Genomic DNA, 56,357 nt, shown 5'->3' on the forward strand with positions numbered 1-56,357 from the left:
CGGTGCGCCAGCGGGTGCAGCGGCTGCTCGACGGCGGGCTGATGCAGATCGTGGCGGTCACCGACCCGCTGACCCTCGGCTTCGCCCGGCAGGCCATGGTCGGCCTCAAGGTCACCGGAGACCTGCGCGCGATCGCCGACGAGATCGCCGCCATCCCCGAGGTCGACTACGTGGTGATCTGCGCCGGCGGTTTCGACCTGCTGGTGGAACTGGTCTGCACCGACGACGAGCACCTGCTCGACCTGCTCAACGAGAAGGTCCGCACGATCAAGGGCGTCACCGGCTGCGAGACGTTCATGTATCTCAAGCTGGCCAAGCAAACGTACGCGTGGGGCACCCGTTGACCGTTCCGTCCTTCTGGCTGCACTCGCTCGGCCCGATCACCCCGCGCCCGCCGCTGGCCGGCGACCGGACCGCGGACGTGGCCATCGTGGGCGGCGGCTACACCGGACTGTGGACGGCGTACTACCTGGCACGGCTCGCGCCCGCACTGTCGGTCGTGGTGCTGGAGGCGGAATACTGCGGCTTCGGCGCGTCCGGCCGCAACGGCGGCTGGGCGTCCGGCCTGTTCCCGGTCGCCGAGGACAAACTGTCGAGGCGGTACGGCGCGGACCGCGCGGCCGCCATGCACGCGGCGCTCGCCGACGCGGTCGACGAGGTGGGCCGGGTCACGGCGGCCGAGGGCATCGACTGCCACTACGCCAAGGGCGGCACGATCTCGCTGGTCCGCTCCCCCGCGCAACTGCGCCGCGCGTACCGGACCAAGGGTTTCGTGGGTGCCGAGGAGGCCCGCGCCATCTGCGGCGCGAGCGACGTGCTGGGTGGTGTCTACAGCCCGGACTGCGCCGCGCTGCACCCGGCCCGGCTGGTGCGCGGGCTGGCCGAGGCGGTCGCGGCCCGCGGGGTGACCATCCATGAGGGTACGAGGGTGCGCCGGGTCGCCCGCGGCCTGGTCGAGACGGAACGCGGAACGGTCCGCGCCGGCACCGTGGTGCGGGCGCTGGAGGGTTACACGGCCCGGCTGGCCGGCCACCGCCGCACGCTGGCACCGGTCTACTCGCTGATGATCGCCACCGAGCCGTTGCCCGCGGCCGACTGGGAACGGATCGGCCTGCGCCGGCGCGAGACGTTCACCGATGAGCGCCACATGATCATCTATGGCCAGCGGACCGCGGACGACCGGCTCGCGTTCGGCGGCCGCGGCGCGCCGTACCACTTCGGTTCCCGGGTCGAGCCGGACTTCGACCGGGTGCCCGCGGTCTTCGACAGCCTGCAAGCCACGCTGACCGAGATGTTCGGCATCCGGCCGCCGATCGCGCACCGCTGGGGCGGCCCGCTCGGCATCCCGCGCGACTGGATGCCGTCCGTGGGCCTCGAGGACGGGATCGGCTGGGCCGGCGGGTATGTCGGCGACGGAGTCGCCGCCGCCAACCTCGCCGGGCGTACCCTCGCCGATTTGATCTCCGGCACCGAGAGTGACCGGACCGCCCTGCCCTGGGTGGGCCACCGCTCGCGGCTCTGGGAGCCCGAGCCGATCCGCTGGCTCGGCATCAACGCGGCGCTGCGCGCCACCCACCTGCGGGACGCGCTGGAACGCTCCTGATCACGCCACCCAGTTCGTGTGCATGGCGGTCGCCGCGAACATGAGTGCCTGCAGGCCGAAGCCGAGCATGAGATAGAGCCGGTCCACGAACTGGTGCCGGCCCATCCGGGCCAGGATGACGAACGCGGCCGTCCACTCCAGCGCATACCGGGGTGCCGACATCAGCCAACGCATCTCGAGCATGGTCGAACAGATCACCACGATCGGCACCAGCGACGCGACCAGCAGGAACCACTGGTCCCGGCGGACCTTCCACGGCCCGACGAAGCCCAGCACCACCAGGATCAGGGCGAACAGCACGGTCAGCGCCTCGAACATGGTGATCAGATAGAACTCGGTCGGCACGAAACCCGGCCCGGTCGGCCCCTGGGTGAAGGTGAGCTTGAGCGCCTCGAACAGGGACTGGCCGGGCCAGCCGTAGTAACGGCCCCACGCGTCCTGGGCGTCGATGAAGGCCCGCCAGCTGCCCAGGGCGAAATGACAATAGACCGAGTACGCGACCAGCCCGAGCGGGACCAGCCCGAAGCTGAGCACCTCCCACCGGACCGCCCGCCGCAGGTTCCACCCGGACTGCCGCAGATACTCGTACGCGAGCGGCGCGGCCAGCAGCAGCCCGAACAGCCGGGTGCCGCCGGCCAGTCCCGCGAGGCTGCCGGCCAGCCACCAGTGCCCGCGCCGGCCGGCGTAGAGCGCACCGATGCTGAGCAGCAGGAACATCGACGAGTTGTAGGCGTGGTAGAGGAAGTACGCCATCGGGAACGCGGCCAGGTAGAGCAGCGTCCGGGACGCGATGGTGGCGCCGAACTCGTGATCCACGAACCGGTAGAGGACCATGAGGCAGAAGTACGCGCAGATGGCGGAGACGACGGCCGCGGCGATCAGCGCCCCGCCCGGCACGACGAAGTTGACCGCCCAGATCGCGATCGGGAACAGCGGGTAGAAGGCGCGGGCGTCCGGATGCCCGTCCGCGTATCCGATCTCCGCGATGCCCACGTAGTAGTTGACGTCGTTCGTCTTGAATCCGCCGAGCATGTGCTGCAGGTCCGGCATCTGCCCCAGCGGGATCCGCCAGGAGAAGAGCGTGAAGACCGCGTACGCGACGTAGGCCGCGCTCCAGATGATCAGCGCCGCGATCGCGGCCCGCCGCCACGGCCGGTCCGGCGGCTCCGGGGTGGCGGTTTCCGCGGCGTCCTGCGGGTCTTCCGGGAGAACGGCCGTCTCCTCAACTGGGGCACTCACCTGCGACACGGCCGGGACTATACCGATGGTCGGCCGGTGCCGATGACCCTCACGAGGTGGCGGCCGCCACGTACGAACGGGCGATGATTTCGCGCAGCACCGCGGGGTCGGCCCGGTCGAGGCGCTTGAGGTAGAGGCAGCCCTTGCCGGTGGTGTGCGGCCCGAGCCGGGCGAGCAGATCGGCGTAGTCCTCCATCTGCCCGGTCAGGTAGAGAACCGACTGCGCCTTGCGCGGCGCGAAGCCGACCGCCACCGTGTCACCCTCCCGCCCCGACTCATACCGGTAGTGCCGCGACCCGAACCCCACAATCGACGGGCCCCACATCGCCGGCGACTCCCCGGTGACCTCGGCCATCAGGTCGGCCAGTTCGCGGGCCTCGGCCCGGCGCCGCTCATCCGGGATGGCGTCGAGAAACGCCGGCACGTCAGTCATGGGCCGATCCTCCCAGATCGGATTCCGCCTCGCGGACGTCCGTCAGCAGCTTCGGTGCCACCGCTTCGGTCACCCGGGCGTCACCGGTACGGCCGGCCGGCACCCCGTGCGGCGCCCGCCCCGCGCCGGCCTCGAAGCCGGAAGCTGTCTACACCGAGGGCGTCTTGAACGGATCGTGCTCGTTCAACAGCTTGTCGATCCGGGCCTGATCCACCCGCCGGACCACGGTGCCGGCGTCCTGCGCGTCCCGGATGGTTTTGGCGAGGGTGAACGACGAGGTGACGACGTAGAGCAGGCCGATGGCGAGAAACGCGCGGATCCAGCCGCCCACCGGCAGACAGTAGATGCCGATCCCCAGCGCGAAAAGGCCGATGCCGAACGAGGCAACGGCCTGCGCGTAGAAGGCGGCGGTGACCTTCGGCTGAGTAGTAATCTCCATGCCGCGAATCCTGCCGCCCCCACCGGCCGCGGCGAATGAGTGCCGGTACTCACCTGATGGCAGCATGTCCGGATGGCGACTTTCCGTGACGCGAGCCCGATCATCTACACCGAGGACCTGCCCGCCTCCCTCGCGTTCTACCGCGACCGGCTCGGCCTGCCCGAGACCTACCGCTTCCCGGATGACGGCGAGGCTGTGTTCGTGGGCCTGAACGGCGTCTCGCTGGCCGCGGTCACCGACGGCGAGACCGGCTCGCACGGCCTGCCGATCCGGCCGCGCGCGGGCCGCCAGTTCGAGATGTGCGTCTACACCGACGACGTGGACGGCGCGGTCGGCGAGCTGCGCGACGCGGGCGTGCCGGTGCTGGTGGAGCCGGCCGACCAGCCGTGGGGCGAGCGGATGGCGTACGTGGCCGACCCCAGCGGCCACCCGGTCATGATCTGCGCGACCGCGTAGCGGCCACGTAGCGGCCACGCCTGCGGGGTCACGCCACCAGGTCGTGGTCGCGGTTGCGGCGTACGGCAAATGGATAAAGCAGCCCGATCGCGGCCAGCATGATCAGCCAGCCCTGCCAGCCGCTCAGGCCGACCAGCCAGGCGTTGACGGACTGGGTTTCCTCGTGGTCGGCCACCACCACGAACACGAAGTTGAAGACCACCGTGTTGTTCACCGCGTGGGCGACCACCGCCGGCCAGATCGTGCCCGAGGCCAGGCGTAGCAGGCCGAGCACCATGCTGAACAGGATGCAGAAGATGACGAACGGGACGATGGACTGCCTCGCGTCGGCGCTCATCGACAGCCACGGTCCGATGTAGAACGGCAGGTGCCACACACCGGCGATGGCCCCGATGACGATCATCGCGGGCCAGACGCCCATCCGGTCGCCCAGCCGGGTCAGCAGGTAGCCGCGCCAGCCCCACTCCTCGTAGAACGCCAGCGGCAGGATCAGCACGAACTGCAGCAAGTTGGCCAGCAGCGCGCTGACCGCGACCCCGCCGGGGAACCCGGTCTGGCCGGCGGTCTCCGGTGCGTACCTCTCCCGCAGGGCCGAGTATCCGGTCAGGTCGGCCGGGAAGATGCCGGTCCACGCGTTGACCGCGACCACGACGACCGCCATGGCCAGGAAGATGCCGGCGGCCAGCAGGCAGTAGCGGACGGTCCGGCCCACCGGGCGCACCGGGACCAGCGCGGTGGCCCGGGCGATGCTCGGCGGGCGCCACACCCAGCGCACCGCCACGAAGGTGGCGATCGCGACCGACACCATCGCGGCGATGAACAGGATCCGGATCCCGGTGAGCTGTTCGACCACCCAGATCAGCCAGGGCAGCGCGAACACGACGGCGAGGAAGACATATACATCCCGGTACGTTTGGCGCACCCGACCAGTAAAGCGGTTGACCTCAACCTTCGTGCAGGTTCTAACCTCGCCCGATGAGCATGGAAGTCACCGCCTGGATGTCGCTGCACCACGCGATGAACCAGCGCGACCAGCGCCCCTTCTCCAAGGCCACCCTCCAGCGGATCGGCCAGTTCGCCCGGCCGCACAAACGCCCGCTGGCCGGATTCCTGATATGCAGCGTGGTGGCCGCCGTGCTGACCGTGGCGGCGCCGGTGCTCGCCGGGCGGGTGGTCGACGCGATCGTGACCGGTACCGACACCGCGACCGTGGTGTGGCTGGCCGCGGCGATCGCGGTGATCGCGCTGGCCGAGGCGGGGCTGGGGCTGCTGACCCGGTACCAGTCGGCGCGGATCGGCGAGGGACTCATCGTCGACCTGCGGACCTCGGTCTTCGATCATGTGCAGCGCATGCCCGTCGCCTTCTTCACGCGTACCCGGACCGGGGCTTTGGTCTCCCGCTTGAACAACGACGTGATCGGGGCGCAGCGGGCGTTCAGCGACACGCTCTCCGGCGTGGTCGGCAACACGGTGACGCTGCTCCTGACGCTCGGCGTGATGCTGACGTTCTCCTGGCAGATCACGGTTCTCGCGCTGGCGCTGCTGCCGATCTTCGTGCTGCCGGCCCGGCGGATGGGGCGCAAGCTGGCCCGGCTGGAGCGTGAGGCGGCCGAGCACAACGCGGCGATGAGCACCCGGATGACCGAGAAATTCTCGGCGCCGGGCGCCACCCTCGTGAAGCTGTACGGGCGGCCGGCGGAGGAGTCCGCCGAGTTCGCGGCGCGCGCCTGGCGGGTGCGGGACATCGGTGTCCGGACGGCGATGCTGCAATGGGTCTTCATCACGGCGCTCACCGTGGTCGGCTCGCTCGCTCTTGCTCTGGTGTACGGGCTGGGCGGCGTCTACGCGATCCAGGGCCGGCTCGACGCCGGCGCGGTGGTGGCGCTCGCCCTGCTGCTGTCCCGGCTGTACGCGCCGCTGACCGCGCTCGCCAGCGCCCGGGTCGAGGTGATGAGCGCCCTGGTCAGCTTCGAGCGGGTGTTCGAGATCCTGGACCTGACGCCGATGATCGAGGACCGGCCGGACGCGCGGGGGCTGCCGGACGGACCGGTCGCGGTGGAGTTCGACGACGTACGGTTCGCCTACCCGTCGGCCGACAAGGTCTCGCTCGCCTCGCTCGAGGACGTGCTCAAGCTGGACGACCGCGGCGGCGAAGAGGTGCTGCACGGCGTCTCGTTCCGGGCCGAGCCGGGGCAGATGGTCGCCCTGGTCGGCTCGTCCGGCGCCGGCAAGTCGACGATCGCCCAGCTCCTGCCGCGGCTCTACGACGTGGAAAAGGGCGCGGTCCGGCTGTCCGATCACGACGTACGCGACCTGACCGCCGACTCGATCCGGGACGCGGTGGGCGTGGTCACCCAGGACGGGCACCTGCTGCACGACACGATCCGGGCCAACCTGCTGTTCGCCCGGCCGGACGCGACCGACGACGAGCTGTGGGAGATGCTGCGCCGGGCCCGGCTGGACGACCTGATCCGGTCGCTGCCGGACGGCCTCGAGACGGTGGTGGGCGAGCGCGGCTACCGGCTGTCCGGCGGTGAGCGGCAGCGGCTCACCATCGCCCGGCTGCTGCTGTCCCGCCCGCGGGTGGTGATCCTGGACGAGGCGACCGCGCACCTGGACTCCACCTCCGAGGCCGCGGTGCAGGCCGCACTGGGCGAGGCGCTGAGCGGCCGGACCAGCGTGGTGATCGCGCACCGGCTGTCGACGATCCGCAGCGCCGACCTGATCCTGGTGCTGGAGAACGGCCGGGTGGTGGAACGCGGCCGGCACGCCGACCTGCTGGCCGCCGGCGGCCGGTACGCCGAGCTGTACCGCACCCAGTTCGACCAACCGGTACCCGCGTAAACGCGACGAGGCCCTGGCTGCCTGCCAAGACATCGATTACCGTGAATGCTTCACAGGTATTACACGGAGGTGTCAATCATGGCAACACTGGCCTCGACGCACCGTGTCTGGCTGGTCAGGGCGCTCGCGCTGGTGTCGGCCGCGGTGGCCGCCGTCGCGGTCGCGGCGGCCGTCCCGTCCCGCGCCCTGGCACACGGCAACATCATCGACGCGCCGTCGCGCAACTTCGGTTGCTGGCAGCGCTGGGGCACCAACCACATGTCGCCGGACATGCCGGCCCAGGACCCGATGTGCTACCAGGCCTTCCAGGCCAACCCGAACACCATGTGGAACTGGATGAGCCTGTACCGCAACGGGATGGGCGGCAACTTCACCGCCGCCGTACCGGACGGCAAGCTGTGCAGCATCAACGGCAGCGAGGGCGGCCTCGGCAACTCGCTCGACGCGGTCGGCAACTGGACCGCCAGGAGCGTGAGCCGCAGCTTCACCCTCACCCTGCACGACCAGGCCAGCCACGGCGCCGACTTCGTCCGGGTGTACGTCACCAAGGCGAGCTACAACCCGGTGACGCAGCCGCTCGGCTGGGGCCACCTGGACCTGGTCGCCGAGGTCGGCAACACCCCCGCGGCACGCTGGACCCCGGCCACGTCGCCCAACAACGGCGTGCAACTGCGGATCCCGGTCACCGCGGGCCACTCCGGCCGCGCCGTGGTGTTCACCATCTGGCAGGCCAGCCACCAGGACCAGACGTACTTCATGTGCAGCGACGTGAACATCGCCTGAGACCAGCACCCCCCGCGGGCCGCGTCCCTTCCTGCGGGACGCGGCCCGCCCCTTTCCCGGCGGTCGTCGGTGCCGAGATCTGACACCTCGGATGGCCGTTCGGACGACGCGGGCCCCGGCGCCCGGCGGAAGGCTGGCGGGATGACCGGCGGCGACCCGATCCACCGGGGCCGGGACGCGTTCGCGCGCCGGCGGTGGGCGGACGCCTGGGCGCACCTGTCCGGGGCTCGCGCCAACCTCGGCCCCGACGACCTCGAGATGCTGGCCACCGCCGCCTATCTGACCGGGCGCGACGACGACAGCGCCGACGCCTGGACGTGTGCGCTGGCCGGGCACGCCGCGGCCGGGCAACCGGACCGGGCCGCGTTCTGCGGGTTCCGGGCCGGGCTGGTCTATCTGCACCGCGGCGAGGCCGCCCGGGCCGGTGGCTGGTTCGGGCGGGCCCGGCGGCTGCTGGACGCGGCCGGGCAGGACGGGGTGGCGCGCGGATATCTGCTGGTGCCGGAGGCGTTGCGCGGGCTGGCCGCCGGCGATGTCGAGGCGGCTCGGCGGCTGTTCGGGGAGTTCACCGCGGTGGCCGACCGGTTCGGCGACCGGAACGCGATGGCGATGGCCCGGCTCGGCACCGGGCAGGCGCTGATCGCGGGCGGGGACACCGGGGCGGGGCTGGCGCTGCTCGACGAGGTGATGGTCGCCATCGGCGCCGGCGAGGTGTCGCCGATCGACGTGGGCATCGCCTACTGCGCCGCGGTGCTGGCCTGTCAGCACGCCTTCGACCTGCGGCGGGCGCAGGAGTGGACGGCGGCGCTCGGGCGGTGGTGTGCGGGGCAGCCCGACCTGGTGCCGTACCGCGGGCAGTGCCTGGTGCACCGGGCCGAGGTGATGCAGTGGCGCGGTGACTGGCCGGACGCTCTGCGCGAGGCCACCCACGCCTGCCGGCACCTCGAGCGGCAACCCGCCAGCGGGCCGGCGCTCGCGCTGCTCGGCGACCTGCACCGGCTGCGCGGCTCGTTCGGGGCGGCCGAGGCGGCCTACCGGGATGCCGGGCGGCTCGGACACGAACCGCAGCCGGGGCTGGCGTTGCTGCGGCTGGCCCAGGGGCGGGTGTCCGACGCGTACGCCGCCATCCGCCGGGTGCTGTGCGAGACCGGGTTGCCCGCGCTGCGGGCCCGCGTCCTGCCCGCGTACGTGGAAATTGCTCTGAGCGCGGGTGAGACGCCCACCGCAGGCACCGCGGTCGAGGAACTCGGCCGGATCGCCGCCGCCGGACCCACCCCGCTGCTCACCGCGCTGGCCGGCCGCGCCCGGGGCCACCTGCTGCTGGCCACCGGCGACGCCACCGGGGCACTCCCCTGCCTGCGCGAATCCTGGCGCTACTGGCACAACCTGACGGTGCCCTACGAGGCCGCCCGCACCCGTGTCCTCATCGGACGGTCCTGCGCGGCGCTCGGTGACGCGGACAGCGCCGCCATGGAGCTGGACGCGGCGCGCCGGGTGTTCCGGCAGCTCGGTGCCGCACCCGACCTGGCCGGGCTGGAGACGCGGGCGCCCGGCGGGCTGACCCGGCGCGAGACCGAGGTGCTGCGGCTGGTGGCGGCCGGGCTGACCAACCGGGGTATCGCCGCCGAGCTGTTCCTCAGCGAGCGGACCGTGGCCCGGCACGTGGCGAACATCTTCGGCAAGCTCGGCGTGGCCAACCGGTCGGCCGCGACCGCCTATGCCTACCGGCACGACCTGGCCGGGCCGGATACACACAATTACCCAGTACGCCCCGGGCCGTGAGCTGGTCATCGCGGCCGACGCGGGCGGACGGCCGGCGGCCGTAGCGTCCCGGCCATGGACGAACGGGTGGAAACAGTCATCATCGGCGCCGGTCAGGCGGGTCTCGCCACGGGCTATCACCTGCGCCGCAGCGGACGGAACTTCGTGATCCTGGAGGCCGCGGCGCGGATTGGCGACGTCTGGCGGACCCGGTTCGACTCGCTGCGGCTCTACAGCCCGGCCTGGGCGGACGGCCTGCCCGGCTACCCCTTCCCGGCGCCCCGGTGGTGCTATCCGACGAAGGACCAGATGGCCGACTACCTGGAGGCGTACGCCCGGCGGTTCGCCCTCCCGGTGCGCACCGGCACGCCGGTGGGTGAGGTGACCCGCGAGGGCGACGGATATCTGGTCACCGCCGGGCCGCACCGGATCGCCGCCGCGCACGTGGTGGTGGCGTCCGGCACCTTCCAGCGGCCGGTCACGCCGTCGTTCGCCGGCGAGCTGGACCCGGCGATCCGGCAGCTGCACTCGGCCGCATACCGCAATCCGGACCAGCTCGCCGAGGGGCCGGTGCTGGTGGTCGGCGCCAGCCACTCCGGCTGCGACATCGCGCTGGAGGCGGCCCGCACCCGGCCGGTCGTCCTGGCCGGGCGCGACCGCGGGCAGATTCCGTTCCGGCCGGAGAGCGCGACGGCCCGGGTGGTGCTGCCGGTGCTGGTGCTGCTGGCCCGCTACGCGCTGACCGTGCGGCACCCGCTGGGCCGCCGGATGCGCCGGGAGATCCGCGCGCACGGCGGCCCGCACATCCGGGTCAAGCGCGCCGACCTGGCCGCCGCCGGGGTGGAGCGGGTGCACGACCGGGTCACCGGGGTGCGCGACGGGCGTCCGGTGCTGGCCGGCGGCCGGGTGCTGGACGTCGCGACTGTGGTCTGGTGCACCGGGTTCGACAAGGACAGCTCGTGGCTGCGGCTGCCGGTGGCCGGCCCGGACGGCTGGCCCGAGCAGGTACGCGGCGCGACCCGCTGGCCCGGCCTGTACTTCGTCGGGCTGCCGTTCCTGCACTCGTTCGCGTCGATGCTGGTGAGCGGGGCCGGCGCGGACGCCCGCCGGGTGGCCGGCCGGATCAGCCGAACCGGGTGACCTCGGTGCGGTTGCCGTCGGTGGACCCGATCACCCGCTGCACCAGCTTGCCGGTGGCCGGGTCGAGGGTGAGCTCGGCCGTGGTGGCCCGGCCGCCGTCGGTCAGCCGCGGGCCGCGCAACTCGAGGTAGGGCACCCGGAACGTGTCGCCGGCCGGCAGCAGCACCGCACCGGGCTCCCCCGCCGCGAGTTCCAGGGCGGCCGCCCGGTGCGCCCGGCCCACCTCGGGGCTGGACAGCAGCTGGCCGATGACCGTCCAGCGCAGTGCCGCGCAGTCGACCTCCGGGGCGTTGCGGCACATCTTCGCGATCCGCTCGCCCAGGTCGGCGGGGCCGGACGGCAGCTCGGTGCCGGGGTGCGGCATGCCGAACGTGCCGGCGATCCACCGCGGATTCGTGTACGACGGGGCGCCCGGCACACCGCGGCGCAACTCGGCCCACTTGGCGTCCACGTCGGAGACCGTGCCGTCGAACAGGCGCCGCGGCGCCGCGGACCGGCAGCCCTCGGTCGCCGGGGCCGCGGTCACCTCGGCGGCCAGCCGGCCGGGCACCGCGCCCAGCGGTCCGGTGCCGGCGGCCGTCCAGGTCTGCACGGTGGTGGCGGTGACCGTGCAGCCGGCCGCGGTGCGGGACACGACGGTGCTCCGGGTGCGCTGGTGCAGGTCGCCGGCCGGCCGCTCGGGTGCCTGGGCGGCCGCGGCCGCGAGCCGGTCGAACACCTCGGCGGGCGAGGCCACCGCCGGCGGTGGGACGACCGGGTCGCCCGGTGCCGGCCAGAACTGGACCGCCCCCGCCACGGCGGCCGCCGCCGCGGCGGCCAGGGCCGGTGCGAGGTAGCGCTTCCGGCGTGGCCGCACCCGCGACCGCAGCTGATCGAGCGTGTGCTGTTCGGCGTCGGTGAGGTCGTAGGCGTAGTCGGCGTCGCGTCTGCTGGTCGTCATCGTCCCTCCTCCTCCTTGGCGGGGAGAGCCCGGAACAGGCGGGCCCGGGCCCGGGCCAGGCGCATCCGGGCGGTGCCGGACCGGATGCCCAGCTCGGCGGCGGCCTCGGTCACGGTGAGGTCGCTGCGGACCATGCTCTCCAGCAGTTCCCGTTCGGCCGGCGGCAGGCCGGGCACCGCCGCCAGCGCCGGTCCGGCCAGGTGGTCGGCGTCCATCCGGTCCTCCAGTTGCTCGTACGCGTCCGGCTCGGGGTCGTGCCGGCCACCGAGCCGGTCCATCGCCCGGCCCTCGGCGGCCAGCCGGCGCCAGCGCATCGCCACCAGGTTGCGGGCGATGCCGAACAGCCAGGCCCGGGGCTCGCCGCAGCTCGGGTCGTAGCGGGCCGCCGACTCCATGGCCGAGATGAACGTGGCCGCGCTCAGGTCGGCCGCGTCGTGCGGGTTGCCGACGGCGCGCGTGAGGTACCGGCCGAGCACGCGGACGTGCCGGCGGTAGAACTCCTCGACCGCCTGCGGATCACGATCGAAAACCCGCAGCAGGTCACGATCGTCGACCGCGGCCAGATCGGCCTCGCGCACCCTCACATTCTCGCCTTTGCACACCACCCGCGGGGCGTCACATGTGACGCCCCGCCGGCCTCGCGCAATGTCGGTGCAGGAGGTGGAGAGATGCTTCGACGCATCACGATCGGTACCGCCGCGCTGCTGGCCCTCGCGGCCTGCGGCCCGGCCAAGGCAGAACCCCAGGTCGCCACGGCGGTGACCGCGACCGCCCCGGCGCCGTCCGCGCCGGCCGCCGCCGGCGACAAGGACCGGGCCCTGGACTTCGTCAAATGCATGCGTGCGGAGGGCGTGCAGGTGGCCGACCCGGACCCGCAGGGCAACTGGGCGATGCAGCCGGGCGACAAGACCGACCCGGACTTCCCGGACGCCATGCAGAAGTGCAAGGCGCTGCGCCCGGACGTACGCCCGGACGGTTCGGCCGGCCTCACCGAGGAGCAGGCCGCCACGCTGCGCCGGTTCGCGCAGTGCATGCGGGACAACGGCGTACCGGACTTCGCCGACCCGGGACCCAACGGATTCGACGTGCCGCCCAAGGACGCGGCCGCCGCCAAGCGTGCCCAGCAGACGTGCCTGCCGATCCTGGGCGCCGACCCGGACGGGCCCGTCAGCGGATGAGATTCCTGCGAGCCGTGGGCATCGGCGTCGTCCTGGCCGGGACCGCCGGTGCCGCCGCGCTGGCCGCGATCGGGTTCGACGGCCGCGGTCAGCCGTCGGCCGGCGCGTCCACCACGGCGCCGCCGGTGACCAGCCCGATCACCCGCACCACGCTGGCCCGGTCGGTCACCGTCGAGGCCACCCTGGACTACGGCGCGCCGCTGACCCTGGCGGCCACCACGCCGGGCACGCTGACCTGGCTCCCGCCGGCCGGCAGCACGGTGACCCGGGGCGAGGCGGTGCTGCGCGCCGACGACCTCCCGGTGGTGCTCCTGCACGGTCCGCTTCCGATGTACCGGCAGTTGTCCAAAGACCTCAAGGGCGCGGATGTACGCCAGTTCGAGCGCAACCTGCGGGCGCTGGGCTACCTGGGTTTCACCGTCGACGACGAATACTCCGTGCACACCGAGGCGGCGGTGAAACGCTGGCAGAAAGACCTCGGCCGGCCCGAGTCCGGCAAGGTGGACGTGGGTGCGGTTCTCTACACCCCGGGTCCGGTGCGCGTGGCCAAGCCGCTCGCCCGGCTCGGCGCGCCGGCCGCCGGTGACGTGCTCACCTACACCGGCACCGACCGCACCGTCACGGCGCAGGTGCAGCTCACCGAGCAGTCCTGGGCCAAACCCGGCGCACCGGTCACCGTGCTGCTGCCGGACGGCCGCAAGGCCGGCGGCAAGGTGTCGGCGGTCGGCGCCGAGGTGAGCGAGTCCGAGAGCGCCGAGGGTGCCGCGACACCGACCGCCGCGGTCACCGTCGTGGTGTCCGACCAGGCCGCGCTGCGCGCGTTCGACCGGGCGCCGGTGCAGGTCAGCCACGTCGTCGAGCAACGTAGGAACGTGCTGACCGTGCCGGTGGCGGCGTTGCTCGCGCTGGCCGAGGGCGGTTACGGCCTGGAGATCCGGGAGGGCGGGGGCACCCGGATCACGGCCGTGCAGGTCGGCATGATCGCGGACGGCCGGGCCGAGGTCCGCGGGCCGGGCCTGGCCGAGGAGATGCCGGTGGTGGTGCCGCAATGAGCGTCGTCGAACTGGACCAGGTGGCCAAGACCTACCCGGGCGGGGTGGACGCGGTCGCGGGGGTCTCGCTGCGGATCGCGTACGGCGAAATGATCGGCATCGTCGGGCCGTCCGGCTCGGGCAAGTCGACCATGCTGCACCTGATCGGCACGCTCGACCGGTCGACCGCCGGCACGGTGCGGATCGACGGCCACGATGTCGACCGGCTCACCGACCGGCAGTTGTCGGCGCTGCGGGCGAGCCGGATCGGGTTCGTGTTCCAGCAGTTCCACCTGGCGGCCGGGGTGTCCGCGGTGGACAACGTGGCGGACGGCCTGCTCTACGCCGGGGTGCCGCGGCGCGAACGGCTCCGGCGCGCCGCGGCCGCCCTCGACCGGGTGGGGCTGGCGGCCCGGGCGGAGCACCGGCCGCACCAGCTGTCCGGTGGCGAGCGGCAGCGGGTGGCGATCGCCCGCGCGGTGGTCGGCGACCCGGCGCTGCTGCTCGCCGACGAGCCCACCGGCAACCTCGACTCGGCGTCCGGCGCCGCGGTGATGGCGATCCTGGCCGAGTTGCACGCGGCCGGCACCACGGTCGTGGTGATCACCCACGACCAGCAGATCGCCGAGTCGATGCCGCGCCGGGTGCGGATGCGCGACGGCCGGGTGGTGGCGTCGTGAGCCGCTCGGGTCCCGGCTGGTTTCGGCCGGCCTGGTTGCGGCCGGGCCGGGTGCGGCCGGCGCGGCTGCGGCCGGCCGACGTGGTGCGGGTCGGCGGGGCCGGGTTGCGCGCCCATCCGCTGCGGGTGTTCCTGTCCACCTTCGGCATCGCGGTGGGCATCGCGGCGATGCTCTCGGTGGTCGGCATCGCGTCGTCCAGCCGCGCCGAACTGGACGCCGCCCTCCAGCGCCTCGGCACCAACCTGCTCACCGTGACGCCCGGCAAGACGCTGACCGGCGAACCGGCACCGCTGCCGGCCGACGCGGTGGCGATGGTGCGGCGGGTCTCGCCGGTGACCGCGGCGTCGGCCACCGGCACGGTCCGCGCTGCCGTGTACCGCAACGAGTTCATCCCGACCGGCGAGACCGGCAGCATCGCGGTGCTGGCCGCCCAGCCCGACCTGCTGGGTGCGGTCGGCGGCCGGCTGTCGGCGGGCCGGTGGACGGCCGGTGACCTGCCGACCGTGGTGCTCGGCGCGATCGCGGCCGACCGGCTCGGCATCCGGCACGCCGGGCCGCGGGTGTGGCTGCGCGGCACCTGGTTCGGCGTGGCCGGCATCCTGGACCGGGTGCCGCTCGCGCCGGAACTCGACACCGCCGCGCTGGTCGGCTGGGCGGCGGCCGAGCACTACCTGGCGTTCGACGGCCACCCCACGATGATCTACACGCGCTCGGTGGAGAGCCAGGTGGAGGCGGTGCGCGCCGTCCTGGCCCGGACCGCAAACCCCGCAGACCCGCAGGATGTACGGGTGTCCCGGCCGTCCGACGCGCTGGCGGCCCAGCGCGCCACCGGATACACCCTGGGCGCCCAGTTGATCGGCCTGGCGGCGGTCGCCCTGCTGGTCGGCGGCATCGGGGTGGCCAACACCATGGTGATCTCGGTGTTGGAACGCCGCTCCGAGGTGGGGCTGCGCCGCGCGCTCGGTGCCACCCGCGGCCAGATCCGGGTGCAGTTCCTGGTCGAGTCGCTGCTGCTGTCCCTGCTGGGCGGGGTGGCCGGCACCGCGCTGGGCATCGCGGCCACGGCGGCGTTCGCGGCGTACAAGCACTGGCCCACCGTGGTGCCGGCCTGGTCGACGGCCGGCGGCATCGGGGCCACCGTGGTGATCGGAACGCTGGCCGGGCTCTATCCGGCGATGCGGGCGGCCCGGCTCGCCCCGACCGAGGCGTTGGCGGCGCCGTGACAGAGCGAGCGGCCCGCCGTGATGGCGGGCCGCTCGTCGGTCACCTGGCGACGATCAGCACTCCTCGACGGCGCCCCGGCCGTAGAGCAGCGCGTCGTTGACCCAGCCGGACTTGTTGAGCGACGGAACGTACACCCAGGTCCAGGTGCTCCAGCCGTTGTAGGTGCTGCCGGACGTGTAGCAGTGGTACTGGGCCGCGTCGCCGTAGTAGGCCCGGTCGACGATCCGGCAGGCGGTGCCGGTGTGGTGCGGCCCGACGCGGAGGGCGGCGTCGGTTCCGGAGATGAAACCGATGTATCCGTCCAGGAACGAATGGGCATGGCTGCAGCTGGCCGCGGCCGGCGACGCCGTTGTCGCCACCAGGCCACCCGTGGCCAGTGTGATCGCCGCGAGTGCGGCTCCGGTGCGTGCTCGCATAACTCCCCCTGTGATCGAGCTTGCATCGCTTTCCGGGACATCGTTCAAGCGGGTACTGAATGGCCGCTGAAGACGCACTGAATGCCACCGGGTTACCCAGGGAGATTGTCGGATTTCCATCGAAGCGCACCCATCGGCCGGGACCATGGGACCGCGCCGAATCAGGCAGAATTACCATCCAGGCCGGTCGGTCGCGCCCGGCCAGGTAAAGATCAAGAATGCTTTGTCGGCCTACGGGGGGCTGTGGCGGGTGAAGTCCGAATCGGAGCCAATACTACAATTACTGGGCCTGTTCGAGCTACGCATAAACGGCACAAGGGTGCAACTCGGCGAACCGAAACAGCAGAGCTTGCTGGCCCTGTTCGCCCTGCACCGGGCGGCTTTCGTCTCGATCACCGAAATAGTCGAGGCACTCTGGGACGGCCTGCCGCCGGCCCGGGTCCGCAATCAGATCCAGGTGTACGTGTCCCGCCTGCGGCGCGTGCTGACCCCGGTCGCCACCTGGGCGATCCACACGGAACCGGACGGTTACCTGCTGGAAGTCCCCGCCGACCGGGTCGATCTCGCGGTGTTCGACAACGCCGTGCGGCGCGGCACCACCCTGGCCCGCTCCGGCAACTGGCCGGCCGCCGACCGGGAGTTGCACACCGCCATGGCATGTTGGCGCGGCCGCGCGCTGGGCGGCGTACGCGGCGATTTCTTCGCCCGCCACGCGGCCCACCTGGAGGAACGCCGAATAGCCGCTTTCGAACAACACCTGGGCGTCAAACTGGCCCTGGGCCAATACGCCGAGGCGGTCAACTCACTGCGCCCGATAGTAGCCACCTATCCCCTGCACGAGGGCCTGCGCCACGGTTTCATGATCGCCCTTTACCGAGCCGGCCGCCCCGCCGAGGCCTTGGCCGCCTATCGCGAAGGCCGCTCCCAGATAATTGACCAGCTGGGCATCGAACCGGGCCCCGAACTACGTTCCCTGGAACGCCGGATTCTCCGCGGCGACCCAATCCCCAACGCCCATTACTGACCCGCATTCCGCACCGGAATTCCCGCGGAGAGCACCTCGCCCCACAAGATCCACGCGGTTGCGGACGACCAAGGCGGCCGAAGCCGTCCCGCGGCTGGCGCCGCCTTGGCACGATGGCAGGGACCGTGCGAGCCCGACGGGGGACGTCTGGCATGTGGCCGTTCCAGCGCAACCGCGACCCGGACGCCGGGCGGATCGATCCGGCGGACGGCGATCCGACCGCGCGCGCCCTGGCCGGCTTCATGCGGGCCGGTGACTGGCGCGGCGTGCGGGACATCCTGGCCGAGGCCACCGAGCCGGACACCCGGGCCTGCCTCCTGGAGTCGGCGGTCGAGGCCGGCGGCGCCGGGGACTGGATCGGCGGGTGGGCGCGGGCCGAACCGGATTCCACGCTGCCCGGCCTGGTGCGCGGCTGCCACGCCACGCGCGACGACCCCGCGGCGGCCGAGCGCATCCTCGGCGACGTGGTGCGGCGCGACCCGGACGAGGTGACCGCGCGGACCTGGCTGCTGATCTCGGGGCGCCGCCTCGGCATCGGCGCGGACGAGGCGCGGGACCGGTTCGACCAGGTGGTCCGCCGCTGGCCGGGACATCTGATCGGGTACGAGCAGCGGATGCGCTACCTGAGCCTGCGGGCGTGCGGCACCGGGCGGCAGATGTTCGCGTTCGCCCGGGAGGCCATGCTGAAGGCCAAGCCGGGCAGCCTGTTACCGGGCCTGCTGCCGCTCGCCCACCTGGAGCAGGCGGCCACGATGACCGCCGGCGCCGCGCGGGACTACCTGCACGAGGCGACCGTACGCGCGGACCTGCTCACCGCGGCGGGCCACTCGCTGTTCCACCCGGACTTCGCGCCGGCGATCGGCTGGACGCGGCGGGCCAACGTGTTCGCGGCGGCATTTCACCTGGCCGGCGAGCATCATGCGGCGGCGCGTGTGTTCGACCTGATCGGTGACCGGGTGAGCGCCCGGCCGTGGATTTTTTTCGACCCCACGGACCCGGTACGCCTGTTTACCGGCGCGCGCACGGAGGCGTACAACCGACGGTTTTGAATTTGTATTCTAGATTGACTCTAATCTATGACCTGAAATCCCCCACAGCGCAGCCTGCCGACGGCACCGGAGCCGCCGACAGGCCAGGTCCGCCGAGGTCAGTCGGCGACCACCACATCGTCGAACGAGGCGGTGGTCCAGGTGGTCACCAGGCCGGCGGGGCCGGAACCCAGGAAACCGTCGGTGGCGGAGAACGACGCACCGTTCACCGTGCCGACCAGTCGCTGACCTTCGACGGACAGTGACAGCTTGTACCAGGAGTCCTCGGCGACCGAAACCCGGAGGGTCGCGAGGATCTGGGCCGTACCGTTGACCGTGCGGGTGAGCACGGCGGTGTCGTTGGGCCGGAGCACCAGGGCGTAGTAGTTGCTGGTGGACGACGCCCGTGCCACGACGCCCGCGAAACCGGGCATGCCGTTGTAGGACTCGGGCCGGACTGCCGCGGTGACCGTGTAGTTCCGCCAGGACAGCGGACCCACGCGGGCCAGGGAGTTGGCGGCCAGACTGGACTGACGCAGGACCTTGTCGCTGCCGTCGATGTTGACGATCCAGGTGCCGCCGGTGGTGGTCCAGCCGGCAGCGTCACCGTCGTCGAAGTTGTCGGCGGTGAGGGTGTCCGCCGAGGCGGTGCCGACACCCGTGAAGACGGCCAGCATCGCGGCGGCTATCGCCACCGCCGAACCGCGCCGTATCCACCTCTTACCGGAGAGAGCCATTCAATATCACTCCTTCACTAAGGCATTGACTGGCGTCGATTGTCTTACCGCGAGTCGATTAGCGTCAACTGGCGCCCGTCCGGAACGCGCGGCGGAGCGCGGAAGGTCAGACTATTGGGGCCGCTGGTCGCGACAACCATCGCGATCGGACGGCCGCCGTGGTAACCGTGCGGGAAATTGTCACAAAACGGCGCGGATTTTTGCCGTGCGCATTTGTGAAGATATGGCCCGTCACTCGCGCGTTGCGGCCGCCGGAAGCACGGGAACGGCTTCGGGCCCGCTGCCGGGGCGTGGGCGGAGGCCGTCCAGCAGGGCGCGCACGGCGGTCAGGGCCCGCCGCGCCGAACCGACCACCGCACCGAGATCCTCGCGCTCCGCCGCCGCCAGCACCTCGTTGGTGTGCCGGAGGACCTCGTCGCGCAGGCCGGCGGAGAGTCGTGTCCGCTCCTCCTGGGCCTGCGCCGCCGCCCCCGCCAGGGCGGCCTCGACGCCGACTCGCTCACGGACCTGCCGGCCTTGCCGGCGGTGCCGCGCCAAGTTGCCGGCCAACCAGGCCAGCATCAGCGGCACCGCGATCCAGACGCCCTCGTTCAGCGCCTCCGACGACACCGCCTGGACGGCCTGGCCGAGACGTATCGCCACCGCGGCCATGCTCTCGCGCACCGGCTCCGGCACCCCCGGACTGAAGAAGGCATGCTGCACACCCCACGCCAGCAGCCACGACCACCCCGCGGCGCGACCCGCCAGCCGGACCGTTCCGCCCGGCGCATAGCGCAGAGTGTTGGTGAGCGCCTCCCGGGCGATGCTGAACACCGCCTCGGTGACCGCGGGCGGCGGCTCCTCGACCGGCACCTCGGCGATGACCGACTGCCCGAGATGCTGGAAGCCGTCCACCAGCCCGACCAGGCCCGACGATCCGGGCGCCGGCAGCGTGTCGGGCGGCATGGCCGAGAAGAGCTCGTACAGCGCGGTCAATGTCTCCCGGCCGGTCCGGGTCGCGAACTCCAGGGCCTCGTCGCGCCGGCCCGCCGCCTCCGCCGCCGATACGGTGATCACGATCGAGGTGAGCTGGTGGGCGGTCACGTCGTGCGCCCTCCAGCAACGCGGCGCCCGGCCAGTACACGATCTGCGTCAGGGCAATCAGCACGGCCGGGAAGCTGGTCACCCACCCAGGGTCTGCCGTGAAAGCGCAGCGTGGAGACGGTTTCCCGGAACCGGCGATGTACGACCCCAGCGGTACACCGACCTCCGCCGGACGCCGCCGCAGGCGGACGACGACTACCTCGACGGCCGCGCAGGATGTGGGTATTCCGCAAGGTTTGCCCACCCTGATCCCACAAGGAGAACGCCATGCCGACCACCCGCGAGGACGAGCTCCGAGCCCTGCTGATCATGGCCAGCCACGACCTCAAGTCGCCGCTCGCCGCCCTCTCGGTCCACCTGGAGATCCTGCGCGAGGACCACGGCGACAAGCTCGACCTCAGCGGCATGGAGCGCGCGCTGCGCCGGGTCACCCGGCTGGCGGAGGATATGCTCAGCTACGCCACGGCGGAGCAGACCGACCTGGCGGCGGCTCCGGCGGAGCTGGGCGACCTGGTCGCGGACGTGATCCTCGACCACGGCCCGGGCGCGGCGACCGGCCCGGTCACGGTGGCCGGCGTGCTGCCGGCGGTGCGCGCGGACGCTCGGCTGCTGCGGCACGTGCTCGACAACCTGATCGGCAACGCGATCAAATACACCCCGTCCGGCTCGGCGGCGCGGGTCACGGTCGCGGCCCACCAGCTTCCCGGCGGCACCGTACGCGTGGAGGTCGCCGACCGCGGCATCGGCCTCCCCGCCGCGGACCGCGACCGGGCGTTCGACGCCTTCCACCGGTGCGCCAACAGCGACGGCTACCCGGGCACCGGCCTGGGCCTGGCCATCTGCCGCCGCATCGTGGAACGCCACGGCGGCCGCATCGGCGTCGACGAGAACCCGGGCGGCGGCAGCCGCTTCTGGTTCACCCTGCCGGCCGAGCGGGCGGGCTCCGAGGAGCCGACCCTGGTCACGCGCCCACGCCGCGCCGCCCCGCCGCTCGACCCGCCGCGCCGGAAGCCCGCCGTGAGCGCATCGCTCGGGCTGGCCGCCACCGCCACGCGGTAGCCGGAGGGAGCGCGGCCGCACGCACCGTGCGGCCGCGCTCGGGCCGGCTCAGCTGCCGGCGCCGCCCGCGGGGCCACCGTTAGTGCCACCGCCGGGGCCACCGTTCGTGCCACCGCCGGAGCCGTCGCTGTCGGAGCCACCCGACGACCTACCACCCGCCCAGTTCCGGGCGCCTCGGGCGGCCGAGCCGACCAGATCGGCGGCGCCGCCCGCGGCTCGGCGGGCCAGGGACACCAGCGGGTCCGGTGAGTCGCGGAACGTGTCGCGGTAGCTGGCCGCCGCCGCCTTCACGTCGGCGGTCACCGAGGCGTCGCGGTCGTCGTCGCGGCGGGGGTAGTCGCCGCTCAGGACGCGTTCGTAGCCGCCCGCGTCGATCCAGCGGCGCAGTTCGGCGGCTCGGGCCACCGGGAACGGCTCGCCGTTGAAGGCCGTCATGCCGATTTTGTGGAGGCTGTCGCGGAGGTCGCCGCCGCCCTCGTACTCGGCGGCCTGTTCGAGGAAGGCGGTCGTGTCGATCTGGGACAGGTCGCCGCCGCCGGCCAGTTTCATGAACAGGCGGACCGACGCGGCCGGGTCCTGGCAGGCGAGCAGGCCGGCACGGTCGGCGGACAGCTCGGCCTTGCGCCACCACTCGTACATGGCCGCGATGATCGCCCGCAGCGCTATCGTGCCGATCGGCATCCAGCTGACGTTGGTCACCCAGCGGGTCAGGATCGTCATGATCGTCTGGTAGACCGCGTGGCCGCTGCGTACGTGGCCTATCTCGCGGCCCAGCAGGGTGCGCAGTTCGTCGTCGTCCAGCTTTTCGACCGCGGCCGTGCTGATCACGATGAACGGGCGGTCCATGCCGATCGCGCGGCCGTGGATCACCGGGTTCTGGCTGACGTAGAGCTCGGGCAGTTCGGCCACGTCGAGGGTGGCCGCGGCCTCGGCGAAGCGCAGGTGCACGCGCGGATACTGGCGGTGGTCCACCCGGATCGCGCCGGCCAGGTACGACAGGCGGAACCCCCGCTCGTTCCACATGCCGAACAGGCCGCGTACCACGTCATCGAAGCCACGCAGCTCGCGCAGGGCGGTCAGCGCGCCCCGGTCGGCCGGGTGTTCCCAGGCCCGGGAACTGATGCCGGTCAGCGTGACCCGTTGCCGCGCCGGCCGGTTCTCGTCGTCGATTGTCATCGGGACCCTTCCGTCCGTCTCGTCCAGGGGATGAGCGTCCCGGATCGGCCCGGACGGGCGCATCGGTCCGAAGTCGAGATCCGGAGCGGTGAATACGACTTTCGGCCGATGCGGTGCGGTCAGCGCTGCGGCGGGTCCTGGCCGACCAGCCCGTCGATCGCCTCGCGCAGCAGGTCGGCGTGCCCGACGTGCCGGGCGTACTCGTCGTGCAGGTCCACCACGATGCGCCGCAGGTTCGGCGGGTTGCCCTCGTCGTCGGCGGTGAACTGGGCCGGCTGGTCGAGGCCGTCAGCCGCGGCCAGCGCCTTGGCCATCGCCTCGCGCGAGTGCTCGACCGCGTTGCGCCACAGCGTGTAGAGCGTCTCGGGCGAGTCGCCGGCCGCGGTCCGCCACACCCAGGTGGGGTCGTCGTGGTCGGCCACGTCCAGCGGCGGGCCGGGCGGCTGGCCGGTGAAGTCGATCGTGTAGCGCTCCTCGACCAGGGCCAGGTGCTTGATCAGCCCGCCCAGCGTCATGGCCGACGGCGGGTGGGCCCGGTGCAGCGCGTCCGCGTCCAGCCCGCCGGTCTTCCAGGCGAACGTGGCCCGCGACCGGTCCAGCGCGAACAGCAGCATCTCGACCTCGCCGGCGGTCAGCGAGGGCTCTTTGATCGTGGTGTCGTCGGTCATGTCGATCAGGCTAGGCTCGGTTCCGGACGTTTTGCTTCCGGAACCGGGGGACGACCCTGAAACCTGACTCCAGCCCCACCGCGCGGGCGCTGCTCACGCTCGAACTGATCCAGTCCGGCCCCGGCATCACCGCCGACCGGCTGGCCGACAAGCTGGGCGTCACCGAGCGGGCGGCCCGGCGCTACGTGGGCATCCTGCGCGAGGCCGGCATCCCGATCGAGTCGGTACGCGGCCCGTACGGCGGCTACCGGGTCGGCCGCGGCCTGCGACCGCCGCCGCTGATGTTCAGCGCCACCGAGGCGCTGGGCCTGGTGATGGCGGTGCTCGACGGCCACCACGACGCGGGCGACGCCGGCAGTCCGGTGGGTGCCGCGCTGGGCAAGATCGTGCGAGCGCTGCCCGAGCCGGTCGCGCACCAGGCGGAGGCGGTACGCCAGGCCACCGCGCCCGCACCGGACCGGTCCGCCGCCCGGCCCGACCCGGACACCACGGCCGCCCTGGTCCGGGCCGCCTCCGAGCACCGCCGGGTCCGGCTGCGCTATCGTTCGGAGGCCGGCACGGAATGGGAGACCGACGTCGACCCGTGGGCCGTCGTCGTCCGGCACGGCCGGTGGTACCTGCTGTGCTGGTCGCACCGGGCGAGCGGGCGCCGCGCGTACCGGATCGATCGGATTTTGACTGTCGAGCCGCTCACCGAGGACTTCGTGCCACCCGCCGGCCTCGATCCGGTGGCGGTGCTCGAGGAGCACCTCGGCGAAGGCTGGGAGTACCGCGCCGAGGTGCTGATCGACGCGCCGGCCGACCGCATCGCCTACTGCATACCCCGGACTCTCGGGCGTCTGGAACCGGCCGTCGCCGGCTGCCGGCTGATCGGCACCACCAGCAATCCATGGTGGTACGCCGAGCAGCTGGCCACGGTGCCGGCGGCGTTCCGGGTGGTCGGCGGCCCCGAGGTCCGTCATGCTGTGCGCGAACTGGGCCACCGCCTGCTGGCCGCGGCCGACGAGCCGGAGGGTAAGCCATGACCAGGGACGACATCCTCGCCTACTGCCTCGCCAGCCCGGCGCCTGGACCGACGAGCCGTGGGAGGGCGACCTGGTGGTCAAGGTGGGCAGCAAGATCTTCGCCTTCCTGGGCAACGCCGAACGAGTCGGCGTCAAGTGCGGCAAGGACCGCCAGATCGCCGACGAGTGGCTGCTGCGCTACCCGGACGACGCCGCGGCTTCGGCCTACATCGGCCGCTACGGCTGGAACACCCTGGCCCTGAACGCGAAAATCCCCGGCGACGAACTGTTCGAGGCCGTCGACGCCTCCTACGACGACGTGGTCGCGCGCCTACCCCGCAAGGAGCGCCCGGCCGGTCAGACCTAGGTGGATCCGGTCCCGCAGCTCGTTGGCGGCCCGCTTCGGCAACGTCCCCCGCAGGTCACGCAGGGTGATCCGGAGCAGGACGTTGACCTCGCCGTCCCGCAACCGCGGCAACGCCTCCGGTCCGGTGACGGCCACGATCTGCACGGCCTCGACCAGGTGCTCGTCGGCACCCAGCACCTCGCGTACCCGGTCACCGAGATCCTCCTCGCTCACCCCGCAAGGCAGGATCAAAGACAGGTCACGGTACGCCGCGGGCTGCCGCGAGACGGGCCGGTAACCCGCCAGGTCCGTCATCTGCCCCGCAACCCGGGGATCATCCGACCGCAGCAGCCGGATGTCGTCGATCCCCTTACGCACCATGACCAGACGGTCCAGCCCCACCCCGAGCGCCAGCCCGCGCCGCCCCGGACCCACCACGTGCGCGGCCGCCACACCGCATTCGCCGATCTCCACCCAGGAGTCGCCGGCCAGCGCCTCGATCTCCAGGCCACCGGTCGTGTAGGGGTGGACCGCCGGCCGGGTGCGCCAACGCACGCCCGGAAGCGCGGCACCGACCGCAACCCCGACCAGGCCGGTCAGGGCGGCCGGCTCCGCCCCGAGGAGCCACAGGTCGAGCTGGTGCGGCGTGCCGGTGTGCAGCCGGTCGATCGCGTCCCGCCGATAGACGACGCCCGGGCAGGCCACCATCGCCCGGGACCGGGCCAGCCCCCGCAGCGCACCCGGAATCAGCGCGGACGTCTGCGACCGCAGCATCCGCCGGTCGTCGACATACCGGGTGTAGCGCGCGTCGCGGGCCGCGGCGGCCGCGCTGTAACCGAGCCGGTCGTAGTTGTCGGCCACGTCGACGATCCGCTCACCACGGTGGATGGTGGGTGGTCCCAGCTCCGGCCAGCGTCGCACCACCGCGGCCAGGATGTCGTCGGCGATCAGTTGGACGGCGTGGCGGCCCTGGGCGGGGTCGGTGAGGTCACGGATGGCCAGGGCGGCGGCCAGGGCGTCGGGGGTCAGCATGGGTCTTCTCCGTTTCGTGAGTGGATGCCACCCACCGGAGAAAGCCGAACGGCCGCCCAGGGGGCGGCCGTGCGAGGGTCAGCGGGCCACCGAGAGGTAGCCGCCAAACGCCGCGCGATACGTCATGCCTCGATGGTGCCACCGCCGGGCTAGCCGGGTCATCCGGATATTCCAGCTGTCCGGGCGTGCGGCATCGGGGCAGCGGGCCACCATGGGGTGCCCTCGTGGGAAGCGCCGGCATGGGGGCGGGAGCGTGGCGGTGGGTCTTGGCGGGGTCAGATCCAGCGGCCGCCCAGCCACATGCGGGAGAACCAGCTCTCGTAGGGGATCACCTGGCCCACGAAGATCGGGTAGAAGTAGGCGAAGCACAGCGCCACCAACGTCAGGTAGGCGCCTGCCGCCACCACGCCCACCACCTGGCGGTCGGGCCGGTCGGGGCCGGTGACCACGCCGTCGGGCGGGGTCATGATGGCGCCCAGGACATATGCGACGGCGAGGACCAGGAAGGGCAGGGCCGGCAGCGCGTAGAACACGTACATCGTCCGGCCGTCCTTGATCGCGTAGTAGAACCACGGCAGCAGGCCGGCCGCCACCGGGACCAGGATCGCCCAGGCCCGCCAGTCGCGGCGGGCTATGCCGAACCAGATCAAGGCGGCCAGCGCGGGCAGGAAGGACCACCACAGGATCGGCGTGCCCAGCAGGAGGATCTGGCGGAAGCAGCTGTCGGCGCCGCAGCCGGTGGCGCCGCCCGGGGAGTAGAAGTTTACCGGGCGGCCCAGTAGCAACCACTGCCACGGCCAGGACTGGTAGGTGTGCCGGTCGGTCAGGCCGCTGTGGAAACCGTACGCCTGCTGGTGGTAGTGCAGCAGGTTGAGCAGGGCGCCCAGCACCGGCGGCTCGCTCAGGCCGTTCGCCTCGCGGTAGTGGCGGAAGTAGCCGGTGTCGGTGACGAACCAGCCGATCCAGGTGGCCAGGTAGAAGACCGCCGTGAGAACCACGCTGAGCAGGCCCCAGCCCAGGTCGCCGGCGGTCCAGCCGGCACGGAAGCCGGCCGAGCGCCGCGCCTGCCACCGCCAGGCGAGCACCAGTGCGCCGAAGAACGGCAGGAAGAACGCGGCGCTCCACTTCACGCCGCAGGCCAGCCCCAGCAGGGCGCCGGCGGCCAGCAGCCACCACGGCACCGTGCGCGGCGGGCGGTCGGCTCCCGCCTCCAGCGCGCGGAGCAGACGGCGCCGGTAGTGGTCGCGGTCGAGCACCACGGCGGCGAACGTGGCCAGCACCCACAGCCCGAGGAAGATGTCGAGCAGCGAGGTGCGGGACAGCACCAGGTGGAACCCGTCCAGGGTCAGCAGCAACCCGGCCGCGCCGGCCAGCACGATCGAGTGGAACAGGCGGTAGGCGACGCGGATCAGGATGAGGACCATCAGCGTGCCGGCTACCGCGGCCGGGAACCGCCAGCCCAGCTCGGTGTTGCCGAACAGGGCCTCGCCGGCCGCGATCATCCACTTGCCCAGCGGCGGGTGGACCACGTAGGCGGCGCCGTCGATCTTCTCGTCCCACTCGACGCCGTGCTGGAGCATGTCCCAGGCGTCGGTCGGGTAGTACACCTCGTCGAAGACGTAGCCCTTGGGCGAGCCCAGGTTCGCGAAGCGCAGCATCGCCGCGATCGCCACGACGAGGCCGGTGACCAGCCAGGAGTACGGATCGAGCCAGTTCTCCAGGGTGGCCAGCCGGCGCCGCACGACGTCGGGAACGGGCCGCGCGGCCGTCTCCGGTTCTCCGACGACCCGCGCCTCCGTCACTACCGCCGTTGTCACACCGCGATCCTAGGTACCTCGATTCAGAGTTGTGAATGCGCCTCGGTGAGGACCGTGCGCAGGATCCGCTCGATCTCGGCGAACTGCTCCTCGCCGGCGATCAGCGGCGGCGCCAGCTGGATCACCGGGTCGCCGCGGTCGTCGGCCCGGCAGTACAGCCCGGCCTCGAAGAGGGCGTGCGACAGGAAGCCGCGCAGCAGCCGCTCCGACTCGTCGTCGTTGAACGTCTGCTTGGTGGCCTTGTCCTTGACCAGTTCGATGCCGAAGAAGTAGCCGTCGCCGCGGACGTCACCCACGATCGGGAGGTCGGAAAGCTTCTCCAGGTACGAACGGAAGAGCGCCGTGTTCTCGCGTACGTGGGAATTGAGGTTTTCTCTTTCCATGATGTCCAGGTTGGCCAGCGCCACCGCCGAGCCGACCGGATGCCCGCCGTAGGTGATGCCGTGGGCGAACCAGTTGGTGCCCTCGAGGAACGGCTCGGCCAGCCGCTCCGCCGCGATCATCGCGCCCAGCGGCACATATCCGCTGGTCAAGCCCTTGGCAACGGTGATGATGTCGGGCGTGTAGTCGTAACGGTTGCCGCCGAAGTACTCCCCCAGGCGCCCGAACCCGCAGATCACGTCGTCGGAGACCATCAGCACGTCGTAGCGGTCGCAGATCTCGCGGACCCGCTGGAAGTAGCCCGGCGGCGGCGGGAAGCAGCCGCCCGCGTTCTGCACCGGCTCGAGGAAAACCGCCGCCACCGTGTCCGGTCCCTCGAACTCGATGGCCTCGGCGATCCGGTCGGCCGCCCAGACGCCGAACTGCTCCGGGGTCATCGACTCGTCGGGACGCCGGTAGTAGTTGGTGTTCGGCACCCGGAACGTGGACGGCACGAGCGGCTCGAAGTCCTGCTTGAGCGCGGGGATGCCGGTGATCGACAGGGCGCCCATCGAGGTGCCGTGGTAGGCGATCGAGCGGGACAGCACCTTGGTCTTGAGCGGCTTGCCGACCTTGCGGAAGTACGAGCGGGCCAGCTTCCAGGCCGACTCGACCGCCTCCGAGCCGCCGGTCGTGAAGAACACCCGGTTGAGGTCGCCGGGGGTCAGGTCGGCCAGCCGGTCGGCCAGTTCGGCCGCCTTCGGGTGCGCGTACGACCAGATCGGGAAGTACGCCAGCTCGCCGGCCTGTTTGGCCGCCGCCTCGGCCAGTTCCTGCCGCCCGTGTCCGGTCTGCACCACGAACAGGCCGGACAGCCCGTCCAGGTAACGCCGGCCGGCGCTGTCCCAGATGTAGCAGCCGTCGCCCCGCACGATCATCGGCATGTCGGTCTTGCGGAACGAGGACAGGCGGGTGAAGTGCGGCCAGAGGTGGTCACGCGCGGCCTCGGTCAGTTTCGCGTAGTCCGGAGACTGGAGATCGGTCAAGGGGGGCTCCCGGATCGAGGGGGTGGTGAGAGGGGGTCTAAAGAGCGGCGGCGAACGCCTGCTCCAGCAGCGAGAGGCCGCGGTCGAGCTCGTCGTCGGCGATGATCAGCGGCGGGAGCAGGCGCAGCACGTTGCCGTACGTGCCGCAGGTGAGCAGCAGCAGCCCCAGGTCGTGCGCGGCCTTGGCCACCGCGGCGGTCGCCGCCGGCTCGGGGGTGGTGCCGCCGGGTTCGACCAGCTCGAGCGCGAGCATCGCGCCGCGCCCGCGGATGTCGCCGATCACCGGGTGCTTGCCGGCCAGCGCCTCGAGCCGGGGCCGGGCCACCGCCTCGATGTGCCGGGCCGCCGCCGCGCCGTCGATCTCGCGCAGGGTCTCGATGGTGGCCAGGGCCGCGGCGCAGGCGATCGGGTTGCCGCCGTAGGTGCCGCCGAGCCCGCCGGGGTGCACCGCGTCCATGATCTCGGCGCGGCCGGTGACCGCGGCGAGCGGCAGGCCACCGGCGATGCCCTTGGCGGTGGTGATCAGGTCGGGTTCGACGCCCTCGTCCTCGCAGGCGAACCACGTGCCGGTGCGGCAGAAGCCGGTCTGGATCTCGTCGGCCACGAACATGGCGCCGGCCGCGCGGCTCCACTCGGCCAGCGCCGGCAGGAAGCCGGGCGCGGGCACCACGAAACCACCCTCGCCCTGAACGGGCTCGATCAGCACGGCGGCCACATTGCTCGCGCCCACGTGCTTCTCGATCTGGCCGATGGCGTACGCGGCGGCGTCCGCCCCGCTGCGCCCGTCGCGGAACGGGTACGACATCGGCACCCGGTAGATCTCGCCGGCGAACGGGCCGAACCCCTGCTTGTACGGCATGACCTTGGCGGTGAGCGCCATCGTCAGGTTGGTCCGGCCGTGGTACGCGTGGTCGAACACCACGACGGCCTGGCGCCCGGTGGCGTGCCGGGCGATCTTCACGGCGTTCTCCACCGCCTCGGCGCCGGAGTTGAACAGCGCGGACCGCTTGTCGAAGCTGCCCGGGGTGAGCTCGGCCAGTTGCTCGCACACGGCGACGTACTGCTCGTACGGCGCGATCATGAAGCAGGTGTGTGTGAAGCGCTCGACCTGGGCCTGCACGGCCGCGACCACCTTGGGTGCGGCGTTGCCGACATTGGTCACCGCGATGCCGGCCGCGAAGTCGATCCACTCGCGGCCGTCCACATCGGTCATCGTGCCGCCGCCGGCGCTGCCGACGTAGGACGGGATCATGCTGCTGACCCCGCGGGCGACGGCCGCGGCGCGACGCTGGTGCAACTCGGCCGAGCTGGGCATATCTCCACTCCTTCAGGCTTTGAACCCCGATCATTTCACTGATTCCGTCGTGCGCAAGAGGCGCTACAACTATTTCCGTTTCATGCCGAGCGCGAAGAAGCCGGCCCTCGGAGGCCGGCTTCTTGACAGTGCGTGACGGACTGAGGTCAAACAAGTGAGGAGCTGGCCGACGGCGTGGCCGCGGGTTCCCGCTCGTCGTCGTCCTCGTCCTCGTCCGCCGGTTCGGTGCCGGGCGGCTGCCGGTCCGGCGTCGGTTCGCCGTCCGGATGCTTCGCGAGGTACCGGATCGCGGTGTTCAGCACGGCCAGCAACGGCACCGCGATGAGACCGCCGACGATCCCGGCCACCACGATGCCGGCCGCGATCGCCAGGATCACCGCGAGCGGGTGCAGTGCCACCGCCCGGCCCATGATGAGCGGCTGCAGCACGTGCCCCTCCAGCTGCTGCACCGCGATCACCACGGCCAGCACGATCAGCGCGGTGACCGGCCCGTTCGCGACCAGCGCCACCAGCACCGCGACCGCGCCCGTGATGGTCGCGCCGACCACCGGGATGAACGCGCCGAGGAAGACCAGCGCGGCCAGCGGCAACGCCATCGGCACCCGCAGGATGGCCAGGCCGAGTCCGATGCCGGCCGCATCCACGAACGCGACCAGGACGGTCGCGTGCACGTACGAGACGAGCGTGTGCCACGAGTAGTGACCGGCCCGCGCGGTCGGCACCCGGGCCTCGCGCGGCAGCAGCCGGCACAGGAACGACCAGATCCGCCCGCCGTCGCGGAGGAAGAAGAACAGGGTGAACAACACCAGGAAGAAGCCGGTGACCACCTCACCGACGGTCACCGCGGTGTTCAGCGCGCCGGTGGTCAGCGCACCCTGATTCTCGGTGAGCGTCTGCCCAGCCTGGTCGACGTAGCGGCTCAGCTGCGCGTCGGTGAGGTGCAGCGGGCCGGCCGACAGCCACTGCTGTATCTCCTCGATCCCGTCGCTGACCTGGGTCGACAGGTTGTCGATCTGGGAGATGAAGGTGCTGATGATCAGCCCGAGTCCGCCGAACACCAGCAGAAGCGCGGCGACCAGGATCAGGCCGGCGGCCAACGAGGCTTTCATGCCGCGCCGGATCAGCGCGGCGCAGGCCGGCTGGAACAGTGCCGCCAGCAACACCGCCACCACGACCGGGATGACCACCAGGCGGAGCAGCGCCACCAACCGCAGGAGCAGGTACGCCGCCGCCACGATGAGGATGAAGCGCCAGGCCCACGCGCCGGCCGTGCGGATGCCGCGGGGCAGGGCGTCCTCGGCCCCGCGCTTCGGGTTGACCACCACGACGGGCGGCGCCGGCTCCGCCAGGTCCGGGCCGGCGGTGAACGGCGGTGGTGCGGTGCGGGCCGCCGCCGCTTCCCATGCGGCCCGCGAGCGTGTACGGACGGTCTGCGCCCAAGTCATGCCCCTGACTGCCCGGTCGCCGGGGGTTTCATGCGTGGCTGCGGAGTCCGCCCAAGATCAGTTCCACCAGGCGTTCCCGACGGTCCAGCTCAGGTGCCCGTTCGGCGATCCAGCCCACCGCGTTGACCAGCGCGAACAGCTCGGCAGCGGTGAGGTCCGGCCGGATCCGCCCGGCCCGCTGGGCGGTGGTCAGCAGCCGCTGCGCGGCGTTCCGCAGGGCCACGCAGGCTGGGTGCAGGGGCGAGCTCTCGTCCGCGAGCGTCGCCAGGATCTCGTTCGGGAGGCCACGGTACGCGCCGGCGCCGTACGCGAACTCGGTCATCCACCCGGTCAGCGCCGCGCCCGCCTCGGCCCGCGCGGCCAGCACGTCCGCCCGCGCGGTGAGATGCTCGAACCGCCGGCGGGTCAGCGTCTCCAGCAGCGCGTCCCGGCTCGGGAAGTGCCGGTACAGCGTGCCCAGCCCCACCTCGGCCCGGCGCGCCACGTCCCGCAGCGACGCCTGGGTGCCGTGTTCACCGAGGACGGCGCGGGCCACGTCGAGGATGCGTTCCCGGTTGCGCACCGCGTCCGAACGCGTCATGCCCCGCACGCTATGTGCCGTCGACACCCGGCCGCCGGCACATCACGACAACGCCACCGGATCGGGTGGCGCCAGGGTGGACGTTGCGGCAAACGTCTGGGCGAGCGCCGTCCCGCCGGGCCGAGACTGCGATCCGGAGCGGTCACGAGTCGAAGCCCAGGCCCAACGTGTCCAGGGTGCGCAGCCACAGGTTGCGGCGGCCCTGGGTGCGGTCGGCGCGGGCGATGGACCAGCGGGTCAGCTGGATGACGCCGGAGCGCAGCGGCTCGGGCGGGAACGGTACCGGCTTGCGGCGGACCATGGCCAGGCTGGTCAGGTCGGTGGGGCGGCCGGTGAGCAGGTCGAGCATCACCTTGGCGCCGAAGCGGGTGGCGCCCACGCCCAGGCCCGTGTAGCCGGTTGCGTAAGCCAGCCGGCCGCCGTGGGCGGTGCCGAAGAAGGCGCTGAAGCGACTGCAGCAGTCGATCACGCCGCCCCACTTGTGGCTGAAGCGCAGGCCCTCCAACTGCGGGAAGGTGGCCGCGAAGTGGTCGGCCAGCACCTCGAAGGTGGCCTCGCGCTGGTCGTACTCGGGCATGATCTTGCCGCCGTTGTAGTAGACGGCGTCGTAGCCGCCCCACAGGATGCGGTTGTCGGCGGTCAGCCGGTAGTAGTGGAACTGGTTGCCGCCGTCGCCGATGCCCTGGCGGTTCTGCCAGCCGATCGCGGCCAGCTGTGCGTCCGACAGCGGCTCGGTCATCAGGGCGTAGTCGTACACCGGCACCACGAACTGGCGCAGGCGCTTGAGCAGGCGGCCGTGCGCGCCGGTGGCCAGCGCGACCCGGGCCGCGGTCAGCCGGCCGCGCCAGGTGTGCAGGGCCAGGCCGGCGCGGGTCGCGGTGATCCGGTCGACCGGGCTGTTCTCGTAGAAGCGCACACCCAGGGCCAGGCAGGCGCGGCGAAGGCCCCAGGCGAGCCGCGCCGGGTCGACCATGGCGCAGCCGGTGCGGTCCCAGACACCGCCGAGGTACGTCGGTGACGCCACCTCCGCGCGTACCTCCTCCTGGTTGAGCAGGTCCACGTCGAGACCGCGGGCCGCCTCGGCCGCATGCGACTCGACCAGGTCGCGCCACTGCCAGTCCGCGGTGGCCACCTGCAGCTCGCCGGACCGGCGGAAGTCGCAGTCGATGCCGTGCCGGGTGACCGTGGCCTCGATCTCGTCCAGGTTGTCCCGGCCCAGCTTGAGCAGCGTGTCCAGCTCGCCCGGGAAGCGGCTGAGCCCGTTCTCGAAACCGTGGGTGAGGCTCGCCGAGCAGAAGCCGCCGTTGCGCCCGGACGCGGCCCAGCCGGCCGTGCCCGCCTCGATGACCACAACGTCGAGGGCGGGGTCGCGTTCCTTGGCGATCAGCGCGGTCCACAGGCCGCTGTAGCCGGCGCCGACCACCGCGAGATCCGCGGTGGTCACGCCGTCGAGGGGTGCGGCGGGGGCCGGAGCCCCGGGTTGGGTCAGCCAGTACGGCTCAGGTATGGCGTCCTGGAGAGCGGACAGCACGAGTTGTCAATCCCGCTTACCCTGCCGCGAGCGGATGCTCGTGACCACCGCGATCAGCACGCCGGTCGCGAAGATCAGGGTGCCCATGACGTTCACCTGGGGCGGCAGGCCGACCCGGGTGGCGCCCCAGATCCACAGCGGGAAGGTCACCGTGGTGCCGGCCGTGAAGTTGCTGACGACGAAGTCGTCGATGGAGAGGGCGAAGGCGAGCATCAGGCCGGAGAAGACCGCCGGCAGGATGATCGGGAAGGTGATCCGCCAGAACGTGGTCCACGGCGCGGCGCCCAGGTCGGCGGCGGCCTCCTCGATGGACCGGTCCAGGGTCAGCACCCGGGCCCGGACCACAGTAGCGACGAACGAGATCGAGAACATGATGTGCGCGATCGTGATGGTCACCGGGCCCAGGCCGGCGCCGGTCGAGACGAACAGGGTGAGCAGCGAGGCACCCATGATCAGCTCGGGCGACGACATGGTGGCGAACATGATCAGGTTCATCGAGCCGGAGCCGCGGAAGCGGTAGCGGCCCAGCGCGTACCCGATGCCGGTGCCCAGCGCGGTCGACACCACGCTGGAGACCAGCGCGATCAGCAGCGAGTAGACCAGGGCCTTGGTCAGTTCCTCGAGCGCGAAGACCTGGCCGTACCACTTCAGCGTGAAGCCCTCCCAGGTCTGGTTGAAGCGACCCGGAGTGTCGTTGAACCCGAACAGGATCATCACGAAGATGGGCAGCGCCAGCCACGCGATGACCAGCCAGGTGTACACGTACAGCACGGTCGCGCCGCCGAACCGCCGCCGCGGCCGGAGCGCTGGTGCCGGCGCCGTCGTGGCCGGCGCTTCCAGGGTCGTGGTCATCGCGCCGCCACCTTCATGACGTCCTCGGTGCCCAGCGCCCGGGCGTACGTGAAGACGCCGATCAGCAGCACCGCCATCAGCACGAACGACAGCGCCGAGGCCGTCGGGTAGTTGGAGTTGGCCAGGTACTGCGCCTGGATCACCTGGCCGATCATGGTGGTCTCCGAGCTGCCCAGCACCGCCGAGTTCACGTAGTCGGAACTGACCGGCACGAACGTCATCAGCACGCCGGCGAAAACACCGGGCAGGGCGAGCGGGAAGATCACCTTGCGGAACGCGGTGGCCGGGTTGGCGTACAGGTCCCGGGCGGCCTCGACCACGCGCGGGTCGATCCGTTCCAGGGCGACGTACACCGGCAGCACCATGAACGGCAGGAAGTTGTAGACCAGGCCACCGATCACCGCGTACGGCGTTCCGAGAATGTGGTAGTTCTCCGAGATCAGGCCGATCTGCTTGAGCGGCTGCAGGAGCGGGCCCTCGTCGGTGAGGATCTGCCGCCACGAGATGGTGCGCAGCACGAAGGACACGAAGAACGGCAACAAGAGCAGGAAGAGGTACGTGGATTTGCGCCGGCCGCCGTAGAAGGCGATCCAGTACGCGACCGGGAAGGCCAGCGCGATCAGGATCAGCGTGGCGATGGCGCCGTACATCAGCGACCGCAGCAGCTGTTCCTGGTAGTCGCCGATCGCCTCGACGTAGGTCTGCCAGCGCCCGGTGAACACGTACCCGTTGATGATGTCGCCCTCCTGCAGGGAGAGCGACAACATCGTGACCATCGGGACGGCAAAGAACAGCAGCAGCCACAACCCGCCCGGAAAGATCAGCAGGTAGGGCGCCAGCTGGCGTTTCACCCGGTTCATGTCAACCCAGCACGATCGGTTCGAAGGTCCGCTGGAACGACTGCTGCTCGTTGGCGGCCTCGAACGTGACGTAGTAGTGCAGCTTCGAGTACTCGTTCTGGGACGGGAACACCAGCGGGCTGTTCGCGATCTCCTCGAGCCCCTCGCGGTCCTCGCCGGAGAGCTTGGCGGCGTCCTTCATCATCTGGTCCTTCGCGGCCGGCACCGGGCACACGTAGTTGATGTACGAGGCCAGCGTGGCCGAGACGTCGACCTGGTAGAAGAAGTCGATCAGCTCGATCGCGTCCACCGGGTTCTTCGCGGTGACCGGGATCGTCATGTTGTCGGTCCAGATGGTGCCGCCCTCCTCCGGGATCACGAATTCGAAGTTCGTGCCGTCGGAGACGTTCTTCTGGAAGATGTCGCCGGACCACGCCTGGGTGATCCAGACCTCGCCCTTGCCGAGCGCGTCGACGTAGCTCTGGTCGTAGTAGTTGCGGACGATGCCCGCGTCCTTCTGGTCCTTGAGGTGCTTGGCCGCCTTCTCCCAGTCCTCGGCGGTCGACTCGCCCGGCTTGATGCCCAGCGCCAGCAGGCCGAAGTTGGCCAGTTCCTGGGTGTCGGCGAACATGCCGACCCGGCCCTTGAACGCCGGGTCCCACAGGTCGGCCAGCTTGGTGATGGCGCGGCCGGTCTTGCTGCGGTCGTAGGCGATGCCGGTCATCCCGGAGGCCCACGGCACGCTGTAGACGTTGCCCGGGTCGAAGGCTTCTTTCTTGTACGCCTCGCCGGCGTTCTTCGCGTAGTTCGGCAGCTTCGCGTGGTCCAGCGGCGCCAGGAAGCCCGAGTCGCGGAACTGGGTGAACTGGATGCTGTTGGTGATGACCATCAGGTCGTAGCCGATGGACTGGCCCGCGGACAGCTGCGGCTGCACCTTGGCGAACCAGGGCCCCATCTCCTGGATGACCTCCTGGTAGTTCACCGTGGTCTTGGTCGCCGCGGTGAACTTCTTGAGCTCGGGATGCTCCGGATCCATGTACAGCGGCCAGTTGGCGAAGTCGATCTTGCCGTTCTTGGTCTTGCCGGCCCAGAACTTGGCGACCGCGTCCGGCGCCGCGCTCTGGCCCGGCGCACCCTTGCCCTCCACCCCGCAGGCGGCCAGGGCCATGCCGAGGGCGGAGAGACCGGAGAGCCGCAGCGCGTCCCGCCGGCCGAGCCGGCGCTGGGTGAGGCCACGAACCATGGAGGGATCGGTGAAGTTCGAGGCAGACATGTCAGACTCCGATCATGTACGAGTGCTGGGGGGCCCACGTGAGATAGACACGGTCGCCGCGACCGGCCAGATCATCGGCGTTCGATGCGTTTTGATCGAAAACAGTAAAGTCTGCACCGGCCGCGGTGGCTACGGTGTAATTGGTCGAAGTGCCGTGATACACAACCTCGTTGACGGTGCCGGAAAGTACGCTTCCCCCCGTGGCGCTCGCCGGCAGCACTCCCCGGTGCAGGTCGATCTTCTCCGGCCGCACCGACACCTCGATCTTGTCGCCGGGCCGCACCGCGCTGCCCACCGGCACCACGACCCGGTCCTCGGTCGAATAGCTGAGCAGCGCCAGGCCGCTGTCGGTGCGCTCCACGTTGCCGTCGACGATGTTCGACGTACCGATGAAGCCCGCCACGAAGCGGCTGGCCGGCCGCTCGTAGATCTCCCGCGGCGTACCCAGCTGCTCGATCACCCCGAGGTTCATCACCGCGATCCGGTCGGACATGGTCAGCGCCTCGCCCTGGTCGTGGGTGACGTAGACGAAGGTGATGCCGACGTCGCGCTGGATGCGCTTGAGCTCGACCTGCATCTGCTGGCGCAGCTTGAGGTCGAGGGCGCCGAGCGGCTCGTCGAGCAGCAGCGCGCGGGGCCGGTTGACCAGCGCGCGGGCCAGCGCGACCCGCTGCTGCTGGCCGCCGGACATCTCCCGGGGCACCCGCTTCTCCATGCCGGTCAGCGAGACGATCTCGAGAATCTCGCCGACCCGGCGGCGGATCTCGTCCTTGCCGACCCTCTTGCGCTCCAGCCCGAAGGACACGTTCTGAAGCACGTTCAAGTGCGGGAAGAGCGCGTACGACTGGAAGACCATGTTCACGTCGCGCTTGTTGGGCGCGACCCCCGTGACGTCCTTGCCGTCCAGGAAGACCTTGCCGGCGCTCGGCTCCTCAAAGCCGGCGATCATCCGCATCGTGGTGGTCTTGCCGCAGCCGGACGGGCCGAGCAGCGAGAAGAACTCGCCCTGCCCGATCGCCAGTTCCAGCTGCTTGACGGCGGGCACCGACTCACCGTGCGACAGGTAGTTCTTGTGGACACCGGCTAACCGGATGGCCGGCTGGCCGTCGGGTGGGGTGGTCATATTTTGTGTCCTCGGGGGGATGGACCGTAAGAGGCGGTCGGTGGGTCAGCCCAGGTAACTCATCACGTGCTTGATCCGGGTGTACTCCTCGAACCCGTACATCGAAAGGTCCTTGCCGTAGCCGGAGTGACCGTAGCCGCCGTGTGGCATCTCCGACACGAAGGGTAGATGTGTATTGATCCATACGGCCCCGAAGTCGAGCCGCCGCGACACGCGCATGGCACGCCCGTGATTCTGCGTCCACACGCTGGCGCTGAGCCCGAACCGGACGTCGTTGGCCCAGCGGACCGCGTTGTCCTCGTCGTCGAACAGCTGGACCGTGATGACCGGGCCGAAGATCTCGTCCTGGATCATCTCGTCGCGCTGCTCGAGCCCGGCCACCACGGTCGGCTCGAGGAAGTAGCCGCGGTCGCCGACCTGCTTGCCGCCGGCGACGATCCGGGCGTGGTCCGGCGCGCGGTCGAGGAAGCCGCGCACCCGGGCCAGCTGGCCGGCGTTGTTGACCGGCCCGAAGAACGCGCCGGTGTCGGACGGCGGTCCCACCCGGGTGGCCGCCGCGGCCTCGGCCAGCGCGTCGGTGAAGTCGGCCGCGACCCGCCCGTGTACGAGCACCCGGGTCGCCGCGGTGCAGTCCTGGCCGGCGTTGAAGTAGCCGGCTCCGGCGATCGCCCCGGCGACCGCCGCCACGTCCACGTCATCGAAGACGATCACCGGAGCCTTGCCACCCAGCTCGAGGTGGGCCCGTTTGAGGTCGGTCGCCGCCGCCACGGCGACCTCCATGCCGGCCCGGGTCGAGCCGGTGATCGAGACGAGCTGCGGCGCCGGGTGGGCCACCACGGCCCGGCCGGTGTCGCGGTCGCCGCAGACCACGTTGAGCACGCCGGGCGGCAGGAACTCGGCGGCGATCTCGGCGAGCAGCAGCGTGCTCACCGGGGTGGTGTCGCTCGGCTTGAGGACGACCGAGTTGCCGGCCGCGATGGCCGGTGCGAACTTCCACACCGCCATCACCATCGGGTAGTTCCACGGTGTGACCTGCGCGCACACGCCGATCGGCTCGCGCCGCACGTACGACGTGTGATCGCGCATGTACTCCCCGGCGGATTTGCCCTCCAGCATCCGGGCCGCGCCGGCAAAGAAGCGCAGCTCGTCGAGGAGCGGCCCGATCTCCTCCTGCCGGGTGGCGGCGACCGGCTTGCCGGTGTTGCGGCACTCGGCGTCGACCAGTTCGTCCGCCCGGGCCTCGACCGCGTCGGCGATCCGCAGCAGCGCGCGCTGCCGCTCGGCCGGGGTCGCGTCGCGCCAGGCCTCGAAGCCCGCCTCGGCCGCGGCCATCGCGGTGTCCACGTCGCGCGGCGCGGAGACCGGCGCGAGCGCGTACGCCTCGCCCGTGCACGGGTCGAGGACCTCCGAGGTCATCCCGTCCGCGGTGCCGGCGTACGACCCGCCGACGAAGTTCCGCAGCTCGGGCAGCGCGTTGCTCACTGGTTGACCTCCCGGTTGGGCGCTTGTGACAGCCCCCACAGAACGACCTGAGGGACCTTGTCACACGCGAAGGACCTTAGACAAGGGAATCCGAAGCATTTTCCACAACTGAAACGGAATCAGGTGTTGACCACCCCCACGGCCACGCAATCCGGGGTTAGCCCGCGTAATACCTGTCGGCCACGTCCAGGGCCCCGTCGATGATCTCCAGGCCGGTCCGCACCTCGTCGGCGGTGACCGTGCAGGGCGGCACCACGTGCACCCGGTTGAAGTGGATGAACGGCCACAGGCCCCGCTGCTTGCAGGCCGCCGCCACCTCGTTCATCGGTCCCGCGGCGGCGCCGGCGGCGTTGTACGGCACCAGCGGTTCCCGGGTCGCGCGGTCGCGGACCAGTTCGATCGCCCAGAACACGCCGAGACCGCGGACGTCGCCCACGCTCGGGTGCTTCGCGGCCAGCGCGGCCAGGCCCGGGGCGATCACGTCGTCGCCGATCGCCCGGGCGTGCTCGACGATCCCCTCCTCCTTGAAGATCTCGATGGAGGCGACCGCGGACGCGCACGCGAGCGGGTGTCCCGAGTAGGTGAGGCCGCCCGGGAACGGCCGCTCCCGGAACGTCTCGGCGATCTCGTCCGCGATGACCACGCCGCCCAGCGGCAGGTATCCGGAGTTGACCCCCTTGGCGAACGTGATCAGGTCGGGCGTCACGTTCCACCGGTCCACCGCGAACCACTCGCCGCACCGGCCGAAGCCCGCCATCACCTCGTCGGCGATGAACACGATGCCGAACTCGTCGCAGATCCCGCGGACCCCGGCCAGGTAGCCGGGCGGCGGCACCAGGATGCCGTTGGTGCCGACCACGGTCTCCAGCAGCACGGCTGCGATCGTGCCGGCGCCCTCGAAGACGATGGTGTCGCGCAGGTGCCGCAGCGCGCGCTCGGTCTCCTGCTCGGGGGTCTCGGCATAGAAGGGAGACCGGTACGGGTACGGGCCCCAGAAGTGCACGACGCCGATCGCGGCCGGCTCGTTGGGCCAGCGCCGCGGGTCGCCGGTGGCGGTGATCGCGGTGCTGGTCGAGCCGTGGTAGCTGCGGTAGGTGGCGAGCACCTTGTGCCGGCCGGTGTGCCCGCGGGCCAGCCGGATCGCGTTCTCGTTGGCCTCGGCGCCGCCGTTGGTGAAGAACACCTTGTTGAGCGGGGCCGGTGCGAGCTCGGCGATCAGCCGGGCCGCCTCGCCGCGCTTGTCGTTGGCGAATGCCGGCTGGATGGTGCACAGCTTGGCGGCCTGCTCCTGGATCGCCGCGACCAGCCGCGGGTGCTGGTGGCCGATGTTGACGTTCACCAGTTGGGAGGCGAAATCCAGGTAGCGGTTGCCGTCGTAGTCCCAGAAGTAGGACCCCTCGGCGCCGGCCACCGGCATCGGGTTGATCAGCCCCTGGGCCGACCAGGAGTGGAAGACGTGCGCGCGGTCGTCCGCGCGGACCTGCTCGCCGGTCACGGTCACCTCGTCTGGGGGAAGCCGAGGTCGACCGAGGACGTGCCCGGATCCGGCCAGCGCGAGGTCACGACCTTGGTGCGGGTGAAGAAGTGGACGCCGTCCGGGCCGTACATGTGGGTGTCGCCGAACAGCGACGCCTTCCAGCCGCCGAACGAGTAGTAGGCGACCGGGACCGGGATCGGCACGTTCACACCGACCATGCCGGCGTTCACGTCGAACTGGAACTGCCGGGCCGCGCCGCCGTCCCGGGTGAAGATCGCGGTGCCGTTGCCGTACTCGTTGTCGTTGATCAGTTCGAGGGCCTCGGCGTACGTCTGCACGCGGACCACGCAGAGCACCGGACCGAAGATTTCGTCGGCGTAGACGTCCATGTCCGGGGTGACGTTGTCGAGCAGCGTGACGCCCAGGAAGAAGCCGTCGGCGGGCAGGTCGGCCACCCGGCCGTCGGCCACCACGGTCGCGCCGGCGGTGGCGCCGCGGGACACGTACCCGGCCACCTTGTCGCGGTGCGCGGCGCTGATCAGCGGGCCCATCTGCGACTCGGGGTCGGTGCCGGCGCCGATCCGCAGCTTGGGCAGCCGGGCCGCGATCGCGTCCACCAGCGGGTCGGCCACGTCACCGACGGCCACCACGACCGAGACGGCCATGCAGCGCTCACCGGCCGAGCCGTACGCGGCGCTGACCGCGGCGTCGGCGGCCGCGTCCAGTTCGGCGTCCGGCAGCACCACCATGTGGTTCTTGGCGCCGCCGAGCGCCTGGACCCGCTTGCCGTGCGCGGTACCGGTCTCGTAGATGTACTTGGCGATCGGAGTCGAGCCGACGAAACTGACCGCCGCGATGTCGGGGTGGGCGAGAATCGCGTCGACCGCTTCCTTGTCGCCGTGCACGACGGTGAAGACACCGTCGGGCAGGCCGGCGTCGCGCCACAGCCGGGCCAGGAACAGCGCCGACGACGGGTCCTTCTCGCTGGGCTTGAGCACGAACGCGTTGCCGGCCGCGATCGCCGTGGTGCACATCCACAGCGGCACCATGGCCGGGAAGTTGAACGGGGTGATGCCGGCGACCACGCCGAGCGGCTGGCGGATCGAGTAGACGTCCACGCCGGTGGCGGCCTGCTCCGAGTACGCGCCCTTCATCAGGTGCGGGATGCCGGTGGCGAACTCCGCGTTTTCCAGGCCGCGGGCCACCTCGCCGGCCGCGTCGGACAGCACCTTGCCGTGCTCGCTGGTGATCACCTCGGCCAGCTCGCCGGCCCGCTCGGCGAGCAGCTCGCGGAACTTGAACAGGACCGCGGCCCGCCGGGACAGCGACGCCGACCGCCAGGCCTGGCCGGCCTCCTTCGCAACCGCGACCGCGGCGGCCACCTCCGCGGCCGAGGCCAGGTCAACCTCGCCGGACTGCTCGCCGCTCGCGGGGTTGTAGACGGGACCCACCCGGCCCGAGGTGCCTGCGGTCTCGGCGCCGCCGATCCAGTGCGCGATTCGATTCATGCCCCGGACGTTACGTAACACCTCTGGACCGAACAATGCTTCGAACGTACTGTCACAAAGTGTTTTCCGCGATACGTGATCTCCTGCGCGAACCCACCGCCCGCGGCCTGGCCGAGGCCGTCGGCCGTGCCGTCGGCGAGGGCGTGCTGGCGCCCGGTGCCAAGCTGCCGCCGGTGCGCATGGTGGCCGCCGAGCTGCAGATTTCACCGACCACGGTCAGCGCAGCCTGGCAGTTGCTGCGCCGCTCCGGCACCATCCAGACCGACGGACGTCGCGGCACGGTCGTCGCGCAGTCCCGCACGGGTGGACCGGGCCGCTACCGGGCGGCCCTGCGCGCCCGCTCCGGCTTCACGCTCGACCTGTCCACCGGCGTACCGGATCCGTTGCTTCTGCCGGTTCTGCCAGCGCTCGGCGGGCTATCCCCCGCCCCGTCGAGCTATCTGGACGAGCCGGTCCTGCCCGAGTTGGCCGCACTGCTGCGGGACAGCTGGCCGTTCCCGCCGGACCGGCTGGCCGTGTTCGACGGTGCGATGGACGCCCTCGACCAGATCGCGTCCTCGCTGCTGCGCCTCGGCGACCGCGCGGTGGTGGAAAATCCGTGCTTCCCGCCGCTGCTCGACCTGCTCGACGCGCTCGGCGTGACCGCGGTGGCGGCCGACACCGACGACGAGGGCATGCTGCCGGCGTCGCTCGCCAACGCTCTTGCCGAGCGACCCGCCGCCGTCTTCCTCCAGCCCAGGGCCCTCAATCCCACCGGCGCGTCGTGGTCCGGCTCCCGGGCGCGCTCACTCGCCGCGGTGCTCGAGCACACCCCGCAGGTGTACGCCGTGGAGGACGATTCGGCGGGCGACGTGGCGTCCAGCCCGCTGCACTCGCTCGGGTCGCACCTGCCCCGGCAGACGGTGCACGTGCGCAGCTTCTCGAAATCCCACGGTCCCGACCTGCGCCTGGCCGCGGTGGGCGGCCCGGCGACCGTGCTCGACCCGATCCTGGAGCGGCGCCTGCTCGGCCAGGGCTGGACCAGCCGCCTGCTGCAACACCTGCTGCTGGCCCTGCTCACCGACCCGGTGTCGATCGCCGCGGTCCGGCACGCCCGCGCCGAGTACACCCGCCGGCGCCAGCTGGTGGTCACCACGCTGGGCGCGGCGGGCGTGCTGCTGCCACCCGGCGACGGCCTGAACATCTGGCTGCCGGTCGCCGACGAACAGTCCGCCCTGATCACCCTGGCCAGCTCCGGCATCGCGGCCGCGGCCGGCGCATCGTTCACCCCCGGCCGCGGCGCCCCGCACCTGCGCGTCACGGTAGGCCTGATCACCGACGCCCACACCGCGGTCGCGCTGCGCCTGGCCGAGGCCGCGCAGGCTCCCGCCCTGTCCGTGCCACGTTGACGCATATCAACTAGTCGTGCGACGCTAGTCGCGTGACTTTCGATATCCCGCTCCCCTGGACCGCTGCCGAATACCTGAAGCTGGGCGAGACCGCCGGCCGCGTCGAACTGCTGGCCGGCTCGCTGTGGTTCGGCCCGCGCCCCGGCGACATCCACCAGGACATCACCTGCAACCTGCTGGGCACGTTGCGCGCACCGGCCCGGGCGGCCGGCTTCCGCGCGCTCCGCGGCGCCAAACTCCGCCTCGGCCCCGAGTGCGTCGCGCTGCCCGACCTGGTGGCGGGCCGCTGCGACCGCCGCGCCGAGTCGGTCGCCCCCGACGAGGTCATCCTCGTCGGCGAGGTGGCGTCACCGGAGACCGCGATGGTCGACCGATGCCTGAAACGCGACCTGTACGCCGACGCCGGCATCGCCTGGTACCTGCTGATCGAGCCGTCGCTGCCGGACCACACCGCGATCACCGTCCGCCTGCTACGCCTGGCCGGCGACCACTACGTGAAGGACAAGGTCGCCGAACTGGGCGAGGTCCTGAAAACCGACGGCCCGTTCCCCTTCCAACTGCACGCGGAAGACCTCCTCGACTTCTAGAGACAGGAGTTCCTCATGTCAACTAGTCGTTGGACAATGGTGTCATGACCCCGGCATGCAAGACTCTGGCCATGAGCAAGGCGTCCCTGGATCGCCCCGGCCCGTGGACCGAGGCGGAATATCTCGCGCTGGATCGGGCCTCCGACCGCATCGAGTTGATCGACGGGAGACTCCAGGTGAGCCCGGGACCCACGTGGGAGCATCAAGAGATCTCCTTTCGCCTCCATACCGCCATCCAGGAGGCCGCGTCGGCGACCAAGCTTCGCGTCGCCGAAGGCGTCAACGTGCGGCTGGCAACCGACCGCCTGGTCATTCCCGACCTGGTCGTGGCCGACCTCGACCGGCGGCGCGTCGGCCTGGTCACCGATGCCGCCGAGGTGATCCTGGTAGCCGAGAGCACGTCGCCCAGCAATGCCGACACCGACCGCACCCGGAAGATGCGGCTCTACGAGGTCGCCCGAATCCCCTGGTACCTCCTCGTCGAGCCGGACATGACCGACTACGAGTCGATTCGCCTGCGACTGTTCCAACTGCAGGGCAGCGAGTACACACCGCATGCCATAGCAGAGCACGGCGAAATCCTCACCGCGAACGTACCGTTCCCGCTCGCCATCGCGACCACTGACCTGATCCGGCCCTGACCCCCTGACGGATCGCCGGCACCCGGGCGAATCGTCATCTCCGAGTTGAAGCCGTCGCCGCCGACCTGGGCCGCCACCACCGCCGTCACGTCCTCGATCGCGGTTCGGACGGGGGCCGGGAGGTCGATCGCATCGCGTTTTCCTCCGGTTGAGTAGGAAATTGCTCGACTACCGAAACGCCAGCAGCCATCATCGTCGCGGGGTCCGGTGCTGTCGAAGCCCGGGCGTGTCGCAGAGTGTGCAATACTTCCGGCACCGCGGACGAAAGTTTCAGAGCGACCCCCGCGGAGGGCGAGGAGAGTCGGATGGCCGTGGGCGGACGACGGGTGACGATCGCGACCATCGCGGAAGCGGCCGGGGTGTCGGTACCCACGGTGTCCCGAGTGCTCAACGGTCGTACTGATGTGTCGCCGGAGACGCGCGACCGGATCGAGCACCTCCTCCGGGAGCACGATTATCGCCCCCGTAACTCTCGCCAGCCGTTGCGCGCCGGCCTCATCGACCTCGTCTTCCACGATCTGGACAGCCCGTGGGCGGTCGAATTGATCCGTGGTGTGGAGGAAGTGACCCATGCCGCGGGGGTCGGCACGGTCATCTCGGCGGTGCACCGGCGGACCGCGTCGACCCGGCAGTGGCTGCAGAATCTCCGGGCCCGCCAGTCCGACGGCGTGATCCTGGTGATCTCGGACGGGGCCGGTCCGGTCAGCACCGAGCTGCACCGGCTCAACGTACCGATGGTCATCATCGACCCGGCCGGCGGGACCGCGGCGGACGTGCCGACCATCGGCGCCACCAACTGGTCCGGTGGCCGCAGCGCCACCGAGCACCTGATCGCCAAGGGGCACCGGCGGATCGGGCTGGTCGAAGGGCCCAAAAACCTGCTGTGCAGCCGGGCCCGCCTGGACGGTTACCGGGCCGCGCTGGAGGAGGCAGGCCTGCGGGTCGACAAGCGCCTCATCGAGCCGGGCGACTTCCGGCACGAGGGTGGCTTCACCGCGGCCGAGCGCCTCCTCGACCGGGACGACCCGCCGACCGCGATCTTCGCCTCCAGCGACCAGATGGCGCTGGGCGTCTACGAGGCGGCCCGCCGGCGCGGACTGCGGGTGCCGGACGACCTGAGCGTGGTCGGCTTCGACGACCTGCCGGAGGCGCGCTGGTCGTCGCCGCCGCTGACCACCGTGCGCCAGCCGCTCGCCGACATGGGCGGGCTCGCCGCGCGCACCGTCCTGCGGATGTCACGCGGCGAACCCATCGAAACCCCCCGGGTCGAACTGGCCACGGAACTCGTGGTCCGGGAGAGCACTGCCCTACTTGCCGAAGCCCGCCGTCAGACCACTCAGTAGCTGCCGGCGCCCGATCGCGTACATCAAAATGATGGGGATGGTAGTGAGGGTGACCGACGCCGCGATGGCGGGCACGTTGACGCCGAACTGACCCTGGAACGTCCAGAGCGCGAGCGGCATGGTGCGCTGGTCGGGACTCTGGGTGAGCACCAGGGGCAGCAGGAAGCCGTTCCAGATGCCCAGCGCGTTGTAGATCGTCACGGTGACCAGCGCCGGGCGGGTGAGCGGGAACGCGAGCCGCCACAGCGTGCCCCACTCGGTGGCGCCGTCCATCCGCATCGACTCGAACAGCTCCCGCGGCACGTCCCGGATGAAGTTGGACAGCACCAGGACGGACAGCGGGATGGCGAACGCGATGGACGGCAGGATGATCGCCAACAGCGTGTCGTACATCTTCAACCGGATGATGATCAGATAGACCGGGATGATCACCGCCTGCAGCGGGATCGCGAGGCCCATCAGGAACAGCGTGTTCATCGACCGGAGCCAGCGGCTGCCGACACCGCGGACGATCGCGTACGCCGCCATGAACGAGATCACGACGGCCGGTATCACCGCGCCGATCGAGACGATCACGCTGTTCATGAAGTACCGGACGATGTCGTTCTCGATGACCAGCTTGTAGTTGTCGAATGTCGGTTCGCTCGGCGGGGCGAACGTGTTGGTGGTGAAGTAGTTCGCCTGGGTCTTGAAACTGGTGATGACGATCCAGTAGATCGGGATCATCACGATCAGCAGCCAGATCCAGCCGAGGCTGCCGCCGATCCAGTTCAGCCGGAGGATCCGGCCGACCGGGGTGATGCGCCGTGGCGCGGTGTGGGGGATCGTCGCCACGTCACATACCTTCCAACTGGCTCTCGTTGCCCTTGCCGCCGAGCCGGCGCAGCAGTTGGGCGAGGATCAGGCCGAGGACCACGATGATCACGGCGATCGCCGAGGCCGGGCCCATCAGGTTGGCCTGGAAGCCGGTCTGATACATCTCCAGGGCCAGGGCCCGGGTGGAGTCGCCGGGGCCGCCGGCGGTGAGCACGTAGATCAGGTCGAAGAACGTCAGCGAACCGACGACCATCAGCGTCGAGGACGTGATGATCGTGTACTTCAGCTGCGGAAACGTGATGCTGAAGAACTGGCGCACCCGGCCGGCACCGTCGATCTGCGCCGCCTCGTACAGCGAATGCGGAATTTGCCGTACCGCGCCCTGGTAGATCAGCGAATGGAACGGGATGAACTGCCAGGACACCACGAAGACCAGCACGCCCATGGCCAGCGTCGAGTCACCGAGCCAGTCCTGGTTGAGCCATTCGATCCCGAAGCCGGAGCCGATGCCGAAGTTCGGGTCGAGCAGGGCCTTGTAGGTGATCGAGATGGCGGTCGCGGACAGCAGCAGCGGCACGAAGTAGAGCACGGCCAGCAGCGATCGGTACCGCTTGTGCGCCGCGATGAACACCCCGATCAGGATGGAGATCGGGGTCTGCACCAGCCAGGACAGGATCATGATCTCGAACGTGACCCAGATGGCGTGCGGCAGGCCGGGGTCGGCGAGCAGGGCCTTCCAGCTGGTCAGCCCGGTGGGCTGGATGGTGCCGATGCCGTTCCAGGTGGTGAAGCTGAGGGCGAGGACGCCGAGCAGCGGGATGACCCCGAACGCGATGAACATGATCAGCGCGGGCAGGGCCATCCAGAGTACGGGCCCGCTCCGCCCGCCGCTCGCAGTCTTGGTCTCCTGCGCGCGTACGGCGGGCGGAGCGATCGTCGTCATTTACCGATGACCCCGTTCATGGCGTCGACCCACTGCTGCGGGGTGACCTGCAGCTGGAACAGCTTGGCGATGTTGTCCAGCAGGGTCTCGGCCGCGGTCGGGCTGAGCGCCTGGTCCCAGGACTGGGCGAAGACCTTGGCGTTGGCCGCGATCGTCGACATGTCCTTCTGGAACTGCGCGTCCTCGCCGGTGAACAGCGACTCGCTGCCCTTGAGGACCGGGACGCCGCCGGACTTGACCCAGCCGGCCTTCTCCTCCTCGTCCACCATGGTGGTGGAGAGGAACTTCTTGGCCGTCTCCTTCGCCTCGGCGGTCGCCTTCGACGAGATCGACACGTACTGGCCGGGGTTGCCGACGGTGCTGCTCGGGTCGCCCTTGCCGCCCTCGACCGGCGGGAAGTTCATCCAGCCGAGCCCGCCGGACTTGACGAAGTCGCCGCCGTCGGCCTTCTGGATGCCGTACGACCACGCGCCGTGCACCATCATCGCGGCCTTGCCGGTGTAGAGCAGCGCCTGGTCGGCGTTCGAGTCGGCGGTGGTCGACGAGAAGCCCTTCTGGAAGCCGTTCGCCTTCACCAGGTCCTGGATCTTGGTGAGCATGTCCAGCACGGCCGGGTTGGACCAGGCGTTGGCCTCGCCCGCGAAGACGGCGTCGAAGACCTCGGGGCCGGCGGTGCGGTCGAGCAGGAACTCGAGCCACATCATGTTCGTCCAGCGGGACTGGCCACCGAGCGAGAACGGCGCGATCTTGGCGGCGTTGAACTTCGGCACCAGCGCCATGATCTCGCCCCACGACTTCGGGGGCTGCACGCCGACCTTCTCGAAGACCTTCTTGTTGTAGTACAGGACGATCGGCTGCACGGTCTCGATCGGCATCGCGTAGATCTTGCCGTTGACCGTGGCGGCTCCGAACGACGACGGCAGGATCTTGTCCTTGACCGCGGCGTTCTGGGCGAACCAGTCGGTGAGGTCCTCGACCTGGTTGGAACCCACGTACTCCTTGAGGCCGCCGCCGCCCCAGCCCCAGATCAGCGTGGGACCCTCACCGGCGCCGAGCGACGTCTTGATCTTCTGCTTGTACGCGTCGTTCTGGAAGAACGTGGGCGTGATCTTGGTGCTCGGGTTGGCGGCGTTGAAGCGGTCGACCGCGGCCTTGCGGATCGGCTCGCCCGGCTCGCCGCTCAGCGACCAGTAGGTGGCCGCGCCGCCGGCGGCCGCGCCGCCGTTGTCGGTCTTCTCGCTGGGACCCGAACTACCACAGGCCGCGAGAGCCGCGGCGCTCGCGGTTCCCGCGGCCAGGCCCAAAAAGTTTCGCCGGGAGATATTTCTATTGATCACGTTGATCTCCGTACTCGGACGCCACGGGCGGGCCGCGGCGAGTGGATCGTCGTGGGGCTGGTAGCCACCGTCACAAAGACTGCAACTTTCGAACGGTGACCGCAAGTTAACGTGAGGTTTCGTTAACGTAGGGTTTCGGCTTGATCATGTCAAGGGTCTTGCTCTGGTCGCGCTCCCAAGGCAAGAGTAGACGCCGGCGCGCCCGCCCGCGGGCGACCCTCGTGAGGTACTTGGAGCGCGCTGTGCAATGACTGAAAGTTTCGTAACTTCCGGAGGAGCTGCGCCGTGACCGCAGAGCAGGCGAACCAGCCATGGCAGGACCCGGCGCTACCCGTCGCAGAACGAGTGGAGTTGTTGCTGGCCGAAATGACCAGCGAGGAGAAGCTAGCCCAACTCGGCAGCCGGTGGGTCGGCAACGACATGAAGGATGCCGAAGTTGAAACCTCACCGGCCGACCCGGAAGAGGCGTTGAACGTCGCGCCGATGCAGGACGTCTTCGCCGCCTCCGGGACCGTTCCGCTCGCCGAGGCGAGCCGCAACGGCCTCGGCCACCTCACCCGGGTGTATGGAAGCACCCCGGTCACCGCCGCTGAGGGCGCCGCCGAAGTGATCCGCCAGCAGCGCGTCGTGCTGGCCAACTCCCGACTTGGCATACCTGCCATCGTGCACGAGGAGTGCCTTACCGGCTTCACTTCCTTCGGAGCTACCGTCTATCCGGCGGCGATTGCCTGGGGCGCCACCTTCGATCCGGAACTTGTCGAGCGGATGGCCGCCGCGATCGGCCGGGACATGGCGGCCCTCGGCATCCACCAGGGTCTGTCCCCGGTGCTCGACGTGGTCCGCGACTACCGCTGGGGCCGGGTCGAGGAGACCATCGGCGAGGACCCGTACCTGGTCGCCCTGCTCGGCGCCGGCTACGTGCGCGGCCTGCAGAGCGCCGGCGTGCTGGCCACCCTCAAGCACTTCGCCGGGTATTCGGCCTCGCGCGGCGCCCGCAACCACGGCCCGGTGCCGATGGGCCGCCGCGAGCTGCTCGACCTGATCCTGCCGACCTTCGAGACGGCGATCCGGGAGGCCGGCGCCGCTTCGGTGATGAACTCGTACTCGGACGTCGACGGGGTGCCGGCCGGCGCCGACCCGTGGCTGCTCACCGAGGTGCTGCGCGAGCAGTGGGGCTTCACCGGCACGGTGGTCTCCGACTACTGGGCGGTGCCGTTCCTGGCCACCATGCACCGGATCGCGGCCGACACGGTCGACGCCGGCGCGCAGGCGCTGGCCGCCGGCATCGACGTCGAGCTGCCGGACACGCTCGGTTACGGCCCCGGCCTCATCGGCCGCGTCCCCGGGGAGATCGTCGACCGGGCCGCCCGCCGGGCGCTCACCCACAAGGCCGAGCTGGGCCTGCTCGACGCCGGCTGGACCCCGGAGGCGTCGGTGGCCGCCGCCGAGGGCGTCGACCTGGACTCCCCCGCGAACCGGGCACTGGCCCGCGAGATGGCCGAGAAGTCGATCGTGCTGCTCGACCCGGGCCGCGCGCTGCCGCTGGACCCGGCGCTGCGCAAGGTCGCGGTGGTCGGCCCGGTCGCGGCCAACCCGCGGACGTTCATGGGCTGTTACGCGTTCCCCAACCACGTGCTCCCCCGCTATCCGGAGGCCGGCCTCGGCATCGACGTGCCGACCGCGGTGGACGCGCTGCGCGCCGAACTCCCGGACGCCGAGATCGTGCACGAGGCGGGCTGCGACGTGATCGGCGACGACCGTTCGGGCTTCGCGGCCGCGGTGGCGGCGGCCCGCGGCGCCGACCTGTGCGTGGCGATGGTGGGCGACCTGGCCGGCCTGTTCGGGCACGGCACCTCGGGCGAGGGCTGCGACGCCGAGGACCTGCGCCTGCCCGGCGTGCAGGGCGCCCTGCTGGACGAGCTGCTGGCGGCCGGCACCCCGGTGGTGGTCGTGGTGGTCTCCGGGCGCCCGTACGCGCTCGGCTCGTTCGCGGACCGGGCGGCCGGCCTGGTCCAGGCGTTCATGCCGGGCGAGGAGGGCGGCGCCGCGATCGCCGGCATCCTCAGCGGGCGGGTCCAGCCCAGCGCCAAGCTGCCGGTGCAGGTCCCCCGGCACCCCGGCGGACAGCCTGGCACCTACCTCCAGCCGGTCCTGGGCGCCGAGAACAGCGGTGTCAGCAACCTGGACCCGACGCCGCTGTTCCCGTTCGGCCACGGCAGGGCGTACACCTCTTTTGGGGTTGATGATTTGCGGATCAGCGACCGCAACGTGCCCACCGACGGCGAGTTCAGCGTGACGGTGCGGGTCCGCAACACCGGCGAGCGCGCCGGCGACGAGGTGGTGCAGCTCTACCTGCGGGACGTGGTCGCGCAGGTCACCCGGCCGGTGCGGCAGCTGACCGGGTTCGCCCGGGTGCCGCTGGAGCCGGGCGAGGCCAAGGACGTGCGGTTCCTGGTGCACACCGACCGGACCGCGTTCACCGGCCGCGACTACCGCCGGATCGTGGAACCGGGCGACCTCGAGATCCTCGTCGGTACTTCCGCAACCGACCTGCCATGTTCCGGAACGGTGACCCTCACCGGAGCCGTCCGGGAGACCGGCCGGGACCGTCAGTTGATCACTCCGGTGGAGGTGCAGAAAATCTGAACTGTGCCCGAATGGGCAAGATCATCCTGCCCGTAGGGTCCGGGCCAGCTCGGTCCGGGACCGCACCCCGAGCCGGGCGAACACGTTGCGCAGGTGATGGTCGACCGTGCGCTGGCTCAGGTGCAGCTGCTGGGCCACCTCCCGGTTGGTGGCGCCGTCGGCGACCAGCCCGGCGATCCGCTCCTGCTGGGCGGTCAGCGACGGCCCGCCGGACCGCGGCGCCGCCGGTGGCCGCTCCCCGGCGGCCCGCAGTTCCCGGGCGGTCTGCTCGGCCCACGGGTGGGCGTCCAGCCGGTGGAACGTGTCCACGGCCCGGCGCAGGTGGTCCCGGGCCGCCACGTTGCGGCGCCGCCGGCGCAGGTGCCGGCCGTACAGCAGCTCGGTGTGCGCCCGGGCGAAGTCGGTCTCGTCCGCCCGGTGCCGCCGCAGCGCCTCCGCGAAGTGGTGCTCGGCCGCGGCGTCGTCCGTGCTGCGCAGCGCCCGGCACCGGGACTGGAGGGCAAGCCACGGCGTCTCCCCGGTCCGCGCCGCCCAGCGGTCGAACGCGTCCGCCATCGGGTCGGCCGCACCGGCCTCGACCAGGCACGGGACGCCGGCCCCGTCCATCGGCGGGTCGGCCGCACCGGCCTCGACCAGGTGCGGGACGACGGCCATCCGGATCGGCGCGGACGCCCGGCCCGGCGGCGCGGCCACCACCGCGGCGAGCCGTCCGGCGGCCGCACGCGAGCGACCGGCCACCAGATCGAGGAGGGCGTACGCCCAGTCGCACAGCGCCCGGACATCCCCCTCGGCTTGGGCGCCGGCGGCCCGGATCCGCTCGACCGCGGTGTCGTGGTCGCCGACCAGCGCCGCCAGCAGCGCCAACAGGGCCAGGTGGGTGCCGGCGGCCGACCGGTGGGCGACGGCCGCACCGTCCAGCGCGGCGGCGGTAGCGGCGTCGTAGCGCCCGGCGGCCAGTTCGGCGAACGCGACGGCCTCGAGGGCGGCCGGGACCAGCACGGCGGCACCGGAGTTCTCGGCCAGGGTGGCGGCGCGGGCGGCCAGGCGGGCGCCGCGCTGGTCCTGGCCGATCAGCACGGCGGCCATCGCGGCCGGAATCAGCAGCGCGGGCTCGGCGATCCGGTCGGCGAGGCTCAGGACGTGCCGGAACTGCCGGAAAGCAGCCTCGTCGGCACCGGTCAGAAGGTCGGCCAGCCCGGTTACCTGGTGACCGGCGAGCCGAACCGCCGCGGGCTGGTCCGGGCGCGGCGCGGCCCGGCGGGCCAATGCGACAAATCGCCCGGGATCGCCGGCCCGGAAGCCCGCCTCACCGGCCAGGAGCAGAGCGTCCAGGGCACCGGGAAGGTCGTACGGCATCAGTTCGGCCGCCACGTCGAGCAGGGTGTCGCGGGCGGCGGCCGGGTCCCGGCGCAGCCTCAGTTCGGCGGTCAGGGCCCGGGCGCGGGGGCGGACCTCGGCGTATCCCGGGCTGCGGGCGGCGCGGCGCAACAGCAGGCCGGCGTCCTGGGGGCGGGCGGCTTTCCAGGACGACCGGGCGGCGGCGACCAGGGCGTGGGCGGTTCTGGTGGCGGTGAGGCCGGCGGCCAGGCGTTGGGCGGCGGCAGCGGCGCGCGGGTCGACGCCGCCGGCAGCGGGTCGCGGGTCGACGCCGTTGGTGGCGGCGCGCGAGTTGGTGGCGGCGCGCGAGTTGGCTTCGGCGCGCGAGCTGGCTTCGGCGCGCGGGTCGGCGCCCGCGGCGGCGGCCAGGAGCTCGCGGGCCAGCGTCTCGTCCGGGCGGGCGGCCACGACGGCCCGGTGCATCAGCGCGGGGAGGTGCGGGCGGACCCGGGCGAGGGCTCGGTGGGCTAGGTGGCGGTGGGCGATAGGCGCGCTTTGATAGATGACCGTACGCAGGACAGCCGGCGCAAAACGCACAACGCCCGCGGCCGTGGTGATCAGGCCGGCACGCTCGGCCGCCTCGAAATGCTCGGTGCCGCCGCTCGCCGCCCGGAGCTCGTGCGGGGTGGCATCGGGGTCGGCGGCGGCCAGTAGCAGCAGATCCCGCGTCGGTGCGGGGAGGGCGGCGACCTCGGCACGAAGGCGGCGCAGCAGCTCACTGTGGTCGGGCAGCCCGGTGGGCGGCGGCGCGAAACCCCGCCGTTGCTGCGGGGTGAGCGCACCGGCGAGGTCGACGAGGGCGGCGGGGTTCCCGGCAGCCAGCTCGAGAAGCGCCGTGGCCATGTCTTCGGCGAGGTCGGGGAGGCGGCGGCGCAGCAGTTCCCGCCCGGCCTCGTCATCGAGCGGGAGAAGCCGCCAGACGGGCAGGCCGGCGGTGTCAGCTCGGCCTTTGTCCGCTCGCGCCGTCGTTGCTCGCGCCGTCGTTGCTCGCGCCGTCGCTGCTTGCGCCGTCGCTGCTTGCGCCGTCGTTGCTTGCGCCGTCGTTGCTTGCGCGACGTCCGCTCGCTCCGCCTGTCGTGCTGCTGCTCCTGCTCGCGTCGTGTCCGCTCGGGCGGTACATGTTGATGCCGTACATATTGATTTCGTGCACGTTGATTCCGTACATGTTGACGCTGTGCATGTGGGTTGCTCGCCGGTTTGTGCCGATGCCAGCAGCGCCGCTCGGACTCCATCGAGCCGATGCGCCACCAGCTTGAGCAACTGCCAGGTCTGCGGGTCGAGCAGATGGGCGTCGTCGGCGAGGAGCAACGCCGGGCGCCGGGCCGCCCGGAGCAGGGCCACGACGGCGAGCGCGAGCGGGACCTGACCTGCGCCGGGATCACGGCCCGTCACGACCGGTGCCAGGAGGTCACGCTGCGCAGCCGGCACCTGCGGCAACACGTCGGCCAACGGTGCGAGGAGTCTTTGCAGGCCGGCCCAGGGCAGCGCACGTTCGTCGGCGTGACCGGGCACTGCCAGCACCATCCAGCCGGGCCCGGTATGCGCATCGCCGGGCACCGACAACCCGGCCCGGCTGGGGTGGCCGTCCATCGGCGACCCAGCTTCGCGACCCCGACCGGCAAGACCCTGACCGACACGACCCTGACCGACACGACCCTGACCGACGCCACCCTGACCGACGCCACCCCGATCGACGCCACCCCGATCGACGCCACCCCGATCGACGCCACCCCGATCGACGCCACCCCGACTGACGGCCAGCGATGCAGCATGCAGCAACGCGGTGCGGCCCTCGCCTGCCGCGCCCATGAAGACCAGGGCGCCGCCCCGCCCCGCTGCGGCCGCATCCAGCAGCGCCCGCACGGCCGCTAGCTCCGCCTTCCGGCCGCAGACTTCTTGCACTTGTAGTGCATCAATCACCCCGCGAGTGTCGCCAACGGGACCGCCGCGGCGGAAGGGCTTTTCGTTTACTGCGATTTCATCCGTGTTGCGCGGTCATTGCCATGGCCGGTGATTTCGCCGATGCGCGGCTCGCGAGGCCGAACAAACACTGACGCTCACCAATCCCATCCCCCACCAGGAGCGTCCCGTGCACTCAGCCCAGCGAATTGCCCGCGCCCTGTTCACCGCGGCCGCCGCAGCGATCCTGACGGTCGGCGGCGGAGTGGCCGTCGCCGAAGCCGCAGACAACCCGTACCAGCGCGGCCCGAACCCCACCCAGTCCACACTGGACGCCTCCCGTGGCCCGTACGCGGTCGCCACCGAGAACGTGTCCTCGCTGGTCAGCGGCTTCGGCGGCGGCACGATCTACTACCCCACGACGACCGGTGAAGGCACCTTCGGCGCGGTCGCGATCTCGCCCGGCTTCACCGCCACCTGGTCCAGCCTGTCCTGGCTCGGCCCGCGGATCGCGTCGCACGGCTTCGTGGTCATCGGCATCGAGACGAACACCCTGCTCGACCAGCCCGGCCAGCGCGGCGACCAACTGCTGGCGGCGCTCGACTACCTGACCCGCTCCAGCTCCGTGCGCAGCCGCATCGACTCGAGCCGGCTCGCCGTGGCCGGCCACTCGATGGGCGGCGGCGGCTCCCTCGAGGCGTCCCGCACCCGCCCGTCGCTCCAGGCCGCCGTGCCGCTCGCCCCGTGGAACGCCACCAAGTCCTGGTCGACCCTCCGAGTTCCGACTCTGATCATCGGTGGCGAGTCCGACAGCGTCGCCCCGGTTGCGTCGCACTCGATCCCGTTCTACAACAGCATCCCGTCCGCCAGCGAGAAGGCATACCTGGAGCTGAACGCCGCCAGCCACTTCTTCCCGCAGTCGGTCAACACCCTCACCGGCCGCCTCGCGGTTGCCTGGCTGAAGCGCTTCGTCGACAACGACACGCGCTACGACCAGTTCATCTGCCCCGGCCCGACCGGCTCCGGCGTCGAGGACTACCGCAACACCTGCCCGCTCTCCTGACCGTACTTCCCGGGCCGGCCGGCGCTCCCCGCCGGCCGGCCTGATCACGTACGGCCAAATGCTTCTGTGATCTCAGCGCGTCCCACCCCGTGCCAAAGCAAGATCAAAAGCAACAGCCTGGCCTTGTACGCGTCGAGCCCGCCAGCCGCCAGAAGTCCGTTACTGATCAGATCCCGCTCCGACCCCGCAAACCCATAGGTAGCCGTGGCGACAAACCCAGCACCGGTCCGCGACGCCAACACCACCGGAATCCGCCGCGCCACCGCCGCCAGGTGCTCCACCCAGGTTGCCGGCACATGCCCCACCCCGAAGCCCGCCACCACCAGCCCGTCGAGCCCCTCCGCC

General features: G+C 71.4%; 54 protein-coding genes (2 of these 54 running past the window's edge). 23 read left to right on the forward strand and 31 right to left on the reverse strand.

Annotated elements, in window-relative coordinates; translation table 11 throughout:
• Both Ari01nite_RS23245 and Ari01nite_RS23250 read left to right on the forward strand, forming a co-directional pair.
• Positions 1 to 344, forward strand: partial view of an Lrp/AsnC family transcriptional regulator gene (locus Ari01nite_RS23245; RefSeq protein ID WP_438872220.1) — the 3' portion only. The gene continues 178 nt to the left of window position 1, outside the view; 344 of the gene's 522 nt are visible here — the last part of the coding sequence; the start codon falls outside the window, past its left edge; it ends in the stop codon at positions 342 to 344.
• Complete coding sequence (locus Ari01nite_RS23250; protein ID WP_203783895.1) at positions 341 to 1,603, forward strand: NAD(P)/FAD-dependent oxidoreductase; 1,263 nt, start codon at positions 341 to 343, stop codon at positions 1,601 to 1,603. Before Ari01nite_RS23245 ends, Ari01nite_RS23250 begins: the two co-directional genes overlap by 4 nt.
• On the opposite strand, the gene Ari01nite_RS23255 is transcribed toward Ari01nite_RS23250, so the two are convergent.
• From Ari01nite_RS23255 to Ari01nite_RS23265, 3 genes are all read right to left on the reverse strand, one after another.
• Entirely contained in the window at positions 1,604 to 2,851 is a 1,248-nt protein-coding gene (locus Ari01nite_RS23255; RefSeq protein ID WP_203783897.1) for a glycosyltransferase family 87 protein, read from the reverse strand.
• Between the two features lie 40 nt (positions 2,852 to 2,891).
• Entirely contained in the window at positions 2,892 to 3,275 is a 384-nt protein-coding gene (locus Ari01nite_RS23260; RefSeq protein ID WP_203783900.1) for a DUF1801 domain-containing protein, read from the reverse strand.
• Between the two features lie 148 nt (positions 3,276 to 3,423).
• Positions 3,424 to 3,714: a YiaA/YiaB family inner membrane protein gene (locus Ari01nite_RS23265; RefSeq protein WP_203783902.1), complete on the reverse strand. Its 291-nt coding sequence runs from the start codon at positions 3,712 to 3,714 to the stop codon at positions 3,424 to 3,426.
• 72 nt (positions 3,715 to 3,786) lie between these two features.
• On the opposite strand from Ari01nite_RS23265, the gene Ari01nite_RS23270 reads away from it, so the two are divergent.
• Positions 3,787 to 4,170, forward strand: coding sequence for a VOC family protein (locus Ari01nite_RS23270; RefSeq protein ID WP_203783909.1), 384 nt, complete (start codon positions 3,787 to 3,789; stop codon positions 4,168 to 4,170).
• A gap of 28 nt (positions 4,171 to 4,198) precedes the next feature.
• On the opposite strand, the gene Ari01nite_RS23275 is transcribed toward Ari01nite_RS23270, so the two are convergent.
• On the reverse strand, positions 4,199 to 5,092 hold the full coding sequence (locus Ari01nite_RS23275; RefSeq protein WP_203783910.1) for a CPBP family intramembrane glutamic endopeptidase: 894 nt from the start codon (positions 5,090 to 5,092) through the stop codon (positions 4,199 to 4,201).
• A 53-nt stretch (positions 5,093 to 5,145) separates the two neighbouring features.
• Here Ari01nite_RS23275 and Ari01nite_RS23280 point away from each other — a divergent pair, with 53 nt between their 5' ends.
• From Ari01nite_RS23280 to Ari01nite_RS23295, 4 genes are all read left to right on the forward strand, one after another.
• Positions 5,146 to 7,014 carry an ABC transporter ATP-binding protein gene (locus Ari01nite_RS23280; RefSeq protein ID WP_203783911.1) on the forward strand — a complete coding sequence of 623 codons (1,869 nt, stop codon included), beginning with the start codon at positions 5,146 to 5,148 and terminating at the stop codon, positions 7,012 to 7,014.
• A gap of 78 nt (positions 7,015 to 7,092) precedes the next feature.
• Complete coding sequence (locus Ari01nite_RS23285) at positions 7,093 to 7,797, forward strand: lytic polysaccharide monooxygenase (RefSeq protein ID WP_203783912.1); 705 nt, start codon at positions 7,093 to 7,095, stop codon at positions 7,795 to 7,797.
• A 141-nt stretch (positions 7,798 to 7,938) separates the two neighbouring features.
• A complete protein-coding gene (locus Ari01nite_RS23290) occupies positions 7,939 to 9,579 on the forward strand; it encodes a helix-turn-helix transcriptional regulator (protein WP_203783913.1) in 1,641 nt (546 codons plus the stop codon).
• 54 nt (positions 9,580 to 9,633) lie between these two features.
• Complete coding sequence (locus Ari01nite_RS23295) at positions 9,634 to 10,698, forward strand: flavin-containing monooxygenase (protein ID WP_203783914.1); 1,065 nt, start codon at positions 9,634 to 9,636, stop codon at positions 10,696 to 10,698.
• Here Ari01nite_RS23295 and Ari01nite_RS23300 read toward each other — a convergent pair.
• Entirely contained in the window at positions 10,682 to 11,638 is a 957-nt protein-coding gene (locus Ari01nite_RS23300) for a hypothetical protein (RefSeq protein WP_203783921.1), read from the reverse strand. The genes Ari01nite_RS23295 and Ari01nite_RS23300 overlap by 17 nt on opposite strands.
• Positions 11,635 to 12,216 (reverse strand): RNA polymerase sigma factor, encoded by a 582-nt coding sequence (locus Ari01nite_RS23305; protein ID WP_203783923.1) that lies wholly within the window; start codon positions 12,214 to 12,216, stop codon positions 11,635 to 11,637. The genes Ari01nite_RS23300 and Ari01nite_RS23305 overlap by 4 nt, the downstream gene beginning before the upstream one ends.
• A 90-nt stretch (positions 12,217 to 12,306) precedes the next feature.
• Here Ari01nite_RS23305 and Ari01nite_RS23310 point away from each other — a divergent pair, with 90 nt between their 5' ends.
• Genes Ari01nite_RS23310 through Ari01nite_RS23325 form a run of 4 tightly spaced genes read left to right on the forward strand, consistent with a single transcriptional unit; the run spans position 12,307 to position 15,750 of the window.
• Positions 12,307 to 12,816 (forward strand): hypothetical protein, encoded by a 510-nt coding sequence (locus Ari01nite_RS23310; protein ID WP_203783927.1) that lies wholly within the window; start codon positions 12,307 to 12,309, stop codon positions 12,814 to 12,816.
• Complete coding sequence (locus Ari01nite_RS23315; RefSeq protein ID WP_203783931.1) at positions 12,813 to 13,868, forward strand: peptidoglycan-binding protein; 1,056 nt, start codon at positions 12,813 to 12,815, stop codon at positions 13,866 to 13,868. Before Ari01nite_RS23310 ends, Ari01nite_RS23315 begins: the two co-directional genes overlap by 4 nt.
• On the forward strand, positions 13,865 to 14,527 hold the full coding sequence (locus Ari01nite_RS23320; RefSeq protein WP_203783933.1) for an ABC transporter ATP-binding protein: 663 nt from the start codon (positions 13,865 to 13,867) through the stop codon (positions 14,525 to 14,527). The genes Ari01nite_RS23315 and Ari01nite_RS23320 overlap by 4 nt, the downstream gene beginning before the upstream one ends.
• Positions 14,524 to 15,750: an ABC transporter permease gene (locus Ari01nite_RS23325; protein ID WP_239162944.1), complete on the forward strand. Its 1,227-nt coding sequence runs from the start codon at positions 14,524 to 14,526 to the stop codon at positions 15,748 to 15,750. The genes Ari01nite_RS23320 and Ari01nite_RS23325 overlap by 4 nt, the downstream gene beginning before the upstream one ends.
• A 54-nt stretch (positions 15,751 to 15,804) precedes the next feature.
• Here the strand turns inward: Ari01nite_RS23325 and Ari01nite_RS23330 are convergent, their stop codons facing one another.
• A complete protein-coding gene (locus Ari01nite_RS23330) occupies positions 15,805 to 16,167 on the reverse strand; it encodes a hypothetical protein (protein ID WP_203783935.1) in 363 nt (120 codons plus the stop codon).
• 319 nt (positions 16,168 to 16,486) lie between these two features.
• On the opposite strand from Ari01nite_RS23330, the gene Ari01nite_RS23335 reads away from it, so the two are divergent.
• Positions 16,487 to 17,191 carry an AfsR/SARP family transcriptional regulator gene (locus Ari01nite_RS23335; RefSeq protein WP_203783936.1) on the forward strand — a complete coding sequence of 235 codons (705 nt, stop codon included), beginning with the start codon at positions 16,487 to 16,489 and terminating at the stop codon, positions 17,189 to 17,191.
• Positions 17,192 to 17,343: 152 nt separating this feature from the next.
• Entirely contained in the window at positions 17,344 to 18,240 is an 897-nt protein-coding gene (locus tag Ari01nite_RS23340) for a hypothetical protein (protein WP_203783938.1), read from the forward strand.
• Between the two features lie 98 nt (positions 18,241 to 18,338).
• Here Ari01nite_RS23340 and Ari01nite_RS23345 read toward each other — a convergent pair whose 3' ends face one another.
• Together Ari01nite_RS23345 and Ari01nite_RS23350 are read right to left on the reverse strand one after the other, a co-directional pair.
• The gene (locus Ari01nite_RS23345; protein ID WP_203783939.1) at positions 18,339 to 18,956 is read right to left on the reverse strand and encodes a hypothetical protein; all 618 of its coding nucleotides are present in this window, start codon (positions 18,954 to 18,956) and stop codon (positions 18,339 to 18,341) included.
• A gap of 231 nt (positions 18,957 to 19,187) precedes the next feature.
• On the reverse strand, positions 19,188 to 20,039 hold the full coding sequence (locus Ari01nite_RS23350; protein ID WP_203783941.1) for a sensor histidine kinase: 852 nt from the start codon (positions 20,037 to 20,039) through the stop codon (positions 19,188 to 19,190).
• Positions 20,040 to 20,306: 267 nt separating this feature from the next.
• Between Ari01nite_RS23350 and Ari01nite_RS23355 the strand changes: the two genes are divergently transcribed.
• Positions 20,307 to 21,098 carry a sensor histidine kinase gene (locus Ari01nite_RS23355; RefSeq protein ID WP_203783943.1) on the forward strand — a complete coding sequence of 264 codons (792 nt, stop codon included), beginning with the start codon at positions 20,307 to 20,309 and terminating at the stop codon, positions 21,096 to 21,098.
• Between the two features lie 48 nt (positions 21,099 to 21,146).
• On the opposite strand, the gene Ari01nite_RS23360 is transcribed toward Ari01nite_RS23355, so the two are convergent.
• Positions 21,147 to 22,274, reverse strand: coding sequence for a M48 family metallopeptidase (locus Ari01nite_RS23360; RefSeq protein WP_203783944.1), 1,128 nt, complete (start codon positions 22,272 to 22,274; stop codon positions 21,147 to 21,149).
• Between the two features lie 119 nt (positions 22,275 to 22,393).
• Positions 22,394 to 22,942, reverse strand: a complete 549-nt coding sequence (locus tag Ari01nite_RS23365; protein WP_203783948.1) for a mycothiol transferase — start codon at positions 22,940 to 22,942, stop codon at positions 22,394 to 22,396.
• A 107-nt stretch (positions 22,943 to 23,049) separates the two neighbouring features.
• Between Ari01nite_RS23365 and Ari01nite_RS23370 the strand changes: the two genes are divergently transcribed.
• Complete coding sequence (locus Ari01nite_RS23370) at positions 23,050 to 23,967, forward strand: helix-turn-helix transcriptional regulator (protein ID WP_369076774.1); 918 nt, start codon at positions 23,050 to 23,052, stop codon at positions 23,965 to 23,967.
• Between the two features lie 73 nt (positions 23,968 to 24,040).
• Entirely contained in the window at positions 24,041 to 24,313 is a 273-nt protein-coding gene (locus tag Ari01nite_RS23375; RefSeq protein WP_239162945.1) for an MmcQ/YjbR family DNA-binding protein, read from the forward strand.
• On the opposite strand, the gene srmL is transcribed toward Ari01nite_RS23375, so the two are convergent.
• The 14 genes from srmL to Ari01nite_RS23445 form a co-directional block, all read right to left on the reverse strand.
• On the reverse strand, positions 24,278 to 25,324 hold the full coding sequence (gene srmL, locus Ari01nite_RS23380) for a PheS-related mystery ligase SrmL (protein WP_203783950.1): 1,047 nt from the start codon (positions 25,322 to 25,324) through the stop codon (positions 24,278 to 24,280). The two genes, Ari01nite_RS23375 and srmL, sit on opposite strands and share 36 nt — an antisense overlap.
• Before the next feature lie 275 nt (positions 25,325 to 25,599).
• Positions 25,600 to 27,141: a dolichyl-phosphate-mannose--protein mannosyltransferase gene (locus Ari01nite_RS23385; RefSeq protein WP_203783958.1), complete on the reverse strand. Its 1,542-nt coding sequence runs from the start codon at positions 27,139 to 27,141 to the stop codon at positions 25,600 to 25,602.
• Positions 27,142 to 27,164: 23 nt separating this feature from the next.
• The gene (locus Ari01nite_RS23390) at positions 27,165 to 28,547 is read right to left on the reverse strand and encodes an aspartate aminotransferase family protein (protein WP_239162946.1); all 1,383 of its coding nucleotides are present in this window, start codon (positions 28,545 to 28,547) and stop codon (positions 27,165 to 27,167) included.
• Between the two features lie 37 nt (positions 28,548 to 28,584).
• Positions 28,585 to 29,862, reverse strand: coding sequence for a 4-aminobutyrate--2-oxoglutarate transaminase (gene gabT / locus Ari01nite_RS23395; RefSeq protein ID WP_203783960.1), 1,278 nt, complete (start codon positions 29,860 to 29,862; stop codon positions 28,585 to 28,587).
• 146 nt (positions 29,863 to 30,008) lie between these two features.
• Positions 30,009 to 31,307: an AI-2E family transporter gene (locus Ari01nite_RS23400; RefSeq protein ID WP_203783962.1), complete on the reverse strand. Its 1,299-nt coding sequence runs from the start codon at positions 31,305 to 31,307 to the stop codon at positions 30,009 to 30,011.
• Positions 31,308 to 31,335: 28 nt separating this feature from the next.
• On the reverse strand, positions 31,336 to 31,887 hold the full coding sequence (locus Ari01nite_RS23405) for a TetR/AcrR family transcriptional regulator (protein ID WP_203783965.1): 552 nt from the start codon (positions 31,885 to 31,887) through the stop codon (positions 31,336 to 31,338).
• A gap of 142 nt (positions 31,888 to 32,029) precedes the next feature.
• Entirely contained in the window at positions 32,030 to 33,418 is a 1,389-nt protein-coding gene (locus Ari01nite_RS23410; protein WP_203783966.1) for an NAD(P)/FAD-dependent oxidoreductase, read from the reverse strand.
• A gap of 6 nt (positions 33,419 to 33,424) precedes the next feature.
• On the reverse strand, positions 33,425 to 34,270 hold the full coding sequence (locus tag Ari01nite_RS23415) for an ABC transporter permease (protein ID WP_203783969.1): 846 nt from the start codon (positions 34,268 to 34,270) through the stop codon (positions 33,425 to 33,427).
• On the reverse strand, positions 34,267 to 35,130 hold the full coding sequence (locus Ari01nite_RS23420) for an ABC transporter permease (protein WP_203783970.1): 864 nt from the start codon (positions 35,128 to 35,130) through the stop codon (positions 34,267 to 34,269). Before Ari01nite_RS23420 ends, Ari01nite_RS23415 begins: the two co-directional genes overlap by 4 nt.
• A 1-nt stretch (position 35,131) precedes the next feature.
• The gene (locus Ari01nite_RS23425) at positions 35,132 to 36,382 is read right to left on the reverse strand and encodes a polyamine ABC transporter substrate-binding protein (RefSeq protein ID WP_203783971.1); all 1,251 of its coding nucleotides are present in this window, start codon (positions 36,380 to 36,382) and stop codon (positions 35,132 to 35,134) included.
• Between the two features lies 1 nt (position 36,383).
• Positions 36,384 to 37,505, reverse strand: a complete 1,122-nt coding sequence (locus Ari01nite_RS23430; protein WP_203783972.1) for an ABC transporter ATP-binding protein — start codon at positions 37,503 to 37,505, stop codon at positions 36,384 to 36,386.
• Between the two features lie 45 nt (positions 37,506 to 37,550).
• Complete coding sequence (locus Ari01nite_RS23435; protein WP_275410865.1) at positions 37,551 to 38,987, reverse strand: aminobutyraldehyde dehydrogenase; 1,437 nt, start codon at positions 38,985 to 38,987, stop codon at positions 37,551 to 37,553.
• Between the two features lie 157 nt (positions 38,988 to 39,144).
• Positions 39,145 to 40,482 (reverse strand): aspartate aminotransferase family protein, encoded by a 1,338-nt coding sequence (locus Ari01nite_RS23440; RefSeq protein WP_203783973.1) that lies wholly within the window; start codon positions 40,480 to 40,482, stop codon positions 39,145 to 39,147.
• 2 nt (positions 40,483 to 40,484) lie between these two features.
• Positions 40,485 to 41,972: a CoA-acylating methylmalonate-semialdehyde dehydrogenase gene (locus tag Ari01nite_RS23445; RefSeq protein WP_203783975.1), complete on the reverse strand. Its 1,488-nt coding sequence runs from the start codon at positions 41,970 to 41,972 to the stop codon at positions 40,485 to 40,487.
• A 59-nt stretch (positions 41,973 to 42,031) separates the two neighbouring features.
• Between Ari01nite_RS23445 and Ari01nite_RS23450 the strand changes: the two genes are divergently transcribed.
• The 4 genes from Ari01nite_RS23450 (at position 42,032) to Ari01nite_RS23465 (ending at position 45,931) form a co-directional block, all read left to right on the forward strand.
• A complete protein-coding gene (locus tag Ari01nite_RS23450; protein ID WP_203783976.1) occupies positions 42,032 to 43,360 on the forward strand; it encodes a GntR family transcriptional regulator in 1,329 nt (442 codons plus the stop codon).
• A gap of 32 nt (positions 43,361 to 43,392) precedes the next feature.
• A complete protein-coding gene (locus Ari01nite_RS23455) occupies positions 43,393 to 43,947 on the forward strand; it encodes a Uma2 family endonuclease (RefSeq protein ID WP_203783977.1) in 555 nt (184 codons plus the stop codon).
• Positions 43,948 to 43,976: 29 nt separating this feature from the next.
• Entirely contained in the window at positions 43,977 to 44,588 is a 612-nt protein-coding gene (locus Ari01nite_RS23460; RefSeq protein ID WP_239162947.1) for a Uma2 family endonuclease, read from the forward strand.
• A 305-nt stretch (positions 44,589 to 44,893) separates the two neighbouring features.
• Entirely contained in the window at positions 44,894 to 45,931 is a 1,038-nt protein-coding gene (locus Ari01nite_RS23465) for a LacI family DNA-binding transcriptional regulator (RefSeq protein ID WP_203783978.1), read from the forward strand.
• On the opposite strand, the gene Ari01nite_RS23470 is transcribed toward Ari01nite_RS23465, so the two are convergent.
• Genes Ari01nite_RS23470 through Ari01nite_RS23480 form a run of 3 tightly spaced genes read right to left on the reverse strand, consistent with a single transcriptional unit; the run spans position 45,896 to position 49,027 of the window.
• Positions 45,896 to 46,765, reverse strand: coding sequence for a carbohydrate ABC transporter permease (locus Ari01nite_RS23470; protein WP_239162948.1), 870 nt, complete (start codon positions 46,763 to 46,765; stop codon positions 45,896 to 45,898). The genes Ari01nite_RS23465 and Ari01nite_RS23470 overlap by 36 nt on opposite strands.
• Before the next feature lies 1 nt (position 46,766).
• The gene (locus Ari01nite_RS23475; RefSeq protein ID WP_203783979.1) at positions 46,767 to 47,690 is read right to left on the reverse strand and encodes a carbohydrate ABC transporter permease; all 924 of its coding nucleotides are present in this window, start codon (positions 47,688 to 47,690) and stop codon (positions 46,767 to 46,769) included.
• A complete protein-coding gene (locus Ari01nite_RS23480) occupies positions 47,687 to 49,027 on the reverse strand; it encodes an extracellular solute-binding protein (protein WP_203783985.1) in 1,341 nt (446 codons plus the stop codon). Before Ari01nite_RS23480 ends, Ari01nite_RS23475 begins: the two co-directional genes overlap by 4 nt.
• Before the next feature lie 285 nt (positions 49,028 to 49,312).
• On the opposite strand from Ari01nite_RS23480, the gene Ari01nite_RS23485 reads away from it, so the two are divergent.
• On the forward strand, positions 49,313 to 51,673 hold the full coding sequence (locus Ari01nite_RS23485) for a glycoside hydrolase family 3 N-terminal domain-containing protein (RefSeq protein ID WP_203783987.1): 2,361 nt from the start codon (positions 49,313 to 49,315) through the stop codon (positions 51,671 to 51,673).
• A gap of 21 nt (positions 51,674 to 51,694) precedes the next feature.
• Here Ari01nite_RS23485 and Ari01nite_RS23490 read toward each other — a convergent pair whose 3' ends face one another.
• Together Ari01nite_RS23490 and Ari01nite_RS23495 are read right to left on the reverse strand one after the other, a co-directional pair.
• Positions 51,695 to 53,893 (reverse strand): helix-turn-helix domain-containing protein, encoded by a 2,199-nt coding sequence (locus tag Ari01nite_RS23490; protein WP_203783989.1) that lies wholly within the window; start codon positions 53,891 to 53,893, stop codon positions 51,695 to 51,697.
• 94 nt (positions 53,894 to 53,987) lie between these two features.
• Positions 53,988 to 54,230 carry a hypothetical protein gene (locus Ari01nite_RS23495; RefSeq protein ID WP_203783991.1) on the reverse strand — a complete coding sequence of 81 codons (243 nt, stop codon included), beginning with the start codon at positions 54,228 to 54,230 and terminating at the stop codon, positions 53,988 to 53,990.
• 59 nt (positions 54,231 to 54,289) lie between these two features.
• Here Ari01nite_RS23495 and Ari01nite_RS23500 point away from each other — a divergent pair, with 59 nt between their 5' ends.
• Together Ari01nite_RS23500 and Ari01nite_RS23505 are read left to right on the forward strand one after the other, a co-directional pair.
• On the forward strand, positions 54,290 to 54,922 hold the full coding sequence (locus Ari01nite_RS23500; RefSeq protein ID WP_203783995.1) for a hypothetical protein: 633 nt from the start codon (positions 54,290 to 54,292) through the stop codon (positions 54,920 to 54,922).
• A 217-nt stretch (positions 54,923 to 55,139) separates the two neighbouring features.
• Entirely contained in the window at positions 55,140 to 56,012 is an 873-nt protein-coding gene (locus tag Ari01nite_RS23505) for an alpha/beta hydrolase family protein (RefSeq protein WP_203783996.1), read from the forward strand.
• Positions 56,013 to 56,056: 44 nt separating this feature from the next.
• On the opposite strand, the gene Ari01nite_RS23510 is transcribed toward Ari01nite_RS23505, so the two are convergent.
• A protein-coding gene (locus tag Ari01nite_RS23510) for an asparaginase (RefSeq protein ID WP_438872221.1) crosses the window boundary here: on the reverse strand, positions 56,057 to 56,357 show its final stretch. It continues 674 nt past the right edge of the window; the window shows 301 of its 975 coding nt (coding positions 675–975); the start codon falls outside the window, past its right edge; the stop codon is at positions 56,057 to 56,059.

Source organism: Paractinoplanes rishiriensis (assembly GCF_016862375.1).
Taxonomy (GTDB): domain Bacteria; phylum Actinomycetota; class Actinomycetes; order Mycobacteriales; family Micromonosporaceae; genus Actinoplanes; species Actinoplanes rishiriensis.

Bases quoted from the DNA above. Each gene is read 5' to 3' on its own strand.
- Ari01nite_RS23445 (WP_203783975.1), bottom strand. From the start codon at position 41,972: ATGAATCGAATCGCGCACTGGATCGGCGGCGCCGAGACCGCAGGCACC.
- Ari01nite_RS23405 (WP_203783965.1), bottom strand. From the start codon at position 31,887: ATGACGCGTTCGGACGCGGTGCGCAACCGGGAACGCATCCTCGACGTG.
- Ari01nite_RS23340 (WP_203783938.1), top strand. From the start codon at position 17,344: ATGTGGCCGTTCCAGCGCAACCGCGACCCGGACGCCGGGCGGATCGAT.
- Ari01nite_RS23260 (WP_203783900.1), bottom strand. From the start codon at position 3,275: ATGACTGACGTGCCGGCGTTTCTCGACGCCATCCCGGATGAGCGGCGC.
- gabT (WP_203783960.1), bottom strand. From the start codon at position 29,862: ATGCCCAGCTCGGCCGAGTTGCACCAGCGTCGCGCCGCGGCCGTCGCC.
- Ari01nite_RS23495 (WP_203783991.1), bottom strand. From the start codon at position 54,230: ATGCACAGCGTCAACATGTACGGAATCAACGTGCACGAAATCAATATG.
- srmL (WP_203783950.1), bottom strand. From the start codon at position 25,324: ATGCTGACCCCCGACGCCCTGGCCGCCGCCCTGGCCATCCGTGACCTC.
- Ari01nite_RS23425 (WP_203783971.1), bottom strand. From the start codon at position 36,382: ATGTCTGCCTCGAACTTCACCGATCCCTCCATGGTTCGTGGCCTCACC.
- Ari01nite_RS23300 (WP_203783921.1), bottom strand. From the start codon at position 11,638: ATGACGACCAGCAGACGCGACGCCGACTACGCCTACGACCTCACCGAC.
- Ari01nite_RS23265 (WP_203783902.1), bottom strand. From the start codon at position 3,714: ATGGAGATTACTACTCAGCCGAAGGTCACCGCCGCCTTCTACGCGCAG.
- Ari01nite_RS23280 (WP_203783911.1), top strand. From the start codon at position 5,146: ATGAGCATGGAAGTCACCGCCTGGATGTCGCTGCACCACGCGATGAAC.
- Ari01nite_RS23430 (WP_203783972.1), bottom strand. From the start codon at position 37,505: ATGACCACCCCACCCGACGGCCAGCCGGCCATCCGGTTAGCCGGTGTC.
- Ari01nite_RS23355 (WP_203783943.1), top strand. From the start codon at position 20,307: ATGCCGACCACCCGCGAGGACGAGCTCCGAGCCCTGCTGATCATGGCC.
- Ari01nite_RS23475 (WP_203783979.1), bottom strand. From the start codon at position 47,690: ATGACGACGATCGCTCCGCCCGCCGTACGCGCGCAGGAGACCAAGACT.
- Ari01nite_RS23330 (WP_203783935.1), bottom strand. From the start codon at position 16,167: ATGCGAGCACGCACCGGAGCCGCACTCGCGGCGATCACACTGGCCACG.
- Ari01nite_RS23420 (WP_203783970.1), bottom strand. From the start codon at position 35,130: ATGAACCGGGTGAAACGCCAGCTGGCGCCCTACCTGCTGATCTTTCCG.
- Ari01nite_RS23315 (WP_203783931.1), top strand. From the start codon at position 12,813: ATGAGATTCCTGCGAGCCGTGGGCATCGGCGTCGTCCTGGCCGGGACC.
- Ari01nite_RS23365 (WP_203783948.1), bottom strand. From the start codon at position 22,942: ATGACCGACGACACCACGATCAAAGAGCCCTCGCTGACCGCCGGCGAG.
- Ari01nite_RS23415 (WP_203783969.1), bottom strand. From the start codon at position 34,270: ATGACCACGACCCTGGAAGCGCCGGCCACGACGGCGCCGGCACCAGCG.
- Ari01nite_RS23400 (WP_203783962.1), bottom strand. From the start codon at position 31,307: ATGACTTGGGCGCAGACCGTCCGTACACGCTCGCGGGCCGCATGGGAA.
- Ari01nite_RS23345 (WP_203783939.1), bottom strand. From the start codon at position 18,956: ATGGCTCTCTCCGGTAAGAGGTGGATACGGCGCGGTTCGGCGGTGGCG.
- Ari01nite_RS23500 (WP_203783995.1), top strand. From the start codon at position 54,290: ATGCGCCACCAGCTTGAGCAACTGCCAGGTCTGCGGGTCGAGCAGATG.
- Ari01nite_RS23465 (WP_203783978.1), top strand. From the start codon at position 44,894: ATGGCCGTGGGCGGACGACGGGTGACGATCGCGACCATCGCGGAAGCG.
- Ari01nite_RS23490 (WP_203783989.1), bottom strand. From the start codon at position 53,893: ATGGCCACGGCGCTTCTCGAGCTGGCTGCCGGGAACCCCGCCGCCCTC.
- Ari01nite_RS23295 (WP_203783914.1), top strand. From the start codon at position 9,634: ATGGACGAACGGGTGGAAACAGTCATCATCGGCGCCGGTCAGGCGGGT.
- Ari01nite_RS23320 (WP_203783933.1), top strand. From the start codon at position 13,865: ATGAGCGTCGTCGAACTGGACCAGGTGGCCAAGACCTACCCGGGCGGG.
- Ari01nite_RS23290 (WP_203783913.1), top strand. From the start codon at position 7,939: ATGACCGGCGGCGACCCGATCCACCGGGGCCGGGACGCGTTCGCGCGC.
- Ari01nite_RS23285 (WP_203783912.1), top strand. From the start codon at position 7,093: ATGGCAACACTGGCCTCGACGCACCGTGTCTGGCTGGTCAGGGCGCTC.
- Ari01nite_RS23270 (WP_203783909.1), top strand. From the start codon at position 3,787: ATGGCGACTTTCCGTGACGCGAGCCCGATCATCTACACCGAGGACCTG.
- Ari01nite_RS23360 (WP_203783944.1), bottom strand. From the start codon at position 22,274: ATGACAATCGACGACGAGAACCGGCCGGCGCGGCAACGGGTCACGCTG.
- Ari01nite_RS23310 (WP_203783927.1), top strand. From the start codon at position 12,307: ATGCTTCGACGCATCACGATCGGTACCGCCGCGCTGCTGGCCCTCGCG.